The sequence below is a fragment of the Porphyromonas sp. COT-290 OH3588 genome (assembly GCF_000769075.1).
Lineage (GTDB): Bacteria > Bacteroidota > Bacteroidia > Bacteroidales > Porphyromonadaceae > Porphyromonas.
Genome location: NZ_JRFC01000003.1, coordinates 115343 through 173013, shown reverse-complemented (window position 1 = coordinate 173013; position 57671 = coordinate 115343). Strand labels below are relative to the sequence as shown.

Here is a 57671-nt window from a genome sequence, read left to right as displayed (position 1 = left end):
TCGCTGTAGGCTATGGCTGCAGGATAGAGTGAGCTACCCCAATAGTAGATGTTGGTTGCCCCTAGGCGCAGGCTGATGGGGATTTGGGTCTTGGGCGTATAGCTAAGATCAGCTTGCAGGCGATAGCCAGGTAGGGTATAGTCTGCGACCAAGTCGGAGGCATACTCATTGTTGCGGAAGAATCCCTCTGCCGATAGCTTTAGGGCAAGGAGATCCTCTCGGCTAATACCTGAGCTGAGAGCAGGCTCATGTGCTCTGTAATACTCTTGGCTCGATAGCTTACTTACCCCTAATAGGAGTACCAGCAGTAGTATGAGGCTTTTGGTGGACATAGCGATGCTGTTGAGCTGATATATTCTAGAGCGCAAAATTACGTAAACTGTCTAGAGTTTAGGTTTGGGAGTTAGTAGTTTGGTGATAACAAAAAGAAAGAGAAAGCTCACGCCTCCCTCTCCTCTGTTTTGGACCTTAAAATAGTTGATGTCTTACCTCTGATAGGCTATGAAGTCGTATTCTTTTTTGATAGCGAGATGATTGAAGGTTTTATCCGTAGTTATCAAGGATTGTCTAATCGCAAAAACGGGTATAATTGTTTCTTTACGATAAATTGTTAGGTTTGATCACTCTATTCATGTCTAGGGTAATGGCATAGAATAGGGGAGGATAAAAACATTAGACCTCGTATTTGGCCTCTAGCGAGCTCTAGACGGCGTCTGGCCTCGTTTGGGCACTCCACCTCCAGCCGTGTAAAATAACCGCCTAAAACAAGGGGATTGTAATCAGCTAATAGACAGATGTATAAAACATACATCTGGCTAATTTTATGATTTCGTGTCGCCTTTTTGGGAATTTCTTCCCATCAATCTACTCGGATTAGTGGACACATCGCCGAGGATTAGCCCACCAATCCGAAAAAGTCTTCCCATTAATTTGCTCAACAGTGGCCTCAATCGTACAAAACCTCTCTGCCGTCCGTCCCGATTTAGGATCAATTTGTTTACGGTTCTTAACACAAAAGAGGCAAAATAGTTTGAAAAATAATCAATGACAGAATGTAATAAGCATTAATACATACCATACTTCTTTTTCTTTCACCTCCAAAGAAGCTCGTTCGTCTAAAGGGACAATCAAATTACTAAATAAATAATACAACGTTCCAGACTCTTCAATATCTACAGGGTACCCGCATCAAAACATAAGCTACTGATTATCAATATCTATTTCTTTTCTGACAATAGAGATTGAGAGCAGTTAAGTTCGAAGTTTATATTGAGAATCATCATGTTAAGTGTGTAGCCAAAATTTTATGCGGTTACCCTGCAATATCTACACATTAACATTCAAATTATATGATAATGCCATACCTTTGCAACTTGTAGGAAAAGGTATAAACACGTAAACCAACGTCGGTAATAAGAAGTTTCCACTAGCCACATCTATCTTATCTCAATATATTATGATATTAATTTTTTCTGAGACAAGCTTGCGCGGCTATGAAGTATGTTTATATACGTTGTGTTATATATTATGCTAAATGAAGTCTCATATTAATATTAAAATGGCAGCAGAAATTAAAAATAAACCCGAGGTTAGCTCCTTGTATATACTCAAAGCTATCTTTGCTCTAGTTGTTGTGGCAATCCATACTCCTCCGCTCGAACATGTCATAAACTCTAGTTTGATGTCTCCTATAGCAGTGGCAGCAGTGCCCGTATTTTTCGCAATTACTGGATATTTTCTGTATACAGATAGACGAGAAGACCTAGTCCCTAGAACTAAGAAAATGTTATTTAAATCCATCAAAATATGGATTATAACAAATATTGTCTACTTTTTATATCACACCGCCATGGGGAAGATCCTCTATAGTTCATGGAGTGACGTAGGTTCTTTTTTTATTTTAGGTATGACAAATGAGGGTATTCTCTGGTATCTATATGCATTGGTTAATACTCTTATAATTATATACTTGCTATTTAACATCAAAGCTTACAAAGCGATTTATTTTTTGCCTTTACTCGGCTTTATAACACTGTTTCTTGGGAAATATTCCTTTTTATTGGGTTCGGAAGAAACAATTCTACTTGATTTTAATTTTCTAGGTTGTGGTCTTCCATATGTAGCTTTAGGTTTTTGTATACATAGGTATGAAAGTGTATTGCTCAAATATAGCTGGCTAGATCTGACAGCTGTAATTCTAATTTTCAACTGGATAGAGATGGCTCTTCTTGGGAGTCTAGCAGATCAATATTGGGGTAGATTCTTCTTTACAATGCCCTTAACTGGTGCTTTTTTGTGCCTTGCTATTTCTCGTAAAGAGTATGGGGCGGAGAGCATCTTTGCTACTATTGGAAAGAAATATTCAGGAAATATCTATTATTTCCACTTTCTCATCATATATATTTTTAGGGTAGTTATTGATAAAGTATTGCCGTTTACTTCTGATTTTTATCAAAATGTTGGATTTATACTTGTTTTCTTTGCCTCCCTAATAGTTGCTCAAGGTATTGTATGGATTCAAGATCGTTTCCAATGGGATATTTTGAGGTAAATAGCTTCTTTTGTGTTTTCGGGTAAATAATTACCTCGATTGAGATAGCCATCAAAAGTTTAATAGCCTAATTGCTGATCTGATAATGAGTAGTATAGCCCAAGAGGTGCGCGAGGAACTATTGGAGCGCTTCCTCCGATATGTCGCCATCGACACCCAAAGCGATGAGCGTAGCGAAACTTTCCCCTCGACCGAGAAGCAACTTACCCTGCTCAATATGCTCAAGGATGAGCTCCTAGTCTTGGGAGTAAGCAACGCCCGTCTGGACCAATACGGCTATGTGATGGCGAGCTTGCCTGCCACACCCGGCTACGAGGAGGCAACACAAATCGGCTTCATCGCTCATGTAGACACTAGCCCAGACCTCTCGGGGGCAGACGTTCGCCCACAGCTCATCAACAACTATCAAGGCGAGGATATTCGCCTCGGCACCTCCGACTATGTGCTAAGTCCGAAGCAATTCCCCGACTTGGAGCTACACCTCGGGCACGACCTGATTACCACCGATGGCACGACCCTACTTGGGGCGGACGATAAGGCAGGCGTAGCGGAGATTATGACCTTCGTCGCCTACTTGATGCGTCACCCGGAAGTCGCACACGGCCCTATATCTATTGGCTTTACCCCCGATGAAGAGATTGGTCGTGGGGTGGATCACTTCGATGTGAAGCGCTTCGGTGCTCAATACGCCTACACGGTAGATGGGAGCCAAGAGGGGGAGCTGGAGTACGAGAACTTCAATGCCGCCTCGGCACGCATCGACGTACAGGGGCGTAATGTACACCCCGGCTATGCCAAGGGGAAGATGATCAACGCCCTACAAGTCCTGCACGATATTCATAGCCTATTGCCCGAGGCCATGCGCCCCGAATGTACCTCGGGGTACGAAGGCTTCTATCATCTAATAGGTATGTCTGGATCTGTGGATCAAGCTCACGCAAGCTACATCATTCGCGACCACGACAGAGCCCTCTTTGAGGAGAAAAAAGCAGCTCTAGAACGAGCTGTGCAGACTGTTAATACTAAAATTGGCACACGTGTAGCCACACTGGAGCTACGTGACCAATACTATAATATGCGTGAGCAGGTACTCCCACACTGGGCGCTCATCGAGCGAGCCGAGCGAGCTATGGAGCGAGCAGGGGTACGCCCACTAATTCGTCCGATCCGTGGTGGCACAGACGGCTCCCGACTCTCGTATATGGGGCTACCGTGCCCGAACCTCTTCGCAGGTGGCATGAACTTTCACGGACGCTACGAGTATACCTCGCTCACGACCATGTGCCGTGCGGTGGCTACACTCGTACACTTGGCTAATCTCTGGCGTGAGTAGTATGAAGGAGTCGGCTATAGGCCAACCTCTAGGGGCGAGTGTGGCGAGTACACTAGAGCAGATGAATAAGGCAGGTAAGGCACGTAAACCTTTCTTTTTTGCCCTAGACTACGAGCTACAAGAGGGTATTTTCCTAGCCGATCCTCTGGGCGAGGGTGCAAATACGGCAGGGCTCCAGTTCGCCATCAACGGACATCATACACCATTTGTGGATAACTATCCCCTGCCTACCCTACGTTCTATACGACCTGAGCGGCAGGAGCGGTATGCCAAACGGTTTAGCCGTATCTACCAAGCCTTGGAGCGTGGTGACAGCTTCCTCGCCAACCTAACAATCCGTACACCGATCGAGCTAGAGGGAGGCCTAGAGGCTATTTATGCACATAGCCATGCACCATATAAGCTACTGATACCCGAGCGGCTAGTCTGCTTCTCTCCCGAGCGGTTTGTCCGCATCTCTGGGCGTACCATCGCTACACATCCAATGAAAGGAACGATAGACGCCAGCCTGCCCAAGGCTGCAGAGCACCTACTGGCGGACTACAAAGAGGGAGCAGAGCACTACACCATAGTAGACTTGATGCGCAACGACCTAAACCGCATTGCACGCAAGGTGCGTGTCGAGCGCTTCAAGTACCTAAGCCGTATCGCCACTAGCCGAGGGGAGATCTTGCAGATGAGTAGCGAGGTAGTAGGAGAGCTGGGGGAGAACTGGCACGAACGAATCGGCGATCTGCTACTGGAGCTACTGCCCGCAGGATCGATCTCGGGTGCACCCAAGGCCAAGACCTATGCGGTAATCCGTGAGGCGGAAGAGATTCCTAGAGGCTTCTACACGGGGATCTGTGGCTACTACGACGGCAGAGAGCTCGACTCGGGCGTCTTGATTCGCTATATTGAGCAGGACGAGCGAGGGCAATACTACTACCGCTCTGGCGGTGGGGTAACGATCAACAGCCGATGTACGGAGGAGTACGACGAGTGTATCCAAAAAGTTTACCTGCCATGTCAGTCGCTCTCGTAGAGAGTATTCGCATTGAGAGGGGGCAGATACATCTGCTTGCCCTGCACGAAGCACGTATGCGGCGTAGCCTCGGCGAGCTAGCACCCAAGGGTAGACTACTGGCAGCGCTCGAGCAGAGGGGACTATCTGCCCTACTCGAGGACTATCTGCCCAAGTACCTACCCGAGCATCTGACCAAGCTGCGCTTCGTCTATGGAGCAGATAGGATAGAGACTCCGACACTTACACCCTATCAAGCGAGAGATATTCGTCAGATTAGAGCTGTACACCTGCCCGATAGAGCGAGCTATAGGCACAAGTGGCTTGATAGGTCGGCACTCATTCGCCCTGCGTATTTGGGCCAAGACGAGGAGCCGCTCTACATACTCGGTGGGCAAATTACAGACACGAGCTACACCAATGTGGCTCTATACATCGAGGGCCTATGGCGTACACCTGAGGCGCCTCTGCTACACGGCGTGATGCGTGCCCATCTGCTGGAGCAGGGACGTATACACCCAGCACCTCTTACCCTAGACGACCTAGAGCGAGCTGAGGCCATTAGGCTCTTCAATGCCATGATGCCTCTAGAGCAATGTATCGAGATTAACCTACCACACTGACCTTAAGCCATGCAGCTAAACACACAGACCAAGGCCATTTTGGCTACGCTACTAGGGGTCTCGATCATCGGGCTATCCTACGTGTTTATCAAGATAGGGCTGTGTGCGGCTACGCCACTAGATTTGCTTGCCGATAGGTTGCTTGTGGCCTTCATGGGTATGTTGCTCCTGCGCTTGGTAGGCTTGGTCGATGTGGAGCATGTGCCGAGGCAAGACCGCTGGCGTCTTCTGCTCTTCTCTCTACTCTTCCCTACGGGTTTCTTCGCTCTACAAGCACTCGGATTGGAACTAATACCAGCGAGCGAGGCTGCGATCATCTATGCCCTATTGCCTGCTTTCACACTTGCAGGGAGTTGGCTGATACTTGGCGAGCGAACGAGGCGACATCAGAGGGTGGGGTCTTATCTCGCCGTTGTGGGTGTGCTCTACATTACGGCCCAGTCGCTACAGCAACTCTCGTTCAACGTCTGGGGCTATCTATTCATTTTTGCCTCGCTTATTGCCATTGTTTTCTACTTCATTTGCCTCAAGAGCCTCACACGTCGCACGCCTATTACGACCATAACCTACTACATCCTCCTCTACTCGAGCTTGACGGTCAATGCGTTTCGGCTGATTAACCACACTGCCACAGATAGCTGGGTGGTCTATTGGGAGCAACTAACACCGAGTTATTGGGGGGCAACCCTATACCTTGGTCTACTATGTACGCTCTGCACGTCTTTCCTGACCAACTACGGCATCAAGCACCTACCGACTAATCTCATCGGGGTATTCAACAATCTAAGCCCTATCATTGGCCTATTTGCAGGCGTTCTGATCCTAGAGGAGGAGCTACATACCTACTATATCTACGGAGGGCTAGTTGTACTGGCGGGGTTGGTACTCAGCTCGTATTCGAGGACGGAGGAGGGAGCCTAGTGGCAATGTCCATAGTGTGGATAAGATGCTTTTACAGCTAGTAGTTTGCTACCCTGTGGATTATCTTATTAAATTTGCTAGACAAAACTGTCATTTTAGGGGAGATAACCCTAGATGCTAGGCATCAAGATCTAGGGTTGCCCTTATAGAAAGAGAAAATTGTACCGCTTAGGTTGCAGGAGTGGTACGTGCAAAAGGAAGTACTTAAACAATGTTTCACAATCAAATTTCACTACAACTATGGTTCAAAAAGATTCAAATCCAGTTTGCAACCCCGAGGCTCTCAAGATTGACTATGGCTCGGTCAAGGAGTTCCGTCAGCTAGATCTCGAGGATACAGCCAAGCGCAAACTGCGCACCTTCGCCCAGTACAAGCGCACACGAGGTCGTCGTGAGCAACCGATCCGCAAACCCGTTGCCAGACCAAGTATGGGACCAGATATGATGCACCTAGAGAAGTATTCGGCCAAGCACTACCCCAAGGGGCGTATGCTCGTCATTGTCAATGATGACCTCTACCCTTTCGTCAAGGACTCCATAGCGCAGTATGTTCGTGACCTAGCATATGCAGGTCACTACGCAATTACCTACCGCTACAAGGGAGGCACGGCAACACAGCTGCGTGACTTCCTCCGTAGATTTAGGGTTAAGAAACCTAATTTCTCCATCAGAGGGGCCGTTCTGATAGGGACTCTACCAGTAGCTTGGTTCCAACGGACCGATAGACTGATAGGCAAGCGTGGACAACCCGAGGAGTTCCCTTGCGACCTATTCTTCATGGATCTCAATGGTAAGTGGAAAGACCCCGACAAGGATGGCGACTTCAACATACACGCAGACAACGTAAAGCCAGAGATATGGATAGGACGTATCTGGACACCAACGATGAATGGTAATGACGCTAACCTAATCAACGATTACTTCGAGCGTAATCACGCTTTCCGTACAGGGTACCTCGGCTGCTCCAATAAGGGGCTAGCTCTTGTTGATGACGACTGGAAGGAGTTTGGGGATTGTGCTCTAGACAAGGTCTTCCCCAGCGACAATATCACCGTACATAGCGACAAGGAGAAAACCTCAGCAGATACCTATAAGTATGAGTTGACAAAGTCTTGGGGTTGGGCTCATATCTGTGTACACTCCAATGCACTGATGCATGCCTTCGATCAACCTAAGAAAGTTACGGGAGAGGGGCTTAGAGAGATCATAGTACCTGTTAGATATATCCGAGATCAAAATCCCTCTCAGTCCTTTTTCTACAATCTTTTCGCTAGCCACAGTGCTCGCTATACGCAAGCCGACTATATGGGAGGCTGGTATATCTTCGACAAAGAAGGCTTTGGCGTCAATCCGGGCATGGCACTTGTCGGTAGCACTAGTGGTGGTTCGATGCTCTACTTCGAGAACTTCTACAGACCTATGGCTGTCGGCTCTAGCATCGGCGAGTCACTGCTAAAGTGGTGGAGCCAGATAGGCGTACACAACGACTATGTAGTTGGACGATTCTATGGATTGACCTTGCTCGGCGACCCAACGCTCAACTGGTGGCATGGCGCTGTACCACGTATGCTCAAGCCCCTGCCCGGTCAGGTATTCAGCCACTATCCACGTCAGACGCGCTTCGAGTGGGAACCTGTACAGGTTGAGGGTGCAGAGATCGAGTACCATGTAGAGGTCGATGCCGAATACGCAACAATAGGCTCTTCTAAATGGGGGCCAGAGAATGATCAGGAGTGGCTCAAGTACAAGGGTATCAAGACCAACTATATCGACCATATATTCGTCGGGGCAACACGTGGTCGCTGGCGAGTAAGAGCCAAGATTGGCGATATGCTCTGTCCATGGAGCGAGTGGTCTTACTTCCACTACACGATCTAGGATAGACGAGTGAGTACAAAGAGGCGGTGCATCGAGAAATATATTTGGTGCGCCGCTTTTCGTTTGCCATAATGTGTCGACATGCCTGATAAACACCAAGAACTGATTTTCAAGTATTTTACAATAATCTCATGCACCACTGCTCTAGAAACCTTGAAATATGGTGAGCTTGCTGTGCAATTTGTAGTGCGAACGAATAGATAAAAACTATTACCTTTGTGTGTCAATATATTAACTTAGGTAAAGGAGTTATTCATCACAATGAAGAAGATCATTCGCAGGGCATTGGTATCTGTCTATCACAAAGAGGGTTTAGCAGAGATCCTAGCCGAACTTAATCAAGCAGGTGTTGAGTTTATATCCACAGGAGGCACGCGTGCCTTCATTGAGTCTTTGGGGTACCCTTGTGAGGCTGTTGAGGATTTGACCCAATATCCCTCTATGCTTGGTGGACGTGTCAAGACGCTACACCCCGCTATTCTTGGTGGTATCCTAGCACGTCGTGACCACAAGACCGACCAAGAGGAGGTAGCTAAGTACCAAATCCCGCTGATTGATCTGATCATCGTAGACCTCTACCCCTTCGAAGCTACGGTGGCCTCTGGTGCAAGCCCCGAGGAGATCATCGAGAAGATTGACGTGGGAGGCATATCGCTCATTCGTGGAGCTGCCAAAAACTTCGCCGATGTCGTGATCGTTGCCTCTCAAGCTCAGTACGCACCTCTATACAAGATCCTCAAGGCTCAGGGAGCTAAGACCACACTAGAGCAGCGTCGAACCTTCGCTCGCGATGCTTTCGCCGTAAGCTCAGGTTACGATGCCGCGATCTTCCGCTACTTCGACGCCGATGCACAGACCGCTTTCCGCCCCTCTGCCGACCACCCACAGCCTCTGCGCTACGGAGAGAATCCTCATCAGCGAGGTTTCTTCTTTGGTGATCTCGGCCGCTACCTTGAGCAGCTACACGGCAAGGAACTATCCTATAACAACCTGCAGGATATTGATGCCGCTATCCAACTCATTCAAGACTTCGAGGAGCCAAGCTTCGCCATTCTCAAGCACAACAATGCTTGCGGTTTTGCCTCTCGCTCCACGATCCTAGAGGCTTGGGAAGCTGCATTGGCCTGCGACCCAGTTTCTGCTTTCGGTGGAGTACTGGTGGCTAATCGTCCGATTGACCAAGCTACAGCCGGGTCGATCAATCAGCTATTCCTCGAGGTGCTCATCGCTCCAGAGTTTAGCCCAGAGGCGCTTGAGGTGCTCAAGAGCAAGAAAAATCGTATTCTGCTCGTGCAGAAGGCACGTATCGAGAGCCAGTGGACCTACCGCTCTATGCTCGGCGGAGTGCTCCAGCAGGAGTGCGACACGGCTATAGAGGTAGCCAAGGATCTGCGCCCAGTAACGCAAAAGACAGCGACCGAGCGTGAGGTTGAGGATATGATACTCGCCAATAAACTCGTTAAACATAGTAAGAGCAACGCCATCGTACTAGCCAAGGACGGTCAGCTCCTAGCCTCTGGCATCGGGCAGACCTCCAGAGTAGATGCCCTACGCCATGCCATTGACAAGGCTCGAGGCTTCGGTTTCTCGCTCGAGGGCGCAGTGCTCGCCAGCGATGCCTTCTTCCCCTTCGACGACTGCGTTACCCTAGCTGCTGAGGCAGGTATTACCGCCATTGTGCAGCCCGGTGGATCTGTTCGTGACGAGGATAGCATCAAGAAGGCCGATGAGCTCGGTGTAGCTATGGTGTTCACCGGGGTCAGACACTTCAAGCACTAATCAGGCATTCATACAGGCCTAACAAGAAGACTAAAACAAACAGACAGAATGGGACTATTCACCTTCAGACAAGAGTTGGCCATGGACCTAGGGACGGCCAATACTATCATAATCAAAGACGGCAAGATCGTTCTAGACGAACCCTCGGTGGTTGCCTTCGACGTTCGTACGGGCGAGATGATCGCCGTGGGGACTAAGGCACGTGAGATGTACGAAAAGGGTAATGCCAATATCCGTACGATTCGCCCGCTCCGTGACGGCGTAATTGCCGACTTCAACGCTGCGGAGAAAATGATACGTGGTATGATCCGCATGATCAGCCGTCGCCGTAGCTGGTTTACGCCATCGTATCGTATGGTTGTATGCATTCCCTCTGGCAGTACAGAGGTGGAGATCCGTGCCGTACGTGACTCAAGCGAACATGCAGACGGACGTGACATATATATGATCTATGAACCTATGGCTGCAGCCGTGGGCGTCGGGATTGATGTACTAGCCCCAGAGGGACACATGATTGTGGACATAGGTGGCGGTACGACGGAGATTGCCGTTATCTCGCTCGGTGGTATCGTCAAAGATGAGTCGATCCGTACGGCTGGCGATGAGTTCACTCGTGACATTATGGATCACATGCGCGACGTGCATAAGGTCAAGATTGGGGAGCGCACAGCCGAGCAGATTAAGATCAACGTTGGTGCGGTCTACATGGATCTAGACAATCCTCCTTCGGATTATCTAGTGCGTGGTGCCGATATGATGAATACGAAGCCTCGGGAGATCATGGTCAATTATCGTGAGATCTGCGAGTGTCTGGAGAAGTCTATCCTCAAAATCGAGAACGCAATCCTCAAAACACTCGACGAAACCCCTCCCGAGTTATACTCCGACATCTGTATCAATGGCGTTGTACTGGCAGGTGGCGGCGCACTGCTTAGAGGTCTTGACAAACGTCTGACCAATCGCTTCGGCATTGAGTTCAAGATCGCAGAAGATCCACTACACGCCGTAGCTATCGGTACGGGTGTTGCGCTCAAGAACATTGACACATTCAACTTCCTCATTCGATAGACCTTAGAGGCTCGCCCCTCTTGTAGGCTGGTTGTGCGTTTTCTGTCTATCAAGTTACCCTAGAGTCTGTGCCGTAAATCTCCTCTGTTGGATTTATGACGCAGGCTCGCCCTATTAAATTCGTCCGCTAGTGAATAAGCTCATCGACTTCATCATTGCGCACAAACATTGGTTCCTGTGGCTCGTGCTTCAGGCGATCGCTTTGTTGCTACTGATGAATGATGGGCTGTATCGTCGCAGTGTATCGATCTACGCGACCAATATGGCTGTTGGACACCTCAATGAGTGGATGACCGAGGGGCGGAGCTACCTAGACCTTAGACGCAAGAACGAACTGCTCCTGCAGGAGAAGGCTCGTCTAGAGCATGACTATATTGCCCTCAAACGTGCCGTCAGCGACGCCCAAGCAGAGGGCAATCTCCCCGACAGCCTGCTCTACAACCTACAGGGCATGACCCGTCGAGAGGTCGTGACGGCTCGTATCGTTAATCTGGTCAATAGGACAGGCGATCTCTACTACATCATCAACCGAGGAGAGCAAGACGGCATACGTGCCGACATGGCTGTGATGAGCGAACACGGCGTCATGGGTACTGTCATGCAGGCTTCGAAGCACTATGCAGTCGTAATCCCAGTGATCAACTCCAAGCTCAAGCTCAGCTGCTCGCTCAAAGGCAAAGAATATCGGGGGACGCTCAGTGCTCAGGGGCTCAATGCCCCCGTTATCCTAGGCGGATTACCCCTACATGCCGAGGTCGAGGCTGGCGATACGGTACAGACGAGTGGCTACTCCTATGTCTATCCCGAGGGACTTATGGTCGGCATCGTAGAGCAGAGTGATACCGAGGGCGTAGAGGGAGCAGAAACAGCTTTCGGCACTTACCGCATCCGTCTAGCGACCGACTTTGAGCGTTTGAGCTATGTTTATGTACTGCTAGTTCCACCAATGAGCGAGGCTCAGGAACTAGAGAAAACTGCTTTACCAGATGAATAGTACTTGGCTTCGCTTCATCTTGATGAGCTTGCTGATCATTGCTCTACAGGTGTGGGTGCTCAGTCCCATAGCGCTCTACCGTGTAGCTACACCATACGTCTACCCTGTCCTGCTGCTACTTTTGCCTATTCGTCTGAAGCCTACGGCACTCACGCTGATTGGCTTCGCTCTAGGCTCTATGATTGACATCCTCGGTATAACACCCGGGTTGCATGCCTCGGCTCTGACCTTCGTTGGCTTCCTGCGCTACTATCTAGTCAAGCCAATGCTAGACAAGAATATGCCCGACTATCTACTCCCTCTGTACGATACTCTCAAAGGCGGATCTATTCTTTTGCTCGTCGAGCTGATGACCCTACACCACGTGGTGCTGTATCTGCTAGATGCAGGTCAGTACTTCGACCTGCCTTTCCTGCTCATTCGCTTGGGAGCTGGCTGGCTATACTCCATGGTTCTGGCGCTCATCGTCCTCTTCTTCTTCTCTATTCGTCTCCAACCACGTCCGGGTCATGGTCAATGATAAGTTTTATAGTCGGCGGATTCTTTTCATCGCCATTACTATAGCGATTATCCTGATCTATATAGCCCGCCTCTTCTATCTGCAAATCCTAAGCGATGGTTACAAGGAGCGTGCAGAAAACAATGCCTATTACATCAAATCCATTCACCCCTCCCGTGGCGTCATCTACGATCGTCGTGGCAAGCTCCTCGTTGCCAATCGTCCTGCTTACGACCTGATGGTGACGATGAATGAGGCACGCCATAAGCTCGATACGACCAAGTTGGCAGAGGTAATCGGTATGCCTCGTGAGGAGCTAGCCGCCAAACTGGAGCAAGTCAAGGATCGTCGACGAAACCGAGGCTACTCGCCCTATACGGCTCAACTACTCATCTCTCAGCTTGAGCCCGAAGAGGTCGGGCGTTTCCAAGAACAACTCTACAAATTCCCCGGATTTCATATTCAGAGCCGTACAGTACGCCAGTACGACTATCACCATGCTGCACACATTCTAGGCTATCTTGGAGAGGCAAGCCCCTACGACCTAGAGCGAGACAGTGCACTTGTCGCTGGCGACTATGTGGGCAAGAGTGGCATTGAGCGCTTCTACGACAAAGCTCTCAGAGGTATCAAGGGGCGAGAAATCCTACTTAGGGACTCTCGTGGCCGCATCAAAGGCCGGCATAATGCTGGCCAAGATGATACTCAGCCCGTCAATGGGCAAGACCTCTACCTCTCGATCGACAGCGATCTGCAGGCTCTGGGCGAAGAGCTCATGCAGGGTAAACGTGGTGCCATAGTAGCAATCGAACCCAAAACTGGCGAGGTACTAGCGCTGGTGACCTCACCCACTTTCGACCCAGCCCTACTGGCTGGCAAAGACAAGGGCGAGCAGCATCGACTGCTTGAAGAAGTGCCGGGGAAGCCTCTATTCAACCGTGCTATTATGGGGACCTATCCCCCGGGCTCGACCTTCAAGCCCGCCCAAGCAGGCATATTTCTCGCCGAGAGAGTACTGATGCCTCAGACACCACTTAGCTGTGTTGGTGGCTATCCTCGCCTCAGAGGTCGTCCACGATGTCACCCACATGCCCCATCACCTGCGCTGATCTACTCATTGGCCACCTCTTGCAATAGCTACTACTGCTGGGGTATGCACTTCTTGCTAGACAATAGAGATCGCTACCCCAATATACAGGAAGCCTTCGAGGCATGGAAGCATCATATCGTATCGCTTGGCTTCGGCTACCCAACGGGTATAGACCTCAGCGGAGAGAAGCGTGGCTATATCCCCAACCACAAGGTCTACGACAAGGCTTATCCCAACGGCTGGAACTCTAGTACTATCATCTCAATCTCTATCGGGCAGGGTGAGATCCTCTCCACACCTCTACAGATGGCCAACTTGGCGGCAATCATCGCAGGTCGTGGGTCGTGGCGTAGGCCCCATGTGGTACAGCGCCTCTCCGGGTCGCCTCTAGACACCGCTTATACTGCTCTTAGGCACTCGTCTGTCACTGCTGAGCAGTGGGAGTATGTGGTGCAGGGTATGGCTATGGCTGTAACTTCTGGTACTTGTCGAGCAGCGAACTTCGCCCCCGGAGAGATTGAGGTTTGTGGCAAGACTGGTACCGCAGAGAATCCGCATGGTAAGGACCACTCCGCTTTCATTGGCTTCGCACCACGCCAAAATCCACGCATCGCCATCGGGGTTTATGTGGAGAATGGAGGCTTTGGAGCCCGATTTGGCGTACCTATCGGCCGTGTGATGATGGAGCACTACCTACGAGAGGGCAAACTCTCCGAAACGGCCTTAGCCATAGCAGGCGAAATGAAACGGACATCAATCTCGTACTACAATGGGCTCTAAGCGCAACGAATCTCTCTGGAAGTCGATTGACTGGTTTACTATCGCCCTCTACTTGATCCTAATCATAGCGGGGTGGTTTGCAATCTGTGGTGCAACCTATAGCTTCGATGCAACCGAACTGGTCGCTGCTGGTAGCCGCCCGATGATGCAGCTTATATGGATGGGGCTGGGTTTGGTGATTGCTTTCGCCGTACTCATGGTCAATCCTAGGATCTTTGAGGAGGGAGCTCCCATATTCTACCTGCTAATGCTGGGGCTTCTGCTGGTGACGATCTTTGTCGCCCCCGACATCAAAGGCTCGCACTCATGGTTAGTCATAGGTCCTCTGCGTCTACAGCCAGCAGAGTTCGCCAAGGTTGCCACTGCACTTGTCCTCGCTTGGCAATGCAATAAGTATGGTTTCGAGATCAATTCTTTCCGTAGCTACGCCACGCTAATAGGGATTATTTTTATCCCTATCCTAATGATCCTTGCCCAGAGCGAAACGGGCTCGGCCTTGGTTTTCTTCGCTCTCTTTTTAGCCCTCTATCGAGAGGGTTTCTCGGGGCTGTTTATGGGTCTAGGCTTCTCTGCCGTAGTCTACTTTGTCGGGGCTCTAGTACTTGATGGTGTCCTTTGGCTTGGCAATACCACTCGAGCCGATGTGCTCGTCGTGGGTAATGCTGTGCAGCTCTTTACCCTCGGCATGCTTGCTATCTATGGCAAACGTATGCTCCCGCTCGTACTAAAGATTGGCGCTGCTGGAGCCCTACTGCAGCTTGTTGGCCTCCTAGTAAATCTCTATCTCTACCCCTTCGATCTCTCTTGGCTTACTCTAGGGCTCTTGGCTACGCTTATCGGCTATCTGCTCTATCTATCACTCAGCCAATATCTCTCTCGTTATTTACTGATAGCAGGCTTCGCCCTAGGCTCTCTCGGCTTCTTCTACTCGACGAGTTATGTCTTCGATGAGATCCTTGAGCCACACCAGCAGGTGCGCATCAAAGTTGCCCTCGGGATAGAGAACGACCTACGAGGCAAAGGCTACAACGTAGATCAGTCTAAGATCGCCATCGGCTCGGGCGGACTATGGGGCAAAGGTTTCCTAGAGGGGACACAAACTAAGCTCAACTATGTACCCGAGCAGGATACGGACTTCATACTCTGCACCGTGGGCGAGGAAAAAGGCTTTGTCGGGACAACACTCCTGCTTCTGCTTTACGGCACACTCATTCTACGTCTAGCGGCACTTGCCGAGCGTCAGACCTCTACTTTTGGGCGTGTATATGGCTATTCGGTAGCCTCTATTCTGCTCTTTCACCTCTTCATCAATGTGGGTATGGTTATTGGCCTAATTCCAGTGATCGGCATTCCGCTACCATTCTTTAGCTATGGAGGCTCTTCTCTGTGGGGCTTCAGCTTTTTGCTTTTCATTTTCCTTGGTATAGATGCTCGGCGACATAATAAGCACTTGTAGTAGTGCTTGCTGATGGCCCTCGGGGATATACAAAAAAGAAGACCGTCTACTGAAGTAGTAAACGGTCTTTTCTTTTGAGCCTCTTGTCGGATTCGAACCAACGACCCCGAGATTACAAATCACGTGCTCTGGCCAACTGAGCTAAAGAGGCAGGAGGGTAAGCGATCCATATCGCACCGCTACGACCTAATACCCTTGCTGCGATCAAACCCTGGGGGAGTCAAAGGGAGCTGGTCGTATGGGACTTACCCGATGCAAAGGTACTACTTTTCTGCGAATTTGCAATACCCGTCTAGACAAAAATGGCGAACTCCTTATGAGTTCGCCATTTAATCTTCTAATATCTAGAGCTTTTTGGTCTAGATGTTTTTTGCTTACCAGAGGGCTTTCATAGCCTCCGACTCGATGCGAATACGCTTAGCCAAGATGATACAGTAGATAGGTAAACCAATGGCAAGTGTGTACCATGAGTGGCAAAGTAGAGCAACCCCAATGAGCTCGGGGATGATGTTGAGGAAGTAGTTGGGGTGGCGTACCACACGGAAGAGCAGGCTACGCTCGATGCGATGATTAGGAGCGATATAGACCTTAACCGTCCAGATATCTCTAAGGCAGTAGATTACATAGAAGAGCATCGCATAGGCAAATAGCATCACGCCAATGCCTGCATACGAAGTCCCATCTAGCGCAGTACCTCTGAGATAGGCCTCTACTAGGGCTGCGATGTAGTAGGCCGTGTGGGCGAGTGTTAGTAGAAGCGAATTTTTGGCTCCATACTGTTTGGCTCCTAGTGAGATGAGGCGCTTTTCGTTGCGTATAGAAATCGCAAGCGTCATCAGTCTAACGGCGAAGAAAGCACCGAAAACAACAAAAATGGAAAACATAAATGTATAATAATAGATAGTTACTATGCTTGTAACGGGTAGATTTGGTGGAGATGATCTAGCCACTAGCCCTCTACGATATTGGGGGACAAAGGTAAAAAAGTCGTGTGGGCTAGACAAACCCTAGCCGAATACTCGAGCCACATCTATCAAAATCGGAGCGATAGGCTAGTGGGATCAATTCCAACTAACCACGGCGACACAGCACGCAGCGTCGCTACAAGCTAAAAAGGTTTAGGGGTGCTATTACTTCTTTTATGTTAAGAACCGTAAACAAATTGGGTCTAAATCGGGACGGACGGCAGAGAGGTTTTGGGCGATTGAGGCCACTGTTGAGCAAATTAATAGGAAGACTTTTTCGGATTGGTGGGCTAATCCTCGGCGATGTGTCTACTAATCCGAGAAGATTGATGGGAAGAAATCTCCAAAAAGGCGACACGAAAGCATAAAATTAGCCAGATGTATGTTTTATACATCTGGCTATTAGCTGATTACAATCCCCTTGTTTAGGGCGGTTATTTTCACTTGGCTGGAGGTGGGTCCCCAAGCGAGATCAGACTCCATCTAGAGCCCGCTAGAGGCCAAATACGAGGTTTGTGCTTTTTCGCCTGCTCGCTCTAGTGGTTTCCCAACAACATTCTGAAAAATGAACGAAAATCTAAATTCTACCCGCCAAGACCTATCCCCTCTACAAGAGGTAGAGCTATACACCTATTCCCTAAAACGAAAGGCTACGCCAAAGGTGAATTTGCCACAAACCCTACCTATTGATTTATGACAAATTTCCCTAGCTCGGGAGGATTTCATCTTGAGAGAACAGGCTGCTCCAGTCGTAGACATCGCCATCTGTAGACTGCCTATTGGGCTGACAGAGATTCTCTCGCTCAGGATCGTAAATAGGCGACAGAGCCATAATACCAGCCTCCTTGATCGACTTTTTGGTTCCTGTGACGATCAAATCTAACTCCTCCGCATAGATTGGGGTAACAGACATGAAAAAGATCTGCTCGCCCGTAGACAGAGTTAGCGGGCTAAGCTGCTTATGCCTACGTGTGATGCCCTTGAGCCCTCTGAAATATACGCCCGTAAATAGCCCAACTTCGTCCACCGAATCTGGTGCGAAATCAATACAATCACTCTCCTCGATAGAGCAGTCTTGGTTGTTGATGATGTACGTATTGAGCTTGAGCAATGCTTGTACGTACCACGGCGTGTTTCTGATTAGCTCAGGGGTAACGACCGTATCGGCTGGTAATGCGATGCAAAACTCTATACGCCCTCCCAGAGGCGAGAGAGTATCTGAGTTGCTCAGCAGCATGGTCGATGTACCGAGGCTCATGATAAGGTGGCAGGGCAGTGTAGGCGAGGGCGCAAACCAAAGGATCTGATAGTACTGGCCGCCCTGCTGGGAGATGCGCATCTTAAACTTCACCTCACCCAAGATTGGGGTTAGCTTACTCTCTATCTCCTCGTACTGGTCTATAGAGAGTGGCTCGGGTGTATCTAGAAACCAATCGGCATAGCGCTCGTAGATCTCTGGCGCTTCCTTGGCCTGAGCGAGGTATTCCTGCCCAATGAAGTAGCTCTGCTCTCCCTTAGGTGCGTAGCGGAAGTGTAGTTGAGCAAGGTAAGCAGCAGCCTCACTGGGGCGATAGCCTAGGCGATACATACGCTCAAAGAGCTCTATGGCTCGGTTTCTATACTGCATCAGCTCGCTCAAAACAGGTTCCTTTGGCTCAATGTAGGTGTAAGTATAGCCTAGTCGGTAGACGGCCAAGCCTGAGTCTGGCTGCTCCTCAACGCAGCGTTCGAGCACCGTGCGAGCCGCATCGAAGTCCTGAGCATTGTTGAGTGCACGACCATAGATCATACGCATCTGCCAGTCCCCCTGCTCACTCTTGGGCAGGCTCTTGTAGCGACTGATGATGATCGAGGGAGGGGCATTGAGCTCATTGAGCTGCTCCATGGTAAACCGATCGGTGCTATAGAGGCGACGTAGCTGATTGGTCTTCTTGGTATGGTCAATCAAATCAATATCTATGGGGATCTGTGGGGCTACCTCGGCGAGAGCCTCCATGAATTTAACCTCATCTGCGACCAATAGATCCAAATGATAGATATCCCCATGCTCTCCGCCCACACATTTACCCACGGGTAAGAGCGACTCTAATATATGTGCTCGCAAAGAGTAGAATAGACGAGAGGAGAGGCGCTCGCCCTCCTCTGGGTCGAGGGGGTAGCTTAGACGTAGACTGACAAACTTGATCCCTGCACGCATCAGCTCATTGGTATCGTGCTTGGGGGACTGACCTAGAGCCTCGTCAATCAGGGCTGGATAGGGAGTTGTGCCATCACGTCGCTCAAGGGCTAGATCATCGCCAAACGAGTAGTGGCAGAGATTGTGGTAGGGATCGAAAGGGACACGTAGTTTCTCTTCGCTGTCGAAGTGATACTTGGAGAACAAAGAAAAGATCGAGTCCATCTCTACCTCAGGAAATTCGCCTACCTGTACATCGCTCAAATAGAGCACACGCAGCGTTTCGCCGAAGAAATAGTCGATAGTCGCCCTAATGGCAGCCTTACCCTGCAAGGTATTGGCCTCAAACCCTTCGTTTGGTCGAATCAACAGCACCGTAGGATCGTCTGGACTGAAGGCAGCCTTCAGCCCCGATGGTTCCCAAACATCTAGAGATGGTAGCTCCACGTGTGCGAGCATACCCTCGGTTAGCATCAGCCACTTCTCGAGCTTAGAGGCAGGAAAGCTGAGAAACATCAGCACCCCGATGTAGTAGGGATACCTATGCTCTCCAAGCTCGAGGGATAGCAGATATGCTCCACTGGGGTATTCATTTTGGATTAGTAGCAAATCCGAGGGGATACGCACGTAGGCCCTTAGATCCGAATGGATTTTGGATAGCTCCCGATTGATTTTTTGCTCGGCTGTCGGGCCTCGCTTGGGAGGTTTCTTGACGTTGCGCCTAAGGGTAGCTTCGTTGGCGACGAACCACTCCCAAAAGACTTGGGTGCGCTCGTACATAGATGATTGATGTTCCATATCGTATTGTTGTTCTTGTCATTGTTTTAGCAAAACCTCCAGCGGGCAGTGGTCGCTATAGGCAACCTCCGAGAGCAGTCGAGCAGAGCACAGACGAGGCAATAGGCTCGCCGATAGTAGGCAGTAGTCGATGCGCCAACCTTTGTTGCTAGCCTTGGCATTGGCTCTGTAGCTCCACCACGAGTAGGCTTGTAGGTCTGGGTTGAGGTATCGCCACGCATCCGTATAGCCCTCGGAGAGGAACTCCGTCAGCCAAGCTCTCTCCTCGGGGAGGAAGCCACTGACCTTGGCATTGCGTACAGGGTCGTGAATGTCGATAGGCTGATGAGCGATATTGAAGTCCCCACAGATCAGTAGCTGTGCTCGCTCTAGAGCCAGCTGCTGTATGTAGCGTTGCCAAACCTTGTGGAAGCGCATCTTATAGGCGATACGCTCTGCGCCACTCGAGCCTGAAGGGTGATAGACACAGATGACGGTAAGGTCGCCAAAGTCAGCCCTGATTACTCGCCCTTCGCAGTCGAACTCCTGCTCCCCTATCCCACAAACGACATAGTCGGGTTTGCGCTTGCTCAGTAGTGCCACCCCGCTATAACCTTTGCGCTCCGCCGAATGCAAGATCACATGGTAGCCTAGGCGAGCGAATTGCTCGGTGTCGAGCTGATCAGGCTGTAGCTTGATCTCTTGCAGACAGACCACATCGGGCGATGTTTGCTCAAACCAATTGAGCAAGCCTTTGGCGATGGCTGCACGCAGGCCATTGACGTTGTAGGTGATAATGTTCATTATTCTGAATATCTATCTGCAGGAACTGGGCACGGAGGCTTCAAGTACTGGCTTTCCAATTGGCACAAAGTTATCCAAAAGATTGCGCTTCTGAACAAAAAAGCAGGTATGCGCCAATCAAATTGACGACATACCTGCTCGGATATTGCCTCCCTGCGAGTACTATTTCATCTTGATCAAGCCCTGTATCTCGCTGAGTTTATTCAGAGCCTCTAGCGGTGTCAGGTGATTGATGTCCACCTTGAGCAGAGCCTCTCGGATCTGCGATAGCACTGGATCGTCTAGTTGAAAGAAACTCATCTGTACACCCGTCAAATTCGTTGGCTCTGCATCAACCTTTTTCTTAGGCTTGGCACCAACATTCTTGGCCAACTGCTCCGTGTCTGTCTGCCCTACTCCCTGATGCTCCCTCTCTAGCTGCGTTAGAATATCGGATGCACGCTCTACGATAGAGAGTGGCATACCGCCGAGCTTGGCCACCTGTATCCCGAAGCTGTGCTCACTGCCTCCGGGGACGAGCTTACGCAAGAAGAGCATCTTACCGTCTATTTCACGTGCCGAAACGTTGAAGTTTTTTACTCTGAGCAGACGGCTCTCCAGATCATTCAACTCATGGTAATGAGTGGCAAAGAGAGTTTTGGCCTTGCCTGCGGCATTCTCGTGCAGATACTCGATAATGCTCCATGCGATCGAGATACCGTCGTACGTACTCGTCCCACGTCCTAGCTCATCGAATAGGACAAGGCTTCGAGGAGTGAGGTTATTCAAAATGCTCGATGCCTCCTGCATCTCCACCATGAAGGTCGATTCGCCTCGGGAAATGTTGTCCGACGCACCTACACGAGTGAAGATTGCGTCCACAATACCTATGCGTGCCGAGTCGGCTGGTACGAAAGCTCCCACTTGGGCCAAGAGCGTAATTAAGGCCGTCTGACGCAGTAGAGCACTCTTACCACTCATATTCGGCCCCGTGATGACGATGATCTGCGTTTCTTCGTCGTCGAGATAAACATCATTGGGAATGTAGCTCTGCCCTAGAGGTAGCTGCCGCTCGATGACGGGGTGGCGACCACTTTTGATGTCAATGACTGTACTATCGTCCAGCACTGGGCGCACATATCCATAGCGACGAGCGGCCTCGGCAAACGAAGCCAAGCAGTCTAGGCGTGCAGCAATCTGACTATTGAGCTGGATTGTCTGCACATGGCGAGAGAGCTCTTGGATAAGTTCGCCGAAGATTCGGCTCTCAATGATGGCGATGCGTCCCTCAGCTCCAAGTATCTTCTCCTCATACTCCTTGAGCTCGGGCATGATGTATCGCTCGGCATTGACCAATGTTTGCTTGCGTATCCAGTCTTCGGGCACGCGATCCTTGTGCGTATTGCGCACCTCAAGGAAGTAACCGAAGACATTGTTGAATGAGATCTTGAGATTTGGAATCCCGGTGCGCTTACTCTCCCGTTGCTGGATCTGGACCAAGTAGTCCTTACCACCAGAGGAGAGGCTACGCAGCTCATCTAGCTCGGCATCTACGCCATCGGCAATGACGGCTCCACGGCCTAGAGCAATAGGCGCATCTGGCATCAGGGTTTGGTCAATCATCGCACAGACTCCAGTACATGGGTCTATCCGCTCGGCCAATTTGCGCAGATGATCGTATGGGCTAGACATACAGAGCTCACGTACCTGAGCAAGCGAAGTGAGCGAAGCCTGCATCTGATTGACTTCTCTCGGACCAATACGGCCTACAGCGGCTTTAGAAACAAGGCGTTCGAGGTCGCCGATCGAGCTCAAAAGCCCTATAACCTGCTCACGAAGCTCGGCAGACTCTAGCAGATCGGCTACGATGAGCTGACGCATCTCGATGCTCTGCCTATCAATAAGCGGGAAAGCCAACCAACGACGCAGCAGGCGCCCTCCCATCGGCGTCCGAGTAAAATCTATGATGTCGAGCAAGCTCTTACCCTCGCTCTGATTCATCGGCTGAATGATCTCTAGACTTCTAAGTGTAAAGGAGTCTAGACGCATGAAGCCCGAGCGATCGATACAGCGGAGCGTGGTGATATGACCGGTCTTGAGATGGCTAGTAAGCTCTAGATAACTTAAAATAGCCCCTGCCGAGGCAATCGCCAAGGTCAGATGCTCAGCTCCGAAGCCTTTGAGGCTCTGTACGCCAAAGTGCGTGAGCAGACGAGTACGATTATTCTCAATGGAGAAGGACCAATCGTCTAGCTCGAAGATCAGATGGCCGAAGTTGAGGCACTGATTGACTTGCCTGCGCTGTTTGCGCTCGACGAGTAGCTCTTTGGGTTGATAGCTCTCGATAAGCTTGTCGATATGGTCTATCGTCCCCTCCGAACAGAGGAACTCGCCCGTAGAGATGTCTAGCAGCGCCAGACCTGCTTGGCCATCGCTCGAGAGATAGACTGCTGCCAGATAATTATTTTCCTTGTGCTTGAGTACATTGTCCCCCATAACTAGGCCGGGCGTGACGAGCTCTGTAATGCCTCGCTTGACGAGCTTTTTCGTCTGCTTGGGATCCTCTAGCTGATCGCATATAGCCACTCTCCTACCCGAGCGCACGAGTTTGGGCAGATAGTTGTCTAGCGCATGATGTGGGAAGCCCGCAAGCTCGACGAACTGAGCCGCACCATTGGCACGACGTGTGAGCGTGATGCCCAGTATCTCAGAGGCATCGACCGCATCCTCTGCGAATGTTTCGTAGAAGTCGCCCACCCTAAAGAGCAGAATCGCATCAGGATGTTGGTCCTTGATGCGATAATACTGCTGCATCAATGGCGTCTCAACGTGCTTCTTGGCCATAAGCTATAGGAGAAAGTAAGGGAGTGATTAGTCTTTTTTGAGTATATCCTTGAGCAGGTTGTCGAAGTATTCGCCACGAGTGATGACACCGTCCTGAACAGCGACAACCTCTACCTCGCCATGTGCCGCCACAGTGCCGTCTTCGAATAGAATGTCTTGATCAAAGATGAGCTTAGGCGACTTCATACGACAGCTCAGAGCCGAGCGAAAGCGATCGCCACTACGCAGAGATTTACGGTAGGTGATGGTTACCTTATAGACGAAAGCATCTAGCCCAGCATCGTGCATATCGCCAAAGTTTGCCCCTAGACTCTCCCAAAACTCGTGGCGTGTGTGCTCCATATACCTTTGGTAGTTGGCATTATTAACGACACCTTGCAGATCACATTCATAGTCCCTCACCTTCATATCCAGCGAGAATACATAGTCTTTAGCCTTCATTTCTATATCTTGATTTATAAAAGTATATGCCCACAAAGGTACGAACATACAGATAGACTGCGAAATCGGCACTATGCCTTACTATAAAGGGCGAGGCGCAGTACTTACTAATACTACTGAGGCAGGTTGCGACGAATAGCCCTAAGGCTACGCTTGAGCCCAGAGAGCCCTGCACGGCGAATGGCTTGGCCTGCAAACTGAATGTCGAACTCCTCTTGTTCCATTAGCTCGAGCCTTTCGACATCGAGCGACAAGAGGTGCGGACGAATACGGAAGTCCTCAACCTCCGAGGGCCGTGCAAAGCGATTCCACGGACAGCAAGTTTGGCACGCATCACACCCGTAGATTCTCGCCCCCATAAGTTCGGACAGCTCCTGCGGAATCTCACCATGCTGCTCAATGGTTAGATAGCTGATACAACGACGGGCATCCATCACCCCCGGGGCAAGTAGAGCCTTAGTAGGACAGCTATCGAGGCAACGTGTACAAGCTCCACAGCGGCTCGACATTGGTTCATCGGGAAGTAAATCTATATCAACCAGAAGCTCTCCGAGGAAAAAGAAGCTCCCTGCTTTGGGAATGATCAGAAGACCATTCTTGCCAATCCACCCTAGGCCTGCCTGATGTGCCCAATAGCGCTCTAGTATGGGTGCCGAATCTGAGAAAGCCCGACCCGAAACCTCTAGGGCAATCTCTCGTTTGATAAAAGCAAGTAGCTGATCGAGCCGCTTCTTGACCACCTTGTGATAGTCACGGCCATAGGCATAGTAGGCAAACTGTGGTAGGTGTGCAGGCTGAAAGGTGTGGGGGTAATAGTTCATCGCCACAACAATCAGCGAGCGAGTACCCGGCACCAACACTCTAGGATCTTGCCTTGGGTCGGCATTACGCTCTAGATAGCTCATCTCGCCATTGAAGCCTTGGGCTAGCCAAGCCTCATAGCCCTCGTAGAGAGCCTTGGGTGCCGCCTCAGCACGTGCTATGCCACAAGCAGAGAAGCCGAGGCGAATGGCCTCGGCTTTGATTCGTTGTGTAGCTTCCTCTATATGGGTTATCTGCGGCACCCAGCTAGTTCTTTATCGTCGCAGTGTGTAGACCCAAGCCTCAGGATGCAGATGGCTGATTTGCTTGAGATAGGTATAGGCCTCGGTATTGGAAGTAAAATCTCCTGCCGAAACACGATGCATCTTACTCCCACGCAGTATCTTCAGATGCGACAAACCCTGATTGATCGCTCGCTCGTAGTGTGCTAGGGCTAGCTCCTCGCTGTGCTCCGAGGCTATGATCACATAGTAGCGACCAGCCTCCGCCTCAATCCACGCAGATGTGTCCTCTACCACCTGTTCACTCTCCCGATCTATCACGGGCTGTAGAGCATCATCGCCCCAAACCTGACGGACGCTCAGTTCACTTGGCACGAAGCTAGCAGTAAATATCTCCCTAGACTCGGTAAGCTCACCCCATGGAGCAAATGCCAATAGGATAGCAGCTGCAGAGGCAGCCCAACCCAACGCACGTTTGGGTAGGCGTATCTGTAGATAATCGCCAGCACGAGAGGGCGCAGCAAGCCTCCGCTCCCCCATAGCCTGAGCAATCTCTGGCATCGGGATAGGCATCAGCCCATAGGAAGCAGGGCAAAGTGATGCCGCAGAGTCTGGGACGAAGGATAGACACCCCTCTTCACTTAGGCTAAGCACGCCGAGAGAAGGGAGATGATACTCACGCTTACGCACAAGTTCGCTACGCAGACTACGTGCGTCCTCCTCTAGCATGATGCGTGCGCGACGCATCGAAATCCCATAGATTGACGCATATCGTCCCTCTAGCAGCCCATCATGGTGTCTGAGCGCTTCGTTGAAGCGTAGCTCAGCCCGAGGCGGATAAGCCAAATGTGCTACTTGGTCGAGCCGAGCAGGCATGGCTTCGAGGACGAAGCCCCCAATCTCTGGCACGACGACACAAGTATGCTGCACCAGCAGAGCCTCAATATGTTTGGCAAGTCTTGTACTCATTGGGCAAATGATTGATATATGCCTCAAAGATAGCGCATTTTTGCTAAACGATGCGTGTCCATCTAGCGAGCTACCTGCAAGATACGAGCCACGACAGCAGAGTCGATATCCTGATTCTCGCCTAGAAGTGTACCTCGCTCGGCAAATCGACGCACGATCTCGGCCTCTACCTCTGGGCCAATACCACGCTCTCCTAGACGAGTTTCTAGGCCAAGGCTACGGAAAAATGCCTCCGTCCGATCTATTGCTTGGTCGATACACTCATCTTCGCTCCCCGAAGTAATCCCCCATACACGCTGAGCATAGTGTAGTAGCTTAGCTCGCTTGCTACCATGTCCCAAAACACGTAGTAGGGCTGGCAGGACAATGACAAGTGTGTGCCCATGAGTTAGCCCCGTAAGTGCTGTCAGTTCGTGCCCGATGCGGTGCGTTGCCCAATCCTCGGTGATGCCCATAGCGATGAAGCCATTGAGTGCCATCGTCGCCGAGAGCATGAAGTTCGCTCGGGCATCATAGTCCGCTGGCTCGCGCTGTATGGCCTCACGTTGCTCAATGAGTGTGAGCATAATGCCCTCTGCCCAACGATCCATCAGCGGGCTCTCGCCTGCACGGCAGATGTACTGCTCCATGACGTGAACAAAGCTATCTGCAATGCCGCAGGCTACCTGATAGGCAGGCAGAGAGAAGGTGTATCGTGGCTCGAGGATAGAGAACAATGGATACTCGCCCCAAAAACCGAATTTCTCTTGCGTTTTGATACTGGAGATCACCGCCCCTCGATTCATTTCGCTACCCGTAGCAGGTATGGTCAGCACGGTACCTAGAGGTAAGGTCACGACGCTACGATCTGCCCCCTTGAGCACCAGATCCCAAGCATCTCTCTCGGAGGGAATAGCATTAGCAATGAGCTTGCTGGCATCGAGCACAGAGCCTCCGCCTACGGCTAGGACGAAATTAACGCCCTCACGCTTACCTAGCTCGATGGCTTTACGCAGGGTTTCTACCTTGGGATTGGGCTCTATACCCCAGAACTCCACACAGTCGAATTCCTTGAGCTGACGACAAACATCGTCATAGACTCCGTTGCTTTTGACACTACCGCCACCGAAGGTCAGCAGAATTTTGCTCCCCTGAGGAATGCGCTTAGGGAGCATCTCGATCATTCCCTCGCCGAAAAGTAACTCGGTTGGGTTACGAAATTTGAATGGATTCATATCTATTCTAGCCTAGTTTGATACATCATAGTTTGGTTCTCTCAAAGGTAGTATAAAATGTCAAAGCCAAATACCTTACCTCTACAAACAATCCCATAAAACCTCCCATAAATGAAAAGGTAATATCCGTCGAGGTTCGTGCTATATAAAGATTTAATCCCCATGTCTTAGGCTACATGATTCCCTTCCTCCTGAATACCTATAAAGAAGAGTGACCACAATTGCTCCAACATACTCAGTTTAAACGCAGCGTACTGTACCGAAAAACAACCATTACTCTGCCTTGAAACACTCAGGCATACACACTCGCTCCACTCGAGGGCGGTGATATAACTCCCCACATAGTTACAAACTCGAAAAGATTTAGGGGGCGACTTTGCTTCTTTTGTGTTAAGAACCGTAAACAAATTGAGCCTAAATTGGGGCGGACGGCAGAGAGGTTTTGGGCGATCGAAGGCGACTATTGAGTAAATTAATGGGAAGACCTTTTCGGATTGGTGGGCTAATCCTCGGCGATATGTCCACTAATCCGAGTAGATTGAAGGAAAGAAATCCCCCAAAAGGCGACACGAAAGCATAAAATTAGCTAGATGTTTATTTTATATATTTGGTTATTAGTTATTTACAAAACGCTTGTTTTAGGCGGTTATTTTACACGGCTGGAGGTGGAGTGCCCAAACGAGGTCAGACGCCGTCTAGAGCCCGCTAGAGGCCAAATACGAGGTCTGTACTTTTTCTCCTGCTCGCTCTAGTGGTTTCCCAACAACATTCTGAAAAATGAACGAAAATCTAAATTTTGCCTTCCCAGATCTACCCCCTCCTCAAGAGGCAAGCCCTATACCCCCCTCCCTTGAATAATTTTCTCTAAAGTCATGAAAACGATTGCACTCTGTACTCCTCTAGCAAGAAGGGGGTACAGAGTGCGTAAGATGTAAGACTCCAAGGCGGAGGCTGACAATGAAGTCCGTGCGGGACAGAGGGAGCATACCGAAGTATTTAGCCGAGGCCGAGTGTCATAGTCGCAAAACTGTTTGCGTATTATGACACACCGCCTTTTTAGGCGTTTTGGGCGCTAAAACACGTATTATCAGTTATTGCGCTTGTAAGCTTCCTCTAGCTGGGTTAGGTGAATGAATTGTTCTACAGAGAGTTGCTCGGGGCGCAGCGAGAAGATAGGATCGGCATAGCTGGGGTAGTCTGGCCCGAAGACAGCCTTGAGCGAATTGCGTAATGTTTTGCGGCGCTGATTAAATGCCGTCTTGACCATACGTTTGAAGTGCTCCTCCGAGCAGCCTAAGTCCGTCCGCTCATTGCGTACCAAGCGAATGACGCCACTTTTGACTTTGGGTGGTGGGTTAAATACGTGTTCGTCTACCGTGAAGAGGTACTCGACATCGTACCACGCTTGTAGCAGAACACTCAAGATACCATAGTCTTTATTGCCGGGAGGCGAAGCCAGCCGCTTGGCTACCTCTCGTTGTAGCATACCAGAGCATACGGGGATTCGCTCCCGATGCTCAAGCAGGCGGAAGAAGATTTGGCTAGAGATATTGTATGGATAGTTACCGATTAGGGCGAAGGGCTGCCCATCGGGGATACACTCATCTAGGTCTATGTGCAGGAAGTCGCCCTCTATGATTCGGCTCTCCAGCTGTGGGAAGTGCTCTCGCAGATAGGCTACCGACTCCTTGTCGATCTCGATGACACGTGTATCGTACCCGAGCTCTAGGAGAAACTGTGTGAGCATGCCCATACCGGGGCCGATCTCTAGTAGAGGTAGGTCCTTGTATTCGATGAGGCTAGAGGCGATCCGCTCGGCTATACCTAGGTCTGTGAGGAAGTGTTGCCCGAGGGCTTTCTTGGCTCTAACTTGAATCATAGACTGAATAAATGTTATTATATTTGTCTTGTTATTGAGATACTAAAGTAATACAATTATTGGTACTTGACTTTTACTCCTCTAGGGTCTATCTCCGAGAGAGAAGTGTGGGGTCGAGGAAATGCAAAGACATTGATAGCGAACGAAAGACTCAAGTCAATCCTCCGACTTGTATTGCCCATAGTCCTCGGTTTCGGGCTGCTGTGGTGGCTCTACCGAGATATAGATTGGGGTGAAGTGCGCAGCATTCTAGAGACCAAACTTAACTATGGGGTTCTAGCCTTCAGCTTGATCTTTGGCTTGGGGGCTAACGTCGTCCGAGGATTGCGCTGGCAGCTACTCATAGATCCGCTTACCGAGGGGCAACCTCGCCCACGTCTGCGCAATGCCATCTATACGATACTTGGCTCCTATACGGTCAATATGGTCATTCCTCGTGCGGGGGAGCTATGGCGATGTGCCGAGTATAAGCGCCGAGAGCAGATCCCTTTCTCCAGCCTTCTAGGTACGCTCATTACGGATAGGCTGACCGATGTGATTTGTCTTGGCCTTATCCTCGTAGGGGTCGCCTTGGCCAATCCCGACTTTTTCCTAGGTTTGCTGGGGCAGGGGAGAGATTGGCAAGGGCTTTTGGCAGACCTGTTGGGTTCGCCTTGGCTGTATCTAGCTTTCGTTTTGGCTTTGCTAGGCTTCTATGCTTTGGCGCGTCTACTCAAGCGTCACCCTGAGCACCGCATCAGTCAAGCACTACACCAAGTGTGGGCAGGGATACAGAGCGTGCGTGTGATGAAGTATCGAGGCTTATTCATTATATATAGCATGCTCATTTGGCTGGGTTACTTCGGCTTTTTCTATACGGCTTTCTTCGCCTTCCCATTCACTCGAGAGCTGTCTGTGGGGGTAGCGCTGATTGCCTTCGGTATGAGTGCGCTGTCTGTGCTAGTGCCTGTGCAGAATGGTATGGGCGCTTGGCATTGGATAGTCGTCATGACGCTCGCCACATATGGTGTGTTGCAGACGGACGCCAAGAGTTTTGCTCTGATTGTGCACCTGACGCAGACCCTTTGGGTAACAATCGTGGGGCTGGTGGCAATCATCATTTTGCCGATTACGAACAGAGGTTACGTACGCATACAACAACACAATACATCGGACAAACAACATTAACTCTAAGATTTTGACCTATGGCCACAGAAATCAAATCTCTAGCACCCAGCTCCGTCTGGGAGTTCTTCTATGATCTGACTCAGATACCCCGCCCTACTGGGCAGACTCGTGCCAGCGAAGACTATGTCATCGCATTGGGCAAGCGCCTAGGCTTAGAAACTAAGCGAGATGCTGTGGGCAATGTGCTCATACGCAAACCTGCTACCTCTGGTATGCAGGATCGCCCCGTAGTGACGCTGCAAGCACATCTAGATATGGTGCCACAAGCTAATAGCGATAGCTCGCACAACTTCGCCACAGATCCTATCGATGCTTACATCGATGGCGAATGGGTGAAGGCTCGTGGCACGACACTCGGGGCGGACAATGGCATTGGCGCTGCATACGCCATGGCTGTGTTAGCCGCCACAGATCTCAAACATGGGCCCATCGAGGCGCTCTTCACCATCGACGAAGAGGTCGGTATGGTGGGCGCCAATGGTTTGCAGCCTGGATTTAGCCAAGGCGATATCCTGATCAACCTAGACAGTGAAGACGAGTGTGAGCTATTCATCGGCTGTGCTGGCGGCCTCGATGTAGAGGCGACGCTTGAGTATAAGGACGAAGTATCCGTCCCCGAAGGCGATATTGCTGTCAAGGTTAGCCTTACGGGGCTCAAGGGCGGTCACTCGGGTATGGACATCATTCTCGGACGTGGTAACGCCAATAAGCTGATGAACCGCTTCCTCAAAGAAGCGATACAGAGCTGTGGTGCCCGTGTTTCGAGCTTCGTTGGAGGTTCTCTGCGCAACGCTATCCCTCGTGAGGCTTTCGCTGTGATCACAATCCCAGAGGAGGAGGCCGATGGACTATGGGAGTTGGCCTCGGATTATATTGATACACTCCAGACCGAGTACAAGGATATAGAGGCGAATATTAACTTCGTCCTAGAGCGAGTAGAGCTACCCAAGACGGTTGTCCCCGAAGAGATACAGGACGGTGTGATCAATGCCGTAGAGGGTTGCGTCAATGGTGTGATGTCCATGCTCACGAGTTTCCCCGAGATTGTGGAGAGCTCGACCAATATGGCTCGCGTAATGCTCAAGGACGGTAAGTTTGAGGCATACTTCCTCGTCAGAAGTTCGCTCGAGAGCCGCAAGTATCAGGTAGCTTCCTCCATCGAGAGCGTGATGTCGCTCTGTGGTGCGAAGGTGCGCTTCGATGGAGCCTACAATGGTTGGGCTCCCAACGCCGACTCGTCTATCCTCAAGACTATGCGCCTAGCCTACGAACAGGTGTTGGGTATTACTCCAGAGATTAAGGTAATCCACGCAGGTTTGGAGTGTGGTATCATACAGGGAGCTATGCCAGAGATGGATATGATCTCTATCGGCCCCAACATCCGCCACCCACATTCGCCAGACGAAAAGGTAGAGATCGCCTCGGTAGAGAAGACTTGGCGTGTACTATGCAAGGCCTTGGAGCTGGTTTAGGCTCCACAACAAGCATTCAAAACTTCAAAATCATAACACTAAAATCAAAATTATGAGCAAGACGGCTTATGTATTCCCCGGACAAGGCGCTCAGTTCGTCGGTATGGGAAAAGAACTCTACGACACCCACGCTGAGGCTAAGGCACTTTTTGAGCAGGCGAACGAGATCCTCGGATTTCGCATCACGGATATTCTATTCTCTGGTACAGACGAGGAGCTCAAGCAGACTAAGGTTACTCAGCCTGCGGTCTTCCTCCACTCGGTGATCAGGGCTCTATGTCTAGGAGAAGACTTCCAGCCCAGCATGGTGGCAGGTCACTCTCTTGGCGAATTTTCGGCTCTCGTAGCCTCTGGAGCACTGAGTTTCGAGGACGGACTACGACTCGTATCTAAGCGTGCTATGGCGATGCAGGCCGCTTGTGAGCTACAGCCCTCCACGATGGCTGCTGTGCTTGGGCTAGACGACGCCAAGGTAGTAGAGATCCTCTCCGAGATCAAAGACGAAGTCGTGGTAGCAGCCAACTTCAACTGCCCCGGACAGCTCGTGATCTCTGGCTCTATGGCTGGTGTAGAGCGTGCTTGCGAAGCACTCAAAGCAGCTGGAGCTAAGCGTGCTCTTCCGCTCAAGGTTGGCGGCGCTTTCCATTCGCCTCTGATGGAGCCTGCTCGTGAGGAACTTGCTAAGGCCATTGAAGAAACCAAGTTTGCCGCTCCACGCTGCCCAATCTACCAGAACGTGGTAGCAAAGGCTGTGAGCGAGCCTGAGGAAATCAAGCGCAACCTCATCGCACAGCTCACTGCTCCCGTACGCTGGACCGAGTGCGTGCAAGCAATGGTAGCAGACGGAGCCGAGCGATTTGTAGAGGTTGGCCCCGGTACAGTGCTACAAGGATTGGTTAAGAAGATCGCTCCCTCTGTAGAAGCCGAGAGCATCGCATAGTTATTAGCCCCCAAGAATAGATAGCCCGAGCCTCTCCAGTCGTAAATGCAGGAGTATGCTCGGGCTATTATTGTCGTATTGTGAGTCCTCTAGGTGTATGATTGCATTCCCGTTCTTTGTTGCCCGGCGCATGTCACGTGGACATCGTCATTTGCAGGGTGAGGCCTCTACTTCGCCTCTATTGCGTCTGAGCACTATTGGCGTGGCCCTTAGCTTAGGAGTAATGCTGATCTCCGTGGCGATTATTCTAGGTTTCAAGCGTCAGGTAAGCTCGTTCGCCTATGGTCAGACGGGTCATGTTAGTCTGTATGCTTGGGGGAGCGATTGGCTTGGTACGAGCCAGCACCTACGCCTAGGGGAGGGTCTGCGTAGCTTTCTGGAGCAGCGGCCAGACATTCGGCAGGTCTATCCTCTCTTGCAGAGGATCGCACTGCTCAAGACAGAAGACAACTACGAGGGGCTGATGCTCTACGGGGTAGACTCCGCTTTCACTCACTCATATTTCTCTAGCCGCATCACCTCGGGGGTGTGGCCTACGTTCTCTGCGCTGGATAGTGTGGATAACCCCATTGTTTTGCCTAGCAAGCTGGCCGAACGTATGCAGTGCCGTGTAGGCGATAAGCTCCGCCTATACTTTTGGGGTGAGCAGATCCGTGTGCGTGCCTACCAGCTGGTGGGCATCTATGAGTCGTCGGGGTTGGATAAGCTGCCTGCTATTACGGCGGGCAGTAGCCTAAGACGGCTTGATAGGCTAGGGGCAGACGAATACAGTCGCTTGATGATTGTGCTAGAGCAAGGCGAGCGGACCGATGAGGTTATGGCTAGCTTGAGCGAAGAGCTTGGGCAGAGCCCTTCCTTATTGCAGGGGCAGTCTTTAGGTCTGAATAGTGCCGAGGAGCTGATGCCAGACCTCTTTAATTGGCTTGCTCTGCTCGACTCCAATGTCTATCTACTGCTCTCGCTGATGATTCTTGTCGGTGGCTTCACGATGATTACGGGGCTGATCATCATAGTCTTGGACAAGACCCGACAGATTGGGCTACTCAAAGCTCTCGGCGCAAGCAATCGGCAGATTAGATCGATATTCACATTGATGTCCTTGAGGCTGATGCTTAGGGCGCTTCTGTGGGGTAATGTGCTCGCTGGTGCTTTCTGCATCTTGCAGGCGACGCTAGCCCCGATTAAACTAGATCCACGCAACTACTTCATGGACGCCGTGCCAGTGGTTTTTGATCTCGGTCTGTGGATCGGTGTCAATGTGGGTACGGCACTGCTTATCTTGCTGATGTTGCTCGCCCCTACCAAAATCATAGCCAGCATTAGCCCCTCCGCTGTGATGCGCTTCGACTAACCCTCTAGCCTTATCTAGGAGGTGCACGCTAGAGCTTGGGGTAGCTCTGGGGTCTGAGATGTGTATTTGGGAAAATACTAGATGATACCTAGCCTTGTGATAGTAGCGTGCGCCATAGCCTACTGCCTCGCAAAGGCTCTCGGAGGGTGCTCACCTATTGGGTGAGGTAACCTAAATGCCAATACCAATAAGCTAATAGCTACTATGCTATTTCTGTTAAAATACGCAAACGCATTTCCCTTAAATTGAGTACAACGAAGGCCCGATGCTGTGGCATGGAGGCGCATTCCCGCAGAAATTGATGGGAAGATTTATTCGGATTGGTGGGCTAATCCTCGGCGATGTGTCCACTAATACGAGGAGATTGATGGGAAGAAATATCTAGAAGTGTGGGCAAGTGCGCAAAATAGCTCAATAATTCATTTTTATATTTCTGGTTTATAGACTGTTGTGTTTGGGGCGTTGTGTGCGCAGATTTTCACGTGCCTAGACCGAAGCCCCTAAGCGAGGTCGAACGCAACCTAGAGCCTCTGAGGGGCCAAATACGAGGTTGAGCTGTTGGCTCCCTTAGTCGCAAGGCATCTTCCCACTAATATGCCGAAATGTGGTCTAAAATCTAAAAACTGGCTACCCTACGACTGCCCCATTGGTGCGAGCATGGTGCACATCCATTGCCAAGGATTGCGACAAATGCCTAGCATACTATTTGGTAAATACCTGTATCTTGTCGTTTTTGAGCACAGACAATACAAAATATTGAGCTAACTTTGCGTTTAGGAAGCCTAATATTGTCAAAATGATGGAAAAGTTGAATAAGTTGGATCTGCAGATCCTGCGCATCGTTTCTCGCAATGCTCGTATGTCTATCAAGGATATTGCAGAGGAGTGCGGATCATCTCGATCGGCTGTCAATCAACGGCTACAACGCCTGATGGCCTCGGGGGTAGTCAAAGATCCGGGCTATGCAGTCAATCCTAGAGCTATCGGATACAATACTTGTACCTATGTCGGCATACGCCTAGAGCGAGGGTCACTCTACAAGGACGTAGTACCTCTCTTGCAAGAGATCGAGGAGATCGTGGAGTGCCACTACACGACGGGGCAGTACTCAATCCTCGTTAAGCTGTACGCTCTAGACAACCGAGATTTGATGCGTATCCTCAATGGGATTATCCAAGAGATACCCGGTGTGACGGGGACGGAAACGCTCATTTCTCTGGATCTTAGCTTCGAGCGTAGCATTCATATCCCCAAATCAATCGAGTAGATGTCTACTACTGGCTACAGCCTAAGCCAGCTCCTAGGTTCTGTCCGCAGGTGCCTAGAGGCTGGCTTTGTCGGTAGATACTGGGTGCGTGCCGAGACGAGTGACCTGCGTCGCTCGGGTGCAGCGGGTCACTGCTACCTAGAGCTACTAGAGAAGGGGGAGCGTGGTGCTGTCGTAGCTCGGGTGCGTGCGAATATCTGGGCCGGGAGCTACGAGGATATATCTAAGCGCTTCGCCCGGGCAGGGCTACCTGCCTTGAGCTCGGGGGTGATGATTTTGGCGCTCGTACAGGTCAGCTACCACGAGCAGTTTGGGCTTAGTCTGATTATTCACGACATCGACCCAAGCTATTCGCTAGGCGAGATCGCTAGGCTACGTATGCAGACCATCGCTCGGCTCAAACAGGACGGCATATTCACTGCCAACAAAGAGCTTGCCCTGCCTCAGCCTCTCCAGCGCTTAGCCATTATCTCCTCGCCCTCGGCAGCTGGTTATGGCGACTTTATGAATCATTTGCGGGAGAATAAGTATGGTGTCGTCGTCTATACGGCTCTATTCCCTGCACAGATGCAGGGCGAGCAGACGACCGATAGCGTCCTAGCAGCGCTCGAGCGTATCTTGGAGTATCAGGATTTATTCGATGCCGTCGTCATTATCAGAGGTGGTGGAGCCGTCAGTGATCTAAGGGCTTTCGACTGCTATGAGCTGTGTGCCGTCTGTGCTCAGTATCCTCTTCCCGTGATCGTGGGCATTGGCCATGAGCGAGATGAAACGGTTCTCGACCTCGTGGCCCATACGAGCCAGAAGACTCCGACGGCAGTAGCCGACTTCGTCGTTGGCAGACTGGTTGAGGAGCTAGAGGAGGTTGAGTTGCTTGCTCAGAGGCTCCGCCAAAGTCTCTCGATGCTCTCCTTGGGGCGTCATCATTGGCTCGGTGCAGTACTTGGCAGGTTGCCCTCGGTGGCTGGTCAAGCTCTGCAACAAGCACATAGGCAGCAAGCCGAGCTCCGTGGCAGGCTGAGCGATGTCAGTCGCCAAATGCTCCATAGGCATAGCCAGACTTTGGCTCAGCATACACGCCTGCTGCCCTACCTCTCTCGTAGCTATCTACAGATGCAGCGCCTCGCTCTAGGACAAATTGGCCAGCGTATGGCTTCTCCTCTCAAGGCTCATCAGGCACGTTGGATCGGTAGGCTAGACCAGTATGAGCAAGCCCTACGCTTGGCACACCCCGATAGTATCCTTAAGCGAGGCTTTGCCGTCATAGAGCGCTCGGGCGTTATCGTAACAGAGGCTTCCGCACTCAGTGAGGGGGATCGCCTGCGTATTAGGTTAGGCTCTGGGACGGTAGAGAGTATCGTCGCCAAAGTAGAGTAGGAGGTAGGGAGCGGACTCTGCACATGCAGGCTCTTGCCTTGGTCAGGCCTTCGTGGCTCGTGCCAAATATCGTATCTTTGCAAGGAATAAATATCTAGGATAGAGTAGTCATTTATTAAGAACTAAGCGAACTATGAATCTGCAGCAACTCGAGTACATTATTGCTCTCAATAAATATCGTCATTTTGGTAAGGCAGCCGATCACTGTGAGGTATCTCAACCTACGCTCAGCACGATGATACAGAAACTAGAAGATGAGCTAGGGGTCAAGCTGTTCGATCGTGGCCATCAGCCCATCAAGCCTACTGCTATTGGTGTCAAGGTCCTTGAGCAGGCTGCTATTATCCTGCGACAGACTTCCGTCCTAGGTGAGATCATCAAAGATGAGGAGGATAGCCTCGGAGGGAGCATCACGCTGGCGGTCTTGCCGACCATTGCTCCGTATTTGCTGCCACGTATAGTCCCAGTCCTTGATCGAGATCTCCCCGATTTGAACATTACTTTTGTCGAGTTGATGACAAGCGAATGCCTAGAGCAGCTCGGCCGTGGACAGATCGACTTGGCTATCATGGCCACAGAGGTTGGTCAGGAGGATTTGGTTTCGCACCCCCTCTATTACGAAGAGTTTTTCGGCTACGTATCTCGCAAAGAAGGGCAATATCATGACAAGAGTATCCGTAGTAGCGAGGTCGATGCTAGCCGTTTGTGGCTGCTGGATGAGGGGCACTGCTTCAGAGATCAGCTGATGCGCTTCTGCCAGTTGAGGCGTAACGGCTCGTATAAGAATAGATATGTACGTGGTAGCCTAACGACCTTCATGAACATGGTCGAGCAGGGTAATGGTATGACCTTCATACCTGAGCTAAGCCTAGATACTATCAACGCAGGGCATCGGGATTTGGTCAAGCCGTTTGCGATCCCTCGCCCAACTCGCTTGGTGAACTTATCCGTTCGTAAAGACTTCGCACGCATGCACCTAAGAGATGCTATCGCCTCAATCATCAGAGAGGCTGTCCCAGAGCGTATGCATAAGTTACAGCCCGGGCAGAGCTCGATTTAGTGATTTGGGCTTCCTCTATATTTTCTGTACCTTCGCAACCGAATTTCATTTTCAAAATCATATTATTCATAGATATGGACGACTCAATCCCTCCGAGTAATCGTAAGAGAGAATGAGCTAGTGCACGGATCAATCCCTAATCGTATTCGTAGGTACTAGCTCCGGTTATCGTTGCATGGCTAGTAGACTATTACGAATAGAATGAGAACTTATATCAGCATGAGCGCAGGTTTGCCTCAGCTAACCACTTTCGATCCGAAGTGTTGGATCAATGTCGAGAGCCCCGATGAGGACGACTTCTACTTCCTCACCGAGAAGCTCGGAGTGCCTGCGGAGTTCCTCTCCGACATTGCCGACGTCGATGAGCGCCCTCGTACCGAGCGAGAGGACGACTGGCAGCTCACATTGCTCCGTATCCCTCTAGAGAGCAATATCCCCGGACTACCATATATGACCGTACCGATAGGCATCATCACTGGAGCCGAAACGACAATATCTGTCTGCTACCGCAAGACCCAGCTTATCCCCGACTTCATCAACCACCTCAGACGCAAGAATATCAAAATTGTTTCTCAGGCAGACTTCATCGTGCGTATCATTTATTCCTCTGCGGTGTGGTTCCTCAAATATCTTAAACTGATCTATCTGGAGCTCAACCGAGCGGAGAAAGAGCTGGAGCAGAGCATCAAAAACGAAGATCTGATGCGCATCATGCGCCTGCAGAAGTCACTTGTCTACTTCAGTACCTCCATACGAGGCAACGAAGCCATGCTTGGCCGCCTCAAAACGGCCTCCCGATCTGCCGAGATAGACCACGACTTGGTCGAGGACGTTGGGATCGAGCTTAGACAGGCCTACAACACGGTAAATATCTACACGGATATTTGTACCAGCACGATGGACGCCCTCGGTAGCATTATCTCCAACAACGTCAATACGATCATGAAGCGCATGACGAGCTTCTCCATTGTTTTGACGATACCGACCATGATCGCCAGTTTCTACGGTATGAATGTCGATGTCTATCTCGGGGACTGGAAATGGGCTTTCGTCACGATCGTCGGGGTTTCTATCCTGATCTCGAGCTTGGCTTTCTATCTATTCAGAAAGATCCGCTGGTTCTAGCGAGTGTATTATACGGGTGAGCCCTTGGTGTATCGCCCTTGTGAAAATAATGTTGGTGGGAGATATGGACTTAGTCGTCTGTATCTCCCATTGCTTTGGGTGGCACTCCAATCTGCTCATTGCCTCAGTTATATCAACGAACAACCCCTCAAGGGCTACCATAGTAGCGCTCGAGGGGTTGCTCTGTTGTGTGGATTGTTTTTCTAACTAAGAAATTAACGAAAAGGATTGTATTTCTATTCCAAAGAATCCTAATGCCTATTTCATCCGCAAAGTTCTAGGATATATTTATATCTGCCAAACAGAAAAATATGTTATATAGCATCTTTGCGAGCAAAAACAGAGCAAGTCTTGTTTGATGACCCCAAAATCTCATTTTATCGCCGGATTTACTCGATGTATTTGTAGAATACTCTGTGTCTTGCCTGCTTGAATAGATAGATTGCTTGTCCCAGAGATACCAACAATACAGAAACTACTTCGCCCCTGCGCAAGGACTAGTACGACCTTGCGCAGGGGCGAACCTATAAGAGAGGATAGGGAGAACTAAGCCTTGGGGACGATATTGACCGACGAGGCTCCGCTACTCTCGGCGGATCTTACACGAGGGCTTCCCTTGACTTCTAGCTTAGATGCTCCGCTGAGTGAGTAGCTAAGCTCATCGACCTCGCCTAGGAGTACTTTGCTCGCTCCCGAGGATTGTATGTTGGCCTCCGTGCAGTTGAGCGAAGATAGGGTGCACTTGCTTGCTCCAGAGAGGTCACAGTCGAAGACCTTGACCTCGCCCTCAGCATCTACCTTGCTTGCTCCCGATAGCTCGAGAGAGAACTTGTGAGCCTGCAAGGTGGATATATTGAGCTTGCTTGCTCCAGAGAGATCTATGGATAGTGTGCCTGCCTTGAGCTCCAGCCCCGAGATCTTGGTGGCTCCAGAGCCATCGATCGAGAGTGAGGGCATCTCAAATGCCCCCTCGAATACCACACTTGTAGCTCCCGATGCGTCTAGACTTGCTAGCGAAGGTAGGTAGATGTCTACAGCTAGCATCTCTACTTCTTCGTAGTGTTTCCTAGAGGTTTCGCCAGCCAGAGCCGCATCGTAGATGGATAGTTCCCCTGCCTCTAGGGTTTTGATCCTAAAGTCTGCTAGACGCGTCGAGTCTGTGCTCATCACCACAAGGCGAGGACGATCGGCTCGAATGATCTTGATATCTAGAGAGTAGGCTGTCTTGAGCTCCTGAATCATAGCGATCGGGTGCTCCTGCTCAAAGACTTTCTTGCCGTGAGCCTCTCGAGCGGAGCCTTGTACGCTCACACCATTCTGAAACTGAAACTTGCATGCCCCTACTGTCAGCACCGTTGTGAGGGCTAGTACCAGCCCTATTACATACTTCTTGATCATAGTTGTATAGATTTGAGTGAAACAATTTGACTGTTTTCTTTTACTGCTCCGATAGATGCTGCCTTAGATCTTCATATTTGATCTCGAGCAGCTCCATCTCTCGCCTGAAGGTTGGTAGCATCTCTGCGTAGAACTTCTTGATACGCTCAGCTCTAATCAGATCGGCCGCCTCGGCTGAGGCAAAATACCCAAGCCCACGCTGGGTGTAGATTAGGCCTGCACGAGTGAGTCGTTCGTAGGCACGCACCACGGTATTAGGATTGACCTCTGCGTGTTCGGCCATTTCCCTTACCGAGGGTATGCGTTCGTTTGCTTTGTATTCCCCCCTCAGTATGCGCTCGCTCACCAGATCGGCGATCTGTATGAAGCCTAGGTAGGTCTGAGGTGCTTGTATCATTTCTTGATTGTTTTTAGTTTGCGATAGACCAACCAGCCCAGCACTAGGGCGAGGGTCGGTAGTAAGATGCTTAGGTAGGTGGTGAAGATGACTTCCATGCGCTCGTACCCTAGTGTATTGGTCTGGACATACGTGATCTCGCCTGTGGCCGACTCTTGATGAACTAGGCTATCCAAGAGGAGCTTGGAGAGGTATATCTGCGGAGAGAATACGATGAAGCTACCTGCTGCTAAGGCAGCGAGAGCGATGAACCAGCCTTTGATGATATTGCGAAACGAGATACTTCCCAATACGAGAGTGAAGAATCCGAGCCCAATATAGCCTAGGTTGATTAGCGTTAGCACGATAGGATTATGCACTACATAGCCGCTGTAGATGATAAACTGGCTATCAGTGTCGGGCAGCCAGTCAAACCTCAAGGGCAGATCTATGGGTAGAGTTAGCCACGATACGAATTGATTGAGCTGTACGGCAAGCCACATCAGCACGCATAGCACAAGGCCAAAGACGAAGCTACAGACAATCTGCTCGCCTAGCCTCGCTGGCGTGTGAGCGAAGGCGATTGATTTGGCGTGCTGGGTGCGGCGATTGCAGTAGGCGAGCCAACCGAAAAAGACCGCAACATAGCCGAAAGCTAGATGTACATCGTACATATTGGCTCGCACGTAGGTCTCGGAGAAGTTTACTAGGTCTTCGCCGAAAAAGAGCGGTATGCGAGGCACAACGAAAGCGGCTAGGGCAAATAGCCCGATGGCCCTGAGTACTTGCCAGCGATAGAGGGCATAGTCTAGGCGTATCATCAGCCAGATACGCCCAAGGGTACTAGCATATAGCGGTGCCGAAGTCGTCATTTCTCTACGGTTTTTAGTTTACGATAGATGAGCCAGAAGAGTAGTCCAATAACCCCGAAGAGCACTACTAGCGTACTGATGGTCATCTTGTAGTCTAGGCTGCTATAAGGTAATAGCCCTCGATTGGCTAGTCGAGCGACATTGAACCAATCTACAGTTCTAAATAGACCAAGCCCTACCATAAGCCATAGCCCTACTACGAAAGCGCATTGCGAGAGCAAAAAGCCCTTGAGGAAGTTCTTGAAGGTAATCACTCCAAGCGTAGAGATCAGTGTATGGGTTAAACCTATCAGGTATAGGACGAACGGAAGAACATAGATTATCAGCGGGAGCCTATCCCACGCAAGCTCATTGAGCTGTACGTAGGGGCTATCATAGAACCAAGGGCTCCAATATATCTTGATATCTCCGGGGATAGTCAGGCAAGTGATGATCTGGCTTAGTAGAACTAAACCCCAGCACATTAGCCAGACCAATAGACTAAAGCCAACGCCAGCGAGTATCTTCTCCAAAACCGTAGCTGGATAGTGAGCGAAGGCCATTGGTTTGGAGTGCTGAACCTTGCGATTGTAATAGTAGAGCGTATAGATCAGTCCAGAAAAGGTTGAGATACCATATTTTATCGTATACGCCACTTCGGCGACATAGTCGCTTGCCCATTCGGAGTAGGGTATTCCGAAAAGCAGAGGGATACGAGGCAATACAAAGATGATGAGCAAGATAAGTCCACCCAAAATCATCATATTACGCCTCTGCTCATACAGGTCGGCTCGAATTAGCAGGAGTACACGTCCCCACCAAGTGGCATTGTTGAGTTGTAGCGTATTCATAGCTCAATCAGGCATTAGGGTGCGACATTTTGTACTTAGCTAGATGCCCCTGCATCAGCTCTCTCTGTCCAACCATGGCGTTGAAGAATAGCTCCATGGAGAAGGTAGTGGCCTCCTCTTCCTCTCCGTCTAGACCATAGACAGCATACTCGCCCATAACGGCTGGCTCTCTGTAGAGGATTGGCTGGCTCATGCTGGGCTCCACGATGCCGAAGCCAAAGCACGCACCGAGCGTGGCGATGCTTTCGTTGCAGGTGATCTGATTGCCGTCGAGCAGGAGAATGCGGTCGATGAGCTGCTCCAGATCTCGGACCTGATGGGTACTGATGATGATGCTTTGCTCAGGGCTAGAGTAGCGTGCCAGCATACGGCGAAAAACGGATTTGGAGGGAATATCTAGACCGTTGGTTGGCTCGTCCATCAAGAGCAGAGGCGTGCGCAGCGAGAGGGCTAGAGCAATGGCGGCCTTCTTGCGCTGCCCGAGCGATATCTTGTCGAGCTTCATATCCCATTGTAGATTAAACTCCTTGACAAGCTCCTCTCCTATCGAGGCATCGTAGCTTGGGTAGAAAGGTGCATAGACCGAGAAATACTCCCTAATGGTCATGCTGGGCAGGGAGAGATCCTCTGGTAGTAGGTAGATCTGTTGGAGGAGCTTGACGGGGCGCTCGGCAGCCTTGTAGCCTAGCACCTCAATAGAACCAGAGCGTGGGCGAAGAACGCCGGAGATGAGCTTCATGAGTGTACTCTTCCCCTCGCCATTGCGCCCAAGCAAGCCAACGATGCTACCAGCAGGTAGGTCTAGACCAATAGACTTGAATAGCAAATGGCTTCTTTTATAGCCAAAATCGACTTGGGTAACCTTAATCATAGTTTATTCCTAATTCGTTAGTATTTCTTGTTCTCGTACAGACTGACTGATTTACACGTACTAAGGGATACTTCGTAGCATTCATTCTAGCCCTCGTTTGGTGTATTACCAATCTAATACACCACAAAGGTATTAACTTATTCCAAATAACCAACTCAATTTCACCGAAAATCTTTTCGTTTAGTCCGAATGTCAATGATATTAGAGGTTTAATGAGAGCCTTTTAGGCTTTTGATCGTAGATGACTAAGGCCTATCTGTCGGATTGTGGTCATACAAAAAACGAGGCTGTGGACAAAACAAAATCTTGCCACAGCCTCATTTAGGTGCATCGGAATGCATAAAATGTAAGGGCTAGGCCTGAGGACTAAGGGGAGCTTGCCAAGTAGACGACCTAAGCCGAAGCAGAAGTCCGGGAGGCACTAATGTTGCTAAGAATACAGCCGTTGACGTATTCTAGTACTCGCGCTCTTAACTGCGTATTTAGTCCTATGGCCACCCTCGCTACTCTTCCGTACGGAACATTGGATCCCAAGGTGGGAGCATCGTGGGCTTTTGGTCTAGTAGGGTACGTACCTTGTCGGTGATGTACTTCTTCTCTACTACAATACGGAAGGTATAGGCATCGAACCATTCGTCTGTGATGATCAGATGCCCCTTGTGTCCCGAGTTGGCTCCCCAGCTATTCTCTACGAGCCACTTGGTTGGCTTACCTTGCTCATCGAGGTTTACGGCGACGAGCGTCATGGCGTGGGTAGAGCCACTGGCTTTGCTCTCGATGCGCTCTTTTTTGTCCATATCTAGAGGGAAGCCCAAAACGGCTTCGTAGTCATTGTTGTCTAGGCTCAAGATGCCACTCTGCCTATCTAGCTCTTTGCCCACGTCGCAGGAGTAATACATCATCGTGCTATCCTTGATAGAGGCGATGGCCATCTCTTTGAGCTCCTCTATGGGGAGGTTGATGTACGTCCAGTTTTTGCCGTCGTAGAGATGTCTGTCGTACTCGATCTGATAGGTTTGGTAGAAGGGACGTGAGGGGTCGTTCATCAGCATCACGTATTCGTCACGCAGGTCACGCCCCACAAACTCATGGTAGAAGCTCTGTGGTGTGTACTCCTTGGTCGAGATAGCTTTGCCCGAGGCGTCCCGTAGCGTGTAGGTAAACTTGGTTGGCGGTTCGCCAAGGTTGAGCACGAGCAGGCGATAGACGCCTTGTAGGAGCTGTAGCTTCTGTGCCTCTAGTTGCTTCTCGCTCGCACCCGTTTGGGCGGACTGGCGCAAGCGCATACCTCCCTGTCGGAGTACACGGGCGAGTATCCCTGAGAGCTTGTTGGTGTTGTTACTATTTACGTTCTCTGGCATGACCTCTGCGGGTACTACGCCATACTTAATGAGGTTGTCCGATACGCCAGTGAACTGTCCTCCGTCCCCAATCGGATTGGAGAATAACCACTCTACGGTGCGGTCGTTGATGGGTTTCTTGCGCGTGTCGATGATCCCTTGTAGGAAAAGGTTGGCTTTCTCCAACTGATCCCAGAAGAAAGAGTAGTTGTGCGAATAGAAGAAGTCGCCCGTTTTGTGTTGATTGATAAGGTCGGCCCTAAGCACATTGAGCCCAGTGAATAGCCAGCATCGCCCACTCTGGTGCTGATTGGTAATGCCTCGTGTGGGTACTCGGTGCGAAAACTCGCCGTCGGGTCGTCCACGCAGACTGCTAGAGGCGAAGACCATACCGTGCTGGGCGATAGTGTTTTTGAGTGCTCGCTCACTGGGTGTATTGGTATAGCCTTGACGAATGGTTTGCAGGGCTGATGCGCTTAACCCTCCTTTACCGCTCTGCACTTGTGCTGATGCTAGCCCCGAGGCGAGGGGAATAACTAGCAGACCTAGGATAATTCTTTTCATTTGCTTTGGTGATATTTATTTGGGGTAATTACATTGCTCGTATCTTGAGGCGTCTGCGTGTCATCCGCATGACCTCAAAGTTAGCTTCTTAATTCCGAACTATGCGGCTCGGTGGGCGAAGATTATTTAGTTCCCTCCAGCACAGAGCCATGTGGACGCCTTGGGTGTGTAGTAGTTGAGCATACCTTTATAGCTTATATATAGCCCTGTTGAGCCATAGACTTGGTCTGATGATTGTTTTGGGTAGGAAGACTCAAGATGTTTTTTCAAGGGTAAGATATGGAGGCGCCCAAGGGAGGGAATAACCAAGATCTGGGAGTACAAAAATTAACAAATACTGATGATGTTTGTATGTCTTGTGCGGATTACCTCTGCCGATGATGAAAAAAGGTCGGACCTTGTATTTGGCCTCTGGAGGGCTCTGTATTGCGTCCTACCTCTTTTGGGGCATCACCCTCCAGATGAACAAAAACAATCGCCTAAAATGGTTTTTTGTAAGTTTTTAATAACCATATAAATAACGTGTTTTTCGGGGTGGATTGATGTGTTTGTGCCGTTTTTCTGGGCATTTCTTCCCATCAATCTTCGGCAGTTGGTGGATACATCATAGGGAATTAGTCCACCAATCGGAGTCAATCTCCCCTTCAATTTCTTTTAGGGGTTTCACTCCCCTTTATAAACCTCTGTGTTATTTCTCTAAGTTTCTCACTAATCTCTTTACACTCCTTAACTAAAAAGTAGACGAATAGACGCACAAGTTACCTTTGTTTGGTGCTGGGCAGCATTGCTGTCGGAGGTCGTTAGCTTAAATGGGCGAGCATCGGAGGGGTAGAAATCGTGGGGCACTGTGGCCGAGCCACTCCACCTAGGTGCTGTGTATCCTTCATTATTCGGACAAAAAACACGGGCCTGCAACCGAAGTTGCAAGCCCGTGCCTCCTAAATAATCAATCCTTTTCGTCTTAGTTGGGGAGGTGGTAAAATTCCTTTTTGCTTTAGTCGTCGATGCGCTGGAAGTTGCCACGTGCATCGTAGTACACTTCTACATCATCGCCACGTACGAGTACCTCTACCTTGTAGCCAGAGCGTGTCTTCTTGATGCTTGACACGGTTGCCCCTCTGAAGCGGTGCTGTAGGTCCTGACGTACATTGCTTGGTAACAGATCTACTACAGACTGTGGGAGTGGACGCTCATCGCCATCAACCTTGATCCACTGACCATCGGCAGTGAAATCGATCTCCGTGCCATTCGTTAGATCTACCTCGTACATCTTGCCGTCACGATCTGGGCGAGCCTTGCGCTCAACCTTCTTCACATAACCATTGGGGTAGTGCTGGGCGAGGAAGCTCTTAGCTAGCTGTGGTAGATTGCCCGCATTGGGGTAGTCATTACCGGGATTGCTAGGGTTGCTACCATTACCGGGGTTATTGCCATTGCCGGGATTGTCTACATTGGAGTCGTCGTCGATACCTTGGAGTCTGCCATCTCGGTCGAAGTACAGCTCAATATCACCAGCGAGTTCGATCTTGTAGCCAGAGAGCTTCTTCTCTACCGAAGTTACTGGTACAGAGGGGTAGCTTCTCGAGAGTGCATCAGCCACACCTTGTGGTAGAAGAGCTAGTACAGATGCTGGTACTGGAGTGCGGCCATAGTCATCGCCCTCTACTTCTAGCCAGTTGCCCTGCATATCAAATACGAGCTTGAAACTCTGCCAATAGCTCTTGCGGATGTATACCTTGCGACGCTCAACGCCATTGTCGCGATCGTTCTTGATGTATGCTACCTTGTAGGATGGGAAGTGCGTACGCACGAAGTACTGTACGTTGTTGTCTAGCTGGTTGTTTTGGGGCTGCTGTGGCTTCTGACCCTTCTTGTTGTCGCTGAGGACCTCGCCGTTGCGGTCGAATAGCAGCTCCTTGTCATTGACAAGCTCTACCTTGTAGCCGTAAGACTTGCGCTCTATCTCGTGTATGCCGATACCTGCATAGTTGCGCTGTACGTATTGTACTATTGGAGCAGGGAGTAGACCGAGAATATTTTCGGGTAGAGCAACACCGTCGATGAGGCTCTCAATTTCTCTCCACTGTCCGTTGCGGTCGAACTCGATCTTGACACGTGAAGGCAAGATAACCGTAGCACGTAGCTGATCGTCGGTTTTCTCTAGAATACTAGTGTATAGTGTTCCATTCTCCGTTTCTACGGCATTCGTTTTTACTTCGCTAGCTGCGTAGCCACGGAAGTACTCGGCCACGAATTGGCGTGCTTGAGTAGGCAACTTGCCAGCCTCACCCTGTACTGTAGCCTCTGGGGCTGAGATGAGGTTGGTTGCATCGTCCTTGGTGCATCCAACGGATGCAAGCGTAGCTGTGGCTAGCAGAGCCACTAGAATCTGCTTTTTCATAAGATAATATGAAGTTAAGTTGTTGAATTATTGCTATCCTATCGTCTTAGTCTACCTCGACTACTCGTCCGCCAGAGGTTAGGGTCAGCTCTAGCCCGTTTGTGAGCTTGACCTCATAGCGGTCCCTACGTTGCCTCTCGATCTTGCGAGCGAGCAAGTTTGGGTGGTTTCTAGTTAGGTAGTTGTCGATGCCAGCAGGCACGATACCCTTGGGGAGTTCTGTGCGACAATCTACTTCCTTCCAAAGCCCTGAGCCGTCGAACTCAATTTTATCGCCACTGGCGAAGATAATCTCGTAGGTCTTGGAGAGGATTTCGGTTTCCTGCTTCACGAGGCTGATGGACTGATCGCCAAAGTATTTCTTGACGAAAACCTGCGCCTTCTGTGGGAGGTTCTCGAAGGGGATTATTCTGTCTTGACCAGCGAATGCTACTGTGCAAGCGATGATAGCAACTAGTGCTAGACCTAAAAACTTTCTCATTTCTTTATTCCTTTTATTTTAGTTGTTTAATTCAGTTTACAGGGGCAAAATTAGGACCCAATTCTGAAAGGAATTTGAAATGATAATAATTTTTATTCTTTTTTTGCTTTTTGGATTTCGAAGCAATGTAGATTGTCCTGCCAGTAGTAGCGGATAGATAGCTGCTCCATATCGCAGACCGACTTAACCAAAGCCAGTCCTAGGCCGATAGACCCTTTCTTCTTATAGCCTTGGTAGAAGCGCTCGAATACGACTTGTGGGTCTAGGGCTTCACTCTCGGAGGAATTGCGTATAGTCAAGGATTGGGGTGTGATCTCTATGTGGATAGCCCCATGCGGCACGTTGTGCACGAAGCTATTCTTCAGTAGATTGTTGATTAGGATTGAGGCTAGCACATCGTTCATCACGAGGTTTAGTGTCCCACTGTCCTGCACGCTCACGGATATGTGTAGATGATCGTAGACCTCTTTGTAGTCCTCGAGCGAGCGGTAGAGCAGTGCGTTCAGCTCAATGGGTTGGCGCTCCACAAACTGATGATTGTCGATGCGGAAGAGCAGGAGTAGGGACTTGTTGAGCTTGCTCAGATACTCCAGTGTTTGATGTGTCTTGGCCAATTCGCTCAGCTGCTCCTCTGTGAGGGTTTCGTCTTGCATCAGTGTCTCGATGCGGTTCATACTTACAGCCACTGGTGTCTGTATCTCGTGAGAGGCGTTGCCGATGAATTGCTTCTGCTCCTCGAAGACTTCCTCCGATCGCTTGACTTGCCGCAGAGCTGCATCGTTGAGCTTCTGGAACTCGACGATATCGGTATCCGTATCAAGAGGCACGTTGCTCTGCCCCACTTGGTATTGGTCAAGCCATTTGAGTAGCCGATAGAGTGGCTTATTGTTGCGTTCGTAGATGATCGTAGTAACCACCATCACCACTACCAGTAGGGATAGATACAGGAAGACGACCCAAAAGAGGATGGCTCCCATGAGGTCTTGTTTCTCGATCGTTGGAGTAAATACCGCTAGCTCGTAGTACTGCTCCGCTCCGTCCTTATATATAATGGTCATGATGCGTGCAGGCTCGGTTTCGCGCTTGAGCGGGATATAGACCATCGAGTCGGCATAGGTAATGTGTGGCTTACGATAAGCCTCCTCGGTCGAGATGGGGGAGAGGTAGTACTGGTTGTTGCTGTTGGTATGCTCCGAGGGGAGCTGCTCGCCAGAGAGCGCATGTACGATGAGTAGCTCGGCATAGTCCTCCAGCGAGTCATCGATCTCGTCCGTTACTTCGTTGATCATGGCGAAGTAGAAGAATACTGCCCAGAGGGCCAGTACGATGCTCAGAGCGACGGAGAGTCTAGATATGGTGTGGTGAATGAGCTTCATCGGGCAGATGTGCTAGAGCAAAGTCATTTTGTAGCCTACACCGTAGACCGATTTGATCTCAATACCGGCCTCGGCCTCCTTGAGCTTCTTGCGTAGGTTCTTGATCTGAGCATAGATGAAGTCGAAGTTGTCTACTTGGTCGATGTGGTCGCCCCAGATGGCCTCTGCCATAGCACTCTTGTTGATTAGCCTATCGCAGCGATTGGCGAAGTAGAGTAAGATATCGTACTCCTTGCGGTTAAGCTCAAGGGGCTCGCCTGCTACCTGTACACTAAAGCTCTCGGGGAAGATCTCCACGTTGCCCAACGTAATCGAGGTTTCGCCATCGTTGTGCTTGCGCCGAATGACACTTTTGATGCGAGCGATGAGCTCCGAGAGATGAAAAGGCTTGGCCAAATAGTCGTCTGCCCCGAGCTCTAGCCCCTGTATCTTATCCTCGACCGAGCCACGAGCTGACACGATGATCACACTATCTCGTTTGCGCATCTTTTTCAGCTCGTTGAGGAGTGTTAGCCCATCGCCATCGGGGAGCATGATGTCTAGTAGAATACATTCGTAGTCGTAGACGCCGACCTTCTCCATCGCCTGACGGTAGTTGGCGGCGACCTCTACGACATAGCGCTCTTTCTCCAGAGCGTTTTTGGTCAGCTCTAGCAACTCTGGTTCGTCTTCGATGATCAAGATTTTCATATCAGCTACATATTGATGCTGTTAGTCTTGGAGCTTAGTCAGCTTGATGAGCTCGAGTCCGTAGCCCTCTACCGAGATTTGCCACGGTGCATAGGAGGTCAGTGCCGTAATGCTCCGCTCGCCTGTGCGTAGATCTTCGGCTAGCAGCGGAGTATTACTAGGGAGCGAAATATGCTCAAGGATAAAATTGGGTAGGCTGATGCTCAGCTTCTTTGCTTCTGCTGAGAAATTAGCCACGACGAGTAGATAGGCTCCGTCATCATAGCGTAGGTAGCTTAGGCAGCGATCGGCATCATAGCCCACCCCCTGAGCGAAGTTCAGACCATAGTAAGCGCCCGAGGCGATGAGTGGTTCGCTCTGGGCAATGCCTAGGATCTGCTGGTAGCTCTCTAGGACATGGCGCTCTTCTTTTGTCAGTTCGCCTCCCTTATAGTCAGCTCTAAGGCGCTGAATACACCCAAGCGACCAGTAGTCGAAAATCGTCGTACGCCCATCTACACCACTGAAGCCCTCGGCTTGCATACCTCGCTCGCCGAGTTCTTGTCCGAAGTAGAGCAAGTACGGATTGCCTCCCGAGAGCAAAGAAGCACCGAGAGCCGGTATGCCGACAAGGGGCGAAGCGGCGAAGAAGTCGGAGGCAATGCGCTGTTCGTCGTGATTCTCTAGGAAGTAGCACATGGCAGGCTGGTCGCTCGCAACGGCATCTCTCGCAGTGTCGAAAGCACTAGCCGAGCATTCGCCTCGCATGATCGCCCTGAGCGTATCGTATATCCCTACCTTATCGTATAGATAGTCGAAGCCTGCGTGCAAATAGCTTGAGTGCCGGTGCGGCTGATAGATCTCTGCCAAGAAACACAGCTCGGCTCCATACCGCTCTTTGAGCTGAGGGATAGCCCAGCCCCAGAAAGCCTCGGGCACCATCTCGGCCATATCGCAGCGGAAGCCGTCTACCCCCTTACTAGCCCAGAAGTCCAAGATCTCGAGCATGCGCAGCCATGTCTTGGGGATAGGGTCGAAGTGTTGATGCCCTCCGCCTAGATAGTCTACGCCGTAGTTGAGCTTGATCGTTTCGTACCAGTCATTTTGGCTAGGATAGGTAGAGAAGCAGTCGTTGCCCGTGGCTTTGGCTGGCGATTCTATCCAGCTACCTCCTTGGGGGAGATGAAGTGCCTCGCCGGGGAAGTAGTAGAAGTTGTTTTGGTTGTCGAAGTGCTTGGTCGTATCATCATCGGCTCCCAGATCCACAACGCCAGCAGGTTGAGCGTCCGAGTGGTAGGAGCGAGCCACATGGTTGGGGATAAAGTCTATGAGTAGCTTGAGCCCCGAGCGGTGTACACGCTCTAGTAGAGCCTCGAACTCCTGCATACGCTTGTCGATGTTGTCTGCCAAGCTCGGTGCTATGTCGTAGTAATCCCTCAGAGCATAGGGCGAGCCTGCAATCCCCTTGACCATATCTGGTGCATCGGCAGGGATCTCTGCCCAAGCCGTTGCCGTGGCATGCTCGAGTAGGCCGATACACCACAGATGCGTGGCTCCTAGAGAGCGGATGTAATCTAGGGCTCGCTCATCTAGATCCGAGAGCTTACCCGAACCGTTCTCTTCATAACTGCCCCAAGGTTTAGGCTCTAGGCAGTCATTCCCCCAAAGACGTGGCAGGAGCGAATAGATGATGATTTTACTCATAGATCAGTCGGGTGCTAGATTTTGTCCGTCATCTCGATCTCGAGTGTACCGCCAGCACGAAGCATACTGTGCTGCAAGGTTAGCCCCCCGAGGGGTTTGCCGTCGAGCTTCACCGAGGCGACATATTTATTGGCTCTGCTATTATTCTTGACTTTGATGGTGAAGACTCCTCCTTGCACAGCGATACGAGCTTCGTCTACGATGGGGCGACCGATCTGGTACTCGGGCAGGCCCGGACAAACAGGGTAGAAGCCAAGAGCACTCATCACATACCAAGCCGACATTTGCCCACAGTCCTCGTTGCCGATGATGCCGTCCGGGGTAGGCTTGTAGAAGGTGTACATGATTGAGTCTAGCAGAGCTTGCCCCTTGTGTGGGCTAGCGGTGTAGTTGTAGAGGTAGGCGATGTGGTGGCTTGGCTCATTGCCGTGGGCGTATTGGCCGATAAGGCCAGTGATGTCGCCCGATTGCTTCTCTCCGTCGATACGTGATGATGTCGTAAAGAGTGTATCAAGATTTGCCTCTAGTACCTCTCTGCCGCCCATAGTTTTGATGAAGCCATACATATCGTGTGGGGCATAGAAGCTCCACTGATAGGCATTCCCCTCGGTGTAGTCGCTCTCCATGTGTGCCGAGTAGCGGGGATTAAAAGGCGTACGGAAGCTACCGTCTGCCATCACGGGGCGCATGAGATTGGTTCCTTTATCCCAATAACGCTGGTAGTATCTACCACGCTTGTCGTATTCACGAGCGAGAGAGTCTAGCCCAGCAGCCTCTGCAATACGTGCGATGCACCAGTCGTCGTAGGCCATCTCTACCGCCCACGAAACGGACTCGGGCAACGAATCGGCGGGGATAAAGCCTAGCGTTTCTTTGAAGTGAGGGTGACGAGTGATGAGGTCTAGCTCACGAGTGCCGGCGAACTTCTCGGCCAAGTCGGCTCGATAGACCGAACTACGCACGCCAGCCTCTGCCCATAGCTTGAGGTCTTCGCCCGATGCCAAACCCTTGGCAACAAGATCTGCCAGTACGCTTACCGAGTGATAGGCTGGCATACAGCCCGTATAGTTTGCCGCTAGTGGCCAGCGGGGTAGGATTGTTCCCTCTTGATAGTCCGAAATCAAGCTGCGCCCATAGCGAAGCGCACGATCGGGGTCGATGATCGTCAGGAGCGGGTGGAGGGTGCGGTAGGTATCCCAGAGTGAGAATACGGTATAGTGTCCGTCCTCGGGGCGGGCGTTGCGGTGCACTTGCTTGTCCATTCCACGGAAGTGTCCGTCCACATCTTGATAGTTGAAGGGGGCAATGTGGGCATGGTACATAGCCGTATAGAAGTTCTTGAGCACAGATTGGTCTTGGCTCTCAATCTGGATTTTGCCCAAAACACCTCGCCAAATCTCACGGCTCTCCTCGCGAATGCGGTCGAAGTCCCAGTGTGGGAGCTCGGCTGCGAGATTCTTCTCTGCCTGCTCGGGGCTAACGTGCGAGAGGCCGGTCTTGACCAGCAATGGCTCTGTGCCCTGTGGCAGGTAGAGATGTAGCTTGAGATCTGCCGTATCGGTCAGTGCGAGTGGATAGGCTACTCGACTGCCCTCTCCATTTCTGTGTAGCACCATACTATCGGCTGGGGTACTCAGATGAATGGTGTAGCTCATCTGATGCTGATCTGCCCAGCCCTTGGTGTAGTAAGTGCCTCTAATTGTAGAGTCATTGACGATCTCCAGATCATTCTTGAGTACCTTGTGCCCCCAGTTGGGCTGTAGGATATGCCCAAGGTCGAGCAGAAGGTTGCGATTGGCGTCTTGTAACTCGTACTTCAGACGCATCAGTCCTACACGCTCGGTGGAGGTTAGCTCTGTTTGGATACCGAAGTTCTCTAGATATACCGAGTAATAGCCGGGAGAGGCAACCTCATTGGCTTTGCTAAATCGTGCCACAGGCTTGAGGCTATCTACCCCCGAGTAGGGTAGTAGTGCCACATCGCCTAGATCCCCGATACCTGTACCGCTCAGATGAGTTAGGCTGAAAGCATAGATCAAGCTGTCGCTCTCGTGATATCCGCTACTAGCCTCCCAGCCTAGCAGATGCGTATCTGGGCTAAACTGTACCATGGCATTGGGGCGTGTTGCCCCGGGGAAGGTATGTCCGTGACCACCAGTGCCGATGAACGGATCGACATAGACGAGCAGATCACGCTCGGCTACGTGCTCTTTGGTTGGGCTACATGCGCCTAGAGCAAGCAATGCGAACCCCATAAGTGGGGCGTATAGTTGTCTTGTATTCATAATCAAATCATTCAAATGCTATGTGTGGCTTGGGCGTGCCGTATCGTTGCCTCTATGCCCTGCTCCAGTAGATACTTGGGTACGAAGCCAAGCTCTAGTAGAGGGCTAGCATCGCACCGCCATGAGCGCTGGGAGAGGATTGGATATTTGTCCCGATTGAGTGGCGTCATACGGCCACTGAGCTTCGTCCAGAGTGAGCCTACCTGGCAGATACACCATAGAAGAGAGAGAGGCGCCCTTAGGTGCAAGCAATGCTTACGCCCGAGTAATCTCTGTGTTAGTCGCCCAAACTGCTCGTCGGTATAGGTTGCCCCGTCGGATATGATGTAGCGGTTGTTTCTCGCTTTCGGTTCGGCAAGCAGGAATAGTGCTGCCCGAGCGACATCTTCGCCGTAGACGAAAGTCAAGATCTGTGGCTGTAGGCCGCTCATAAAGTTGAGCCCGCCTGCGATCGACTTAATCGCTAGCAGGTAGTCTTGATCGCCCGGGCCATATACCCCGGTAGGGAGAAGAATCGTATAGGCAAGACCGCTGTGCTCTACATACTGCTCGGCGAGCATCTTGCTGCGGCCGTACGCCGTATTGGGGCGTTGAGGATCGGCTGAGCGAATGGGCTCACTTCCCGAGGGAACACCGTAGCTACTAAGGCTACTCATCAGCACAAACCGCTCGGGCGGATTAGCCAGAGAGGCCAATGCTGAGCACAATCGCCTCGTGTGCTCGGCATTGACCTCGTCAAACTCCTTGGGGTCTTTGGCCTTAGTGATGCCAGCGTTATGCACGACGTAGTGCCACGGGCACTCGCCAGCTGTCGGCACCGTCTGCATGGCTCGGCGCATCTGCTCTTCGCTCCGATAATCTAAACCTATAATCTTCGCCCCCAGTGCCTCGGCTTTCTGCCTATCACTCTCGGGGCGTAGGGCTATCCAGACCTCTAGGCCAGCGGCTTGAGCTTGGCGAACCAAGTGGCCACCGATAAATCCCGTAGCTCCTGTGATGAGTATGCGCTTCATACGAGGGGCTAGAAGATCGAGAAGTGTACGTATCTCTTGGGGTTCGCTTTGAGGTCCTTCATCAGCTCGTCTGCGCTGTTGGCTAGACTATCTAGGCGATTGTAGAGGCGAGCATCGTTGATGAGTAGGCCTGCGGTGCTATTGGGGTTACGTAGTTGCTCGCTAAGGATGCGCAGGTTGCTTGTCATCGTATTGACATTGTGGATCACTGAGTCGATTTTGAATTGCTCTGCGTTGCGCCCAATCTCTACCATGCTCTCACTAGCGGTAAGCACATTGCCCATGATTTGAGGCATCTGATTCATAGACTTGCTCAGCTGGTTTACCACAGACTGCATCTCTGTGGTGGCGCCATGCAGCCCAGAGAGGGTTGCGTCGATTCCCTTGTTGCCGAGGATCTCATTGAGCCGCTCCAGTGTCGCCATTAGATGTGGAATGACGTCCTCCATGGCGGGGACGAGCTTCTCTGTGGCTACATCGATTAGGTCGGCTGGTGCCTCCACACTTGGGATAGTGTCTAGGTCTGTGAAGTAGCCCGGCTGTGGCTCTGGAGTCTCGATCGTCAGGACAGAGCCCGTGAGCATATTCTTCTTGATGTTGAGCTTACTGCCTCTCGGGATTTGCACACTTGGGTCAAGAGCTAGGGTAAGGGTGGCTCCATATCCCTTCCCGGGTGTATAGATGAAGTCCACTTTGCGCACAGCTCCTACCTTGTAGCCACTGATCATCACTGGGGTAGCATTGGCTACACCGTTGAGGTTGTCGAATTTGGTGTAGAATATAGACTCCTTCTTAAACAAGTCAATGCCTTTGAGGAAGTTGAGACCTACGTACCCTAGGGTTAGGGCCATGAGGGTTACTAGCCCTATCTTGACTTCTTTTCTGATTTTCATTGCTCCTATTGATGTATAGTTAATCCTCTGTTGATTACTGGACACGTCCGATGCGCTTGCCCGATCTGTACTCCACGATGAAGCAGTCTTTGTATTGCTTGGCGATCTGCTTGCGTAGTTTACGAGCCTCGGCGAGGCTCTCGGTATTGCCACAGGTGTAGAGATATCGCTCGCCGTCCTTGATGCGTCTGATTGGTTTGTCTAGCTTGGCAAAGCGCTTGTCCTTGGTGTCTATCGCCTTGGATAGAGCCATAAACTGAATGCGGTAGCTTCGCCCCTCGGGGCTTGTGCTGTTCGGTTGTTCTGCCCGAGTCGCCTCGTGGAGAGGCTCCTTGGGCTCGGTGGGCTCTGAGCGATCTGCCATAGAGTCGTCAGTATCGGTAGAGTCTGCAGAGCCCTCGCTCTTACTCTCTTCTGAGCGATTGCTCTCTTTTGGGGTAGCTGTCTGCCGCTTGTAGTATTGGCTGAAAGCCTTAGATAGAGCCCGTGCGATCTCTCGATGCCCCTCGGGGCTCTTGAGGTAGCTCTGGTCGGAGTTGTTGGAGATAAACCCTATCTCGGTCAGTACGCTAGGCATAGCACTCTGGCTGAGTACCCACAGAGCAGCTTGACGTACGCCACGGCTGGGTTTGCCTAGACGGCTATACTGCTGCTCTACGAGGTTGGCAAACTCAATGCTACTGTTGATGTAGGCGTCCTGCATCAGATCGAACATGATGTAGCTCTCGGTGGATTTGGGGTTGAAGCCTCGATACGTTGTCTTATAGTCGTCCTCAAGCAGCATCACCTCATTTTCTCGCATTGCCACGGCGAGGTTGCTAGCTTGCTTATTGAGCCCCAATACATAGGTTTCTGTTCCCCTAGCCGAGGGAGAGGCGCTATTGACGTGGACGCTGATGAAGAGCGAAGCCTTGTGCCGATTGGCAAAGTCGGATCGAGCTTGCAGCCCCACGAATACATCTTTGTCCCTTGTGTAGAGTACCTTGACTTTCGGGTGATTGGCTTTAATCATCTCCCCAAGTTTGAGGGCTACAGAGAGCGTTATATCTTTTTCTTTGAGCCCATTGCGTACAGCTCCGGGGTCTTTGCCTCCGTGCCCTGCGTCGATGACTACGACGAATTTGGATTGGGCTGCCGACAGCCCCCATCCGCTACCTAGGAGCAGTAGAAGCCCCCACAGCCAAACGCCCAGCAGTCTATTTTTATTTGATAGGTTGATTTGATACACGTACTTAATCGCTTTAACGCACAAAGTTAGCAAATTTAATGTTCCAATCGAGCATATTAGGCACTGTGAGCCAAGCATGCAAATTCTCCTCCTCCTAGTGGCTAGAGAAGTATCGTCATCATGATAGATTCATAGGCACCAAGGCGGTACAGCGAGAGTTTTTATTTCGCTGTACCGCCTTGGTGTCTTCCTTTGCAAAAGCTCTAGAGCTGATACATCTCTGCGTAGTAGCGCTGGTAGTCGCCGGTGGTAATCTGGTCAATCCACTCTTGATTGTCGAGATACCAGCGTACCGTTCGCTCTATCCCCTCCTCGAACTGTAGAGAGGGCTCCCAGCCTAGTTCATCTTTGATCTTGGTAGCGTCGATCGCATAGCGCAGATCGTGACCAGCTCGGTCGGTGACATAGGTAATCAATCCGAGTGAATGTCCCTCGGGGTTGCCTAGTAGTCTATCTACGGTCGAGATTAGTACGTGGATAAGGTCGATATTGCGCCACTCGTTGAAGCCTCCAATGTTGTAGGTCTGTAGGTTTGCCCCTTGATG

Annotated in this window: 46 protein-coding genes and 1 tRNA gene (2 of these 47 running past the window's edge); 20 read left to right on the top strand and 27 right to left on the bottom strand. The window is 50.8% G+C overall.

Going from position 1 to position 57671, the window contains the following annotated elements:
- Positions 1-332: the beginning of a hypothetical protein gene (locus HQ48_RS00770; protein ID WP_044231243.1), read on the bottom strand. The gene continues 868 nt to the left of window position 1, outside the view; only the first 332 of its 1200 coding nucleotides appear in the window; it begins with the start codon at positions 330-332; its stop codon lies off the left edge, out of view.
- Between the two features lie 1226 nt (positions 333-1558).
- On the opposite strand from HQ48_RS00770, the gene HQ48_RS00765 reads away from it, so the two are divergent.
- From HQ48_RS00765 to rodA, 12 genes are all read left to right on the top strand, one after another.
- Entirely contained in the window at positions 1559-2551 is a 993-nt protein-coding gene (locus tag HQ48_RS00765; protein WP_160225876.1) for an acyltransferase family protein, read from the top strand.
- 85 nt (positions 2552-2636) lie between these two features.
- The gene (gene pepT / locus HQ48_RS00760; RefSeq protein WP_044231241.1) at positions 2637-3884 is read left to right on the top strand and encodes a peptidase T; all 1248 of its coding nucleotides are present in this window, start codon (positions 2637-2639) and stop codon (positions 3882-3884) included.
- A gap of 1 nt (position 3885) precedes the next feature.
- Complete coding sequence (locus HQ48_RS00755; RefSeq protein WP_044231240.1) at positions 3886-4908, top strand: aminodeoxychorismate synthase component I; 1023 nt, start codon at positions 3886-3888, stop codon at positions 4906-4908.
- Positions 4890-5510, top strand: a complete 621-nt coding sequence (locus tag HQ48_RS00750; RefSeq protein ID WP_044187538.1) for an aminotransferase class IV — start codon at positions 4890-4892, stop codon at positions 5508-5510. The genes HQ48_RS00755 and HQ48_RS00750 overlap by 19 nt, the downstream gene beginning before the upstream one ends.
- Positions 5511-5519: 9 nt before the next feature.
- Positions 5520-6431 (top strand): DMT family transporter, encoded by a 912-nt coding sequence (locus HQ48_RS00745; RefSeq protein WP_044231239.1) that lies wholly within the window; start codon positions 5520-5522, stop codon positions 6429-6431.
- Positions 6432-6671: 240 nt separating this feature from the next.
- Complete coding sequence (locus HQ48_RS00740; protein WP_044231238.1) at positions 6672-8309, top strand: hypothetical protein; 1638 nt, start codon at positions 6672-6674, stop codon at positions 8307-8309.
- Positions 8310-8564: 255 nt separating this feature from the next.
- A complete protein-coding gene (gene purH / locus HQ48_RS00735) occupies positions 8565-10088 on the top strand; it encodes a bifunctional phosphoribosylaminoimidazolecarboxamide formyltransferase/IMP cyclohydrolase (protein WP_044231237.1) in 1524 nt (507 codons plus the stop codon).
- Between the two features lie 48 nt (positions 10089-10136).
- Positions 10137-11156 (top strand): rod shape-determining protein, encoded by a 1020-nt coding sequence (locus tag HQ48_RS00730; RefSeq protein WP_044187902.1) that lies wholly within the window; start codon positions 10137-10139, stop codon positions 11154-11156.
- A gap of 130 nt (positions 11157-11286) precedes the next feature.
- Positions 11287-12150, top strand: a complete 864-nt coding sequence (gene mreC / locus HQ48_RS00725) for a rod shape-determining protein MreC (RefSeq protein WP_044231236.1) — start codon at positions 11287-11289, stop codon at positions 12148-12150.
- Positions 12143-12670 carry a hypothetical protein gene (locus tag HQ48_RS00720; protein ID WP_044231235.1) on the top strand — a complete coding sequence of 176 codons (528 nt, stop codon included), beginning with the start codon at positions 12143-12145 and terminating at the stop codon, positions 12668-12670. Before mreC ends, HQ48_RS00720 begins: the two co-directional genes overlap by 8 nt.
- Positions 12660-14519, top strand: coding sequence for a penicillin-binding protein 2 (gene mrdA / locus HQ48_RS00715; protein WP_044231233.1), 1860 nt, complete (start codon positions 12660-12662; stop codon positions 14517-14519). The genes HQ48_RS00720 and mrdA overlap by 11 nt, the downstream gene beginning before the upstream one ends.
- Positions 14509-15975 (top strand): rod shape-determining protein RodA, encoded by a 1467-nt coding sequence (gene rodA / locus HQ48_RS00710; RefSeq protein WP_044231232.1) that lies wholly within the window; start codon positions 14509-14511, stop codon positions 15973-15975. Before mrdA ends, rodA begins: the two co-directional genes overlap by 11 nt.
- A gap of 77 nt (positions 15976-16052) precedes the next feature.
- Here rodA and HQ48_RS00705 read toward each other — a convergent pair.
- The 10 genes from HQ48_RS00705 to rsmA all read right to left on the bottom strand — a co-directional run bounded on the left by HQ48_RS00705 (position 16053) and on the right by rsmA (position 29066).
- A tRNA-Thr gene (locus HQ48_RS00705) sits at positions 16053-16126 on the bottom strand.
- Between the two features lie 223 nt (positions 16127-16349).
- Entirely contained in the window at positions 16350-16859 is a 510-nt protein-coding gene (locus HQ48_RS00700; RefSeq protein ID WP_044231231.1) for an isoprenylcysteine carboxyl methyltransferase family protein, read from the bottom strand.
- Positions 16860-17646: 787 nt separating this feature from the next.
- Positions 17647-19914, bottom strand: a complete 2268-nt coding sequence (locus HQ48_RS00695) for a suppressor of fused domain protein (RefSeq protein ID WP_081969667.1) — start codon at positions 19912-19914, stop codon at positions 17647-17649.
- An 18-nt stretch (positions 19915-19932) separates the two neighbouring features.
- Positions 19933-20697: an exodeoxyribonuclease III gene (locus HQ48_RS00690; protein ID WP_044231228.1), complete on the bottom strand. Its 765-nt coding sequence runs from the start codon at positions 20695-20697 to the stop codon at positions 19933-19935.
- 162 nt (positions 20698-20859) lie between these two features.
- Positions 20860-23520 (bottom strand): DNA mismatch repair protein MutS, encoded by a 2661-nt coding sequence (mutS, locus tag HQ48_RS00685; RefSeq protein WP_044231227.1) that lies wholly within the window; start codon positions 23518-23520, stop codon positions 20860-20862.
- A 27-nt stretch (positions 23521-23547) separates the two neighbouring features.
- Positions 23548-23961: a thioesterase family protein gene (locus HQ48_RS00680; RefSeq protein WP_044187953.1), complete on the bottom strand. Its 414-nt coding sequence runs from the start codon at positions 23959-23961 to the stop codon at positions 23548-23550.
- A 113-nt stretch (positions 23962-24074) separates the two neighbouring features.
- A complete protein-coding gene (gene queG / locus HQ48_RS00675; RefSeq protein WP_052408895.1) occupies positions 24075-25025 on the bottom strand; it encodes a tRNA epoxyqueuosine(34) reductase QueG in 951 nt (316 codons plus the stop codon).
- Between the two features lie 12 nt (positions 25026-25037).
- Entirely contained in the window at positions 25038-25973 is a 936-nt protein-coding gene (locus tag HQ48_RS00670; protein WP_044231226.1) for an SPOR domain-containing protein, read from the bottom strand.
- A 62-nt stretch (positions 25974-26035) separates the two neighbouring features.
- Positions 26036-27187 (bottom strand): iron-containing alcohol dehydrogenase, encoded by a 1152-nt coding sequence (locus HQ48_RS00665; protein WP_044231225.1) that lies wholly within the window; start codon positions 27185-27187, stop codon positions 26036-26038.
- Between the two features lie 1087 nt (positions 27188-28274).
- A complete protein-coding gene (gene rsmA / locus HQ48_RS00660; RefSeq protein WP_044231224.1) occupies positions 28275-29066 on the bottom strand; it encodes a 16S rRNA (adenine(1518)-N(6)/adenine(1519)-N(6))-dimethyltransferase RsmA in 792 nt (263 codons plus the stop codon).
- A gap of 132 nt (positions 29067-29198) precedes the next feature.
- On the opposite strand from rsmA, the gene HQ48_RS00655 reads away from it, so the two are divergent.
- From HQ48_RS00655 to HQ48_RS00620, 8 genes are all read left to right on the top strand, one after another.
- Positions 29199-30233, top strand: a complete 1035-nt coding sequence (locus HQ48_RS00655) for a lysylphosphatidylglycerol synthase transmembrane domain-containing protein (RefSeq protein ID WP_044231223.1) — start codon at positions 29199-29201, stop codon at positions 30231-30233.
- Positions 30234-30250: 17 nt separating this feature from the next.
- Positions 30251-31705 (top strand): aminoacyl-histidine dipeptidase, encoded by a 1455-nt coding sequence (locus tag HQ48_RS00650; protein ID WP_044231222.1) that lies wholly within the window; start codon positions 30251-30253, stop codon positions 31703-31705.
- Between the two features lie 52 nt (positions 31706-31757).
- On the top strand, positions 31758-32645 hold the full coding sequence (gene fabD / locus HQ48_RS00645) for an ACP S-malonyltransferase (protein WP_044187522.1): 888 nt from the start codon (positions 31758-31760) through the stop codon (positions 32643-32645).
- Positions 32646-32742: 97 nt separating this feature from the next.
- Entirely contained in the window at positions 32743-33996 is a 1254-nt protein-coding gene (locus HQ48_RS00640; RefSeq protein WP_044231221.1) for an ABC transporter permease, read from the top strand.
- Between the two features lie 799 nt (positions 33997-34795).
- Positions 34796-35263: an Lrp/AsnC family transcriptional regulator gene (locus HQ48_RS00635; RefSeq protein ID WP_044187549.1), complete on the top strand. Its 468-nt coding sequence runs from the start codon at positions 34796-34798 to the stop codon at positions 35261-35263.
- Entirely contained in the window at positions 35264-36640 is a 1377-nt protein-coding gene (gene xseA / locus HQ48_RS00630) for an exodeoxyribonuclease VII large subunit (RefSeq protein WP_044231220.1), read from the top strand.
- Between the two features lie 133 nt (positions 36641-36773).
- Complete coding sequence (locus HQ48_RS00625) at positions 36774-37700, top strand: LysR substrate-binding domain-containing protein (RefSeq protein WP_044187512.1); 927 nt, start codon at positions 36774-36776, stop codon at positions 37698-37700.
- 201 nt (positions 37701-37901) lie between these two features.
- On the top strand, positions 37902-38825 hold the full coding sequence (locus HQ48_RS00620) for a magnesium transporter CorA family protein (protein ID WP_044187508.1): 924 nt from the start codon (positions 37902-37904) through the stop codon (positions 38823-38825).
- A gap of 546 nt (positions 38826-39371) precedes the next feature.
- On the opposite strand, the gene HQ48_RS08930 is transcribed toward HQ48_RS00620, so the two are convergent.
- The 16 genes from HQ48_RS08930 to rfbB form a co-directional block, all read right to left on the bottom strand.
- The gene (locus tag HQ48_RS08930) at positions 39372-40223 is read right to left on the bottom strand and encodes a GIN domain-containing protein (RefSeq protein ID WP_052405248.1); all 852 of its coding nucleotides are present in this window, start codon (positions 40221-40223) and stop codon (positions 39372-39374) included.
- A 40-nt stretch (positions 40224-40263) separates the two neighbouring features.
- Entirely contained in the window at positions 40264-40620 is a 357-nt protein-coding gene (locus tag HQ48_RS00610) for a GntR family transcriptional regulator (protein ID WP_044187502.1), read from the bottom strand.
- Positions 40617-41471 carry a hypothetical protein gene (locus tag HQ48_RS00605; RefSeq protein WP_044231219.1) on the bottom strand — a complete coding sequence of 285 codons (855 nt, stop codon included), beginning with the start codon at positions 41469-41471 and terminating at the stop codon, positions 40617-40619. Before HQ48_RS00605 ends, HQ48_RS00610 begins: the two co-directional genes overlap by 4 nt.
- Positions 41468-42301, bottom strand: coding sequence for a hypothetical protein (locus HQ48_RS00600; protein WP_044231218.1), 834 nt, complete (start codon positions 42299-42301; stop codon positions 41468-41470). The genes HQ48_RS00605 and HQ48_RS00600 overlap by 4 nt, the downstream gene beginning before the upstream one ends.
- A 7-nt stretch (positions 42302-42308) precedes the next feature.
- Positions 42309-43172 (bottom strand): ATP-binding cassette domain-containing protein, encoded by an 864-nt coding sequence (locus HQ48_RS00595; RefSeq protein ID WP_044231217.1) that lies wholly within the window; start codon positions 43170-43172, stop codon positions 42309-42311.
- Between the two features lie 503 nt (positions 43173-43675).
- A complete protein-coding gene (locus HQ48_RS00590; protein WP_044231216.1) occupies positions 43676-45076 on the bottom strand; it encodes a C1 family peptidase in 1401 nt (466 codons plus the stop codon).
- Between the two features lie 994 nt (positions 45077-46070).
- On the bottom strand, positions 46071-47477 hold the full coding sequence (locus HQ48_RS00585) for a PepSY-like domain-containing protein (RefSeq protein ID WP_044231215.1): 1407 nt from the start codon (positions 47475-47477) through the stop codon (positions 46071-46073).
- Between the two features lie 46 nt (positions 47478-47523).
- The gene (locus tag HQ48_RS00580; protein WP_044231214.1) at positions 47524-47958 is read right to left on the bottom strand and encodes a PepSY-like domain-containing protein; all 435 of its coding nucleotides are present in this window, start codon (positions 47956-47958) and stop codon (positions 47524-47526) included.
- Between the two features lie 92 nt (positions 47959-48050).
- Positions 48051-49334: a sensor histidine kinase KdpD gene (locus HQ48_RS00575; RefSeq protein ID WP_044231213.1), complete on the bottom strand. Its 1284-nt coding sequence runs from the start codon at positions 49332-49334 to the stop codon at positions 48051-48053.
- 12 nt (positions 49335-49346) lie between these two features.
- Positions 49347-50024 carry a response regulator transcription factor gene (locus HQ48_RS00570; RefSeq protein ID WP_044187598.1) on the bottom strand — a complete coding sequence of 226 codons (678 nt, stop codon included), beginning with the start codon at positions 50022-50024 and terminating at the stop codon, positions 49347-49349.
- A 21-nt stretch (positions 50025-50045) separates the two neighbouring features.
- The gene (locus tag HQ48_RS00565) at positions 50046-51707 is read right to left on the bottom strand and encodes an alpha-amylase family glycosyl hydrolase (RefSeq protein WP_044231212.1); all 1662 of its coding nucleotides are present in this window, start codon (positions 51705-51707) and stop codon (positions 50046-50048) included.
- Between the two features lie 14 nt (positions 51708-51721).
- Complete coding sequence (locus tag HQ48_RS00560; RefSeq protein ID WP_052408893.1) at positions 51722-53992, bottom strand: GH92 family glycosyl hydrolase; 2271 nt, start codon at positions 53990-53992, stop codon at positions 51722-51724.
- An 11-nt stretch (positions 53993-54003) separates the two neighbouring features.
- A complete protein-coding gene (locus tag HQ48_RS00555; protein WP_044231210.1) occupies positions 54004-55005 on the bottom strand; it encodes an NAD(P)-dependent oxidoreductase in 1002 nt (333 codons plus the stop codon).
- Between the two features lie 8 nt (positions 55006-55013).
- Positions 55014-55898 carry an MlaD family protein gene (locus HQ48_RS00550; RefSeq protein ID WP_044231209.1) on the bottom strand — a complete coding sequence of 295 codons (885 nt, stop codon included), beginning with the start codon at positions 55896-55898 and terminating at the stop codon, positions 55014-55016.
- A gap of 34 nt (positions 55899-55932) precedes the next feature.
- On the bottom strand, positions 55933-57159 hold the full coding sequence (locus HQ48_RS00545; RefSeq protein ID WP_235300172.1) for an N-acetylmuramoyl-L-alanine amidase: 1227 nt from the start codon (positions 57157-57159) through the stop codon (positions 55933-55935).
- Positions 57160-57329: 170 nt separating this feature from the next.
- Positions 57330-57671 carry the end of a dTDP-glucose 4,6-dehydratase gene (gene rfbB, locus HQ48_RS00540; RefSeq protein ID WP_044231208.1) on the bottom strand. The gene runs 729 nt beyond the window's last position, so only the last 342 of its 1071 coding nucleotides appear in the window; its start codon lies off the right edge, out of view; it ends in the stop codon at positions 57330-57332.

What these genes read in the sequence shown, in the direction of transcription:
- HQ48_RS00765 (WP_160225876.1), top strand. Translation starts at nt 1,559, where the DNA reads ATGGCAGCAGAAATTAAAAATAAACCCGAGGTTAGCTCCTTGTATATA.
- pepT (WP_044231241.1), top strand. Translation starts at nt 2,637, where the DNA reads ATGAGTAGTATAGCCCAAGAGGTGCGCGAGGAACTATTGGAGCGCTTC.
- HQ48_RS00755 (WP_044231240.1), top strand. Translation starts at nt 3,886, where the DNA reads ATGAAGGAGTCGGCTATAGGCCAACCTCTAGGGGCGAGTGTGGCGAGT.
- HQ48_RS00750 (WP_044187538.1), top strand. Translation starts at nt 4,890, where the DNA reads ATGTCAGTCGCTCTCGTAGAGAGTATTCGCATTGAGAGGGGGCAGATA.
- HQ48_RS00745 (WP_044231239.1), top strand. Translation starts at nt 5,520, where the DNA reads ATGCAGCTAAACACACAGACCAAGGCCATTTTGGCTACGCTACTAGGG.
- HQ48_RS00740 (WP_044231238.1), top strand. Translation starts at nt 6,672, where the DNA reads ATGGTTCAAAAAGATTCAAATCCAGTTTGCAACCCCGAGGCTCTCAAG.
- HQ48_RS00730 (WP_044187902.1), top strand. Translation starts at nt 10,137, where the DNA reads ATGGGACTATTCACCTTCAGACAAGAGTTGGCCATGGACCTAGGGACG.
- HQ48_RS00720 (WP_044231235.1), top strand. Translation starts at nt 12,143, where the DNA reads ATGAATAGTACTTGGCTTCGCTTCATCTTGATGAGCTTGCTGATCATT.
- mrdA (WP_044231233.1), top strand. Translation starts at nt 12,660, where the DNA reads ATGGTCAATGATAAGTTTTATAGTCGGCGGATTCTTTTCATCGCCATT.
- rodA (WP_044231232.1), top strand. Translation starts at nt 14,509, where the DNA reads ATGGGCTCTAAGCGCAACGAATCTCTCTGGAAGTCGATTGACTGGTTT.
- HQ48_RS00700 (WP_044231231.1), bottom strand. Translation starts at nt 16,859, where the DNA reads ATGTTTTCCATTTTTGTTGTTTTCGGTGCTTTCTTCGCCGTTAGACTG.
- HQ48_RS00695 (WP_081969667.1), bottom strand. Translation starts at nt 19,914, where the DNA reads ATGGAACATCAATCATCTATGTACGAGCGCACCCAAGTCTTTTGGGAG.
- HQ48_RS00690 (WP_044231228.1), bottom strand. Translation starts at nt 20,697, where the DNA reads ATGAACATTATCACCTACAACGTCAATGGCCTGCGTGCAGCCATCGCC.
- mutS (WP_044231227.1), bottom strand. Translation starts at nt 23,520, where the DNA reads ATGGCCAAGAAGCACGTTGAGACGCCATTGATGCAGCAGTATTATCGC.
- HQ48_RS00680 (WP_044187953.1), bottom strand. Translation starts at nt 23,961, where the DNA reads ATGAAGGCTAAAGACTATGTATTCTCGCTGGATATGAAGGTGAGGGAC.
- HQ48_RS00670 (WP_044231226.1), bottom strand. Translation starts at nt 25,973, where the DNA reads ATGAGTACAAGACTTGCCAAACATATTGAGGCTCTGCTGGTGCAGCAT.
- HQ48_RS00665 (WP_044231225.1), bottom strand. Translation starts at nt 27,187, where the DNA reads ATGAATCCATTCAAATTTCGTAACCCAACCGAGTTACTTTTCGGCGAG.
- rsmA (WP_044231224.1), bottom strand. Translation starts at nt 29,066, where the DNA reads ATGATTCAAGTTAGAGCCAAGAAAGCCCTCGGGCAACACTTCCTCACA.
- HQ48_RS00650 (WP_044231222.1), top strand. Translation starts at nt 30,251, where the DNA reads ATGGCCACAGAAATCAAATCTCTAGCACCCAGCTCCGTCTGGGAGTTC.
- fabD (WP_044187522.1), top strand. Translation starts at nt 31,758, where the DNA reads ATGAGCAAGACGGCTTATGTATTCCCCGGACAAGGCGCTCAGTTCGTC.
- HQ48_RS00640 (WP_044231221.1), top strand. Translation starts at nt 32,743, where the DNA reads ATGATTGCATTCCCGTTCTTTGTTGCCCGGCGCATGTCACGTGGACAT.
- HQ48_RS00635 (WP_044187549.1), top strand. Translation starts at nt 34,796, where the DNA reads ATGGAAAAGTTGAATAAGTTGGATCTGCAGATCCTGCGCATCGTTTCT.
- xseA (WP_044231220.1), top strand. Translation starts at nt 35,264, where the DNA reads ATGTCTACTACTGGCTACAGCCTAAGCCAGCTCCTAGGTTCTGTCCGC.
- HQ48_RS00625 (WP_044187512.1), top strand. Translation starts at nt 36,774, where the DNA reads ATGAATCTGCAGCAACTCGAGTACATTATTGCTCTCAATAAATATCGT.
- HQ48_RS00620 (WP_044187508.1), top strand. Translation starts at nt 37,902, where the DNA reads ATGAGAACTTATATCAGCATGAGCGCAGGTTTGCCTCAGCTAACCACT.
- HQ48_RS08930 (WP_052405248.1), bottom strand. Translation starts at nt 40,223, where the DNA reads ATGATCAAGAAGTATGTAATAGGGCTGGTACTAGCCCTCACAACGGTG.
- HQ48_RS00610 (WP_044187502.1), bottom strand. Translation starts at nt 40,620, where the DNA reads ATGATACAAGCACCTCAGACCTACCTAGGCTTCATACAGATCGCCGAT.
- HQ48_RS00605 (WP_044231219.1), bottom strand. Translation starts at nt 41,471, where the DNA reads ATGACGACTTCGGCACCGCTATATGCTAGTACCCTTGGGCGTATCTGG.
- HQ48_RS00600 (WP_044231218.1), bottom strand. Translation starts at nt 42,301, where the DNA reads ATGAATACGCTACAACTCAACAATGCCACTTGGTGGGGACGTGTACTC.
- HQ48_RS00595 (WP_044231217.1), bottom strand. Translation starts at nt 43,172, where the DNA reads ATGATTAAGGTTACCCAAGTCGATTTTGGCTATAAAAGAAGCCATTTG.
- HQ48_RS00590 (WP_044231216.1), bottom strand. Translation starts at nt 45,076, where the DNA reads ATGAAAAGAATTATCCTAGGTCTGCTAGTTATTCCCCTCGCCTCGGGG.
- HQ48_RS00585 (WP_044231215.1), bottom strand. Translation starts at nt 47,477, where the DNA reads ATGAAAAAGCAGATTCTAGTGGCTCTGCTAGCCACAGCTACGCTTGCA.
- HQ48_RS00580 (WP_044231214.1), bottom strand. Translation starts at nt 47,958, where the DNA reads ATGAGAAAGTTTTTAGGTCTAGCACTAGTTGCTATCATCGCTTGCACA.
- HQ48_RS00575 (WP_044231213.1), bottom strand. Translation starts at nt 49,334, where the DNA reads ATGAAGCTCATTCACCACACCATATCTAGACTCTCCGTCGCTCTGAGC.
- HQ48_RS00570 (WP_044187598.1), bottom strand. Translation starts at nt 50,024, where the DNA reads ATGAAAATCTTGATCATCGAAGACGAACCAGAGTTGCTAGAGCTGACC.
- HQ48_RS00565 (WP_044231212.1), bottom strand. Translation starts at nt 51,707, where the DNA reads ATGAGTAAAATCATCATCTATTCGCTCCTGCCACGTCTTTGGGGGAAT.
- HQ48_RS00560 (WP_052408893.1), bottom strand. Translation starts at nt 53,992, where the DNA reads ATGAATACAAGACAACTATACGCCCCACTTATGGGGTTCGCATTGCTT.
- HQ48_RS00555 (WP_044231210.1), bottom strand. Translation starts at nt 55,005, where the DNA reads ATGAAGCGCATACTCATCACAGGAGCTACGGGATTTATCGGTGGCCAC.
- HQ48_RS00550 (WP_044231209.1), bottom strand. Translation starts at nt 55,898, where the DNA reads ATGAAAATCAGAAAAGAAGTCAAGATAGGGCTAGTAACCCTCATGGCC.